Raw genomic sequence first — 56,036 nt, 5'->3', positions numbered from 1 at the left:
GCTATCTAAAAGTTGCTGATGCGTGCCCATATTCTCAACCTGTCCATTTTGCAGGACGATAATCTGATCAGCATTTTTGATGGTGGACAGACGATGGGCGATGACAAGCAAAGTTTTCCCTTTTGTCAAAGCAGCAATGGACTGCTGAATTTTTTCTTCGTTCTCCTGATCGGTGAACGCAGTTGCCTCGTCCAAAATCACGATAGGGGCATTTTTCAAAATCATGCGGGCAATGGAGATGCGCTGTTTCTCGCCACCTGAAAGCCGGTTTCCCGCATCTCCGGCCATCGTGTCATAGCCATTGTCCAATTTCTGTATAAATTCATCACAGCAGGCGGCTTTTGCTGCCGCATATACTTCTTCGTCCGTAGCATCAGGGTTTCCCAGCCGGATATTTTCCTTGATGGAGCAGTTAAACAGGAAGTTATCCTGTGTAACAAAACTGACAATATCGGCAAGTTGGGCCAGCGGCATACTGCGAATGTCCACACCGCCAATGGTGATTTTTCCATCGTTCACATCCCAAAAGCGGGCAATCAAGCGGGCAACGGTGGACTTGCCTCCACCGGACGGGCCGACAAGCGCCGTAAACTTTCCCTCCGGGATTTTCAGATTGATATGGGAAAGCACCTGTTTACCGCTCTCTTTATCATAAGAGAACGAAACATCCTGAAGTTGAATGTCTTTGGACGGCACCTCCACTGGTTTTCCAGTATCAGGCAGTTCCTCCGCATGGAGCAACTCGTCCACGTCGTGGACGGCGTATTCAATCGCCTTCGTCTCATTGATGTAAGTAGTAAAGTTCATCAGCGGGCCTACAATACCCAGCGAGAGGATCAGGCACATTGCAAGGTCCTGCGGCGTAAGGCTACCGTTCCAGTAGAGATACATACCAATCGGGAGCGTTCCCAAAAAGGTGGACGGTAGCACAGCAGCAACAAAGTTCATCACTTTCCAGGAATTTTGATACCATTTGAGGGTGTAGTCTTTGAAGGACTCTACCGCCTTGGTGAACTTTTCGTAAGAACTGGAGGACTGATTGAACGCCTTGATAACTTCGATACCCTCCACATACTCCACGATCACGCCGTTCACATAGTTGTTGGACTCCATGTAATCAGCATAGAGCTTGTTAAAATTCTTCATCATCATAGCAAAAGCAATCAGAACGAAAGGCAGTGTGACCAGCATCGCCAGCGCCATACGCCAGTCGATGCAAACCAGATAAACAAAGACTGCCACAGGGAGCAGCAGGTTGGAGATACACTCTGGAATCATGTGGGCCAGCGGCAGCTCAATCGTTTCCACCCGATCTACCAATACATTTTTCAGTTTACCCACAGACTCTCCGATGACTGTCCCCAGCGGCGCTTTCATCAGCCGCCGGGCAAGAGCCAAACGAATATTCTCCAAAATGGTATAGGCGGATATGTGGGACAGGCTCGTTGAAATACCATAGAGCAAGAAGCGTATCGCATAAGCGCCAAGTCCGATCCAGCACCATTTCCAAACCTCTGCCATCACAGGTGAACCGCCGATAAAGAGCGTGATAATTTGGTAAACACTCCAATAGGGTATCAGTCCGGCAACCACACTGATGATCGCACATAAGACGGACAGGACAATCTTGCCCCGGCACTGTGAAGCAAAGGAAAACACAATAGAAATCCAGCTTTTCTGCTTCATTTCCTTTCCTCCTTAAGCAAAATAATAGAGAGTATCAATCGACTTGATACTCTCTAAGTATTGCAGATATTCATGTTGCCCGCCACTCTGCCCAGCCGGATTTTACTCCGTTTAGATTTTTATTTTTCGATATTCCAGCGGCGTTTTTCCCTTTACCTTCTTGAACGCCTCAGAAAACTTGCTGGTGTTCGTATAACCAACTTTTCCGGCAATCACCGTAATCGGTTCATCCGTCTGTGTCAAAAGAGAAGCTGCCAGGTCCATACGATAATTCCGCATATAGGTATAAATGGCGGTGCCATACACGCCCTTAAAGCACTGCTTTAGGGCAGAAGTAGAAATATCAAACTTTTCAGAAAGTTCCTCCATCGTGAAATGGCGCTCCGGCTCATTTGTCATAAACGACATGATAGCCTTGACCTTCTCCACCTGAGTCTTATAAAAGTAGGGACGCTCCACACCTAAGACTATAGGGTCTACCGTCCTGAGCGTGACCAACAATTCCAGGATCTTTACCCTGAGATATTCCAGACGGATATTATCAGGCACTTGGTACAGTTCTGAGATTACATGGTCGGGGACAGAGTTTCCATGCATGATGAAAGGGCGTGTTTTCAAGGCAAATTGCTGTTCAATCTGCTCCAGGTCAATGGAAAACAGGGACAGAAGATCACCCAAACCCTCTACCGCTTCGGGGACAGAAATCGTAACTGTAATCCCGTGGTAATGGCTTACAGGAAAGCTGCAATGGTTGTTTTCCGTGGCAGAACTGTCCAACATAATATCGCCGGACGCAAGATAAAGATAAGCGCCATTGCTGACTTCCCACTCGACGCGGCCTTCTCTGCAATGGTGAATTGCAAAAGTGTGCGTATTTTGTTCAAACTTCCTTGACGGGCAGTGCTCCATGTGAAAATCATTATACATGACACCTATTCCGGGATATACTTCATAATAGGTTGCAGTTCCGTCTCCTGTTTCATTTTTCATTTGGTAGACTGAGCAGGATTCATCCCGGCAGAGCAACTTCATATTTTGCTGTGAGAAAAAAAGGTCGCTTCTGTTCAAACCGAAATCACCTCGAATCTATGAAAAATTTTTGGAGGCGCTGAAGCCCTGCGGCATCTAACGCATATTGTTCCTGTACCATACCATGCTCCAAATGCAGAATATGAGTACAGCAACTGACGATCAGCTCATAATCATGGGTGATGACAAGAGATGTCTTTCCCATTTTCTGTATCGTCACAAGTTCATCAGCCACTTCTTTCATGTGCTGTAAATCCAGACCGCTGGTAGGTTCATCCAGCACTAAAATCTTACGCTCGGAAACAAGAGCGGTGGCAATCGCCACCCGCTGCTTCTGACCGCCGGAGAGCGCCATCGGGTGTCGCTCCTTAAACTGCAACAAATCCAATCTGTCAAGAACCGCATCCGCCTTGTCGGGAGTTGGCTCCGCCATGCTAATGAGCATTTCTTCCTCTGTGCTTTCCGTAAACAACTGATGGTTGACATCCTGCATGACCATATAGCACAGGGACAGCCTTTGCTTTCTATTATACGGTTTTTCATCTATTTTCACAATGCCTTTGCAATGCTTCTCCAATCCGCAGAGGCAACGGGCCAAGGTGGATTTTCCAGCTCCGTTATGACCGATCACTGCGATAATGCCCGCCTGTGGCAGCGAAAGACTGTCAATATCCAGCGCATCCCTCTGCTTTGTATAAGCAAAATGAAAGTTCTCACATTTGATAGAATCACTGCTTGCAACAGGATATGCTGTCACAGGGAACGCGCCCAAGTCAAAAGGCCGCAGCCCCATTTCTGCCTGTTGCGTCACGGACAGTTTAAGTGCATCCAGAGCCGAGTAATCTTTTTCAATTTTCCCATCTTTTAGATACACAACACGGTCTATCAACTCTTTCAGATAATAGAGCCGATGTTCCGCAATAATAACTGTTTTCCCCTGCTGTTTCCAAATCTGGATCATCCGGCGTAGATCTTTTGTGGCTGACATATCCAGATTAGAAGATGGTTCGTCCAGCACGATGATGGGCGGATTACTGGCCGACACAGAGGCACAAGCAATTTTCTGCTTTTCTCCGCCGGAAAGAGAAAAAATATTTTTCCCCAGCAGATTGTCCATATCAAACTGCTCTGCAGTCGATTTCACCCGCTGAATGATTTCTTCTTCAGGCAAACCCTGATTTTCACATCCAAAGGCCAGTTCGCTGGTAGAGTCCACCGTAAAAAACTGCGTGCGGGGATTTTGAAAAACGCTCCCCACATATTTCGCTGTTTCATAAAGTGGAAGTCTGCTGATGTTCTTGCCATCCAGTAGGACTTCGCCGCTTAACTCGCCCTCATAATAATTCGGGATCAGCCCATTCACCAACCGGGTCAGGGTTGTTTTTCCGCAGCCAGATTGCCCACACAAAAGGATAACTTGCCCGTCCGGGATGATTAAGTCAATGTTTACAAGCCCACCGGCATCTGTTCCCCCGGCATATCGAAAATTGATATTGCGAAGTTCAATCATAGACTCCTTCCTCCTAACAAATAAAGAAACCGACCCAACACGGTATCGCCAGCAGGAAGAAGAAAATGTCCAAAGGCCCAAAGCCAATTTTGCAAATATTTGTCCGTTTCTGCGGCGCTCCAAGCCCTCGCGTGAGAGCCGCCGCAGACAGTTCTTCTCCGATTTTGGCAATCGACATCATCAGAGGAACCACCCGGTATTCCAGCATCTTCATGGGACTGCGGAGAGTAGTGATGCCGCGCATCTTCATGGCATCCCGTATAGCCGCATATTCCTCTTTTACCGTCGGGAAGAAACGAAACACCACGGACACGGGGATTACTATTTTCTCGGGAACATGCATCCGCTCCATAGCTGCGACAAATTCGCTAACGGTTGTAGTGCTTACCAGATAATATCCCATAATAAATCCCGGAAGCATGTGCGTATAAATCCCGACTGCGGCTCCCAGGATAAAATTCCATGTACCAGTGAGCAGCGGCAATACCGTTAATTCCAACGCAAACAAAATAGCGTATGTAACTGCAAATCTGGCTGCGGCCACCCATTTCCTTGAAAGAAGTAAAAAAATGATGGGGCAAGCCATTAGACACGGACGGACAAAATTCATAAACCCGCCAGTGCCGCCGGTAATCATAATGGTGCTGACTGTAACAGTCAAAAACAGTTTTGTCCTCGGATCGGTGGGAATAACAGCTTTGCTTTCAAATTTTAGCGTTGTAACCGCCGCATCCATCAGGCAATCCCCGCCTTTTCAAAATGCTTCTTCAATACAGCTTTACCAAGAAGCGCCCCCAAAATGCCACCGATAAAGGTGACTACAAACAGAACTGGATACATCCAGCCAGGAGTATAGGACATGAGTGTGTCTACATATTCCTGCCCATAGCTACTTACAAGTGAAGCGAAGAAGGTATCACGGGTCAAAAACATCCGGCTCACATAGCCCATGATCCAAAGGGAAAACACCCCGTTACCAAGGAGCGTACACTTCCAGCTTTGATATTTTCCGGCTCGCAAAATTACATCGCCCAGGACACCAAAGATGATGCCAAAAATCAGAACCAACACACCGCTGCCCATGATTAAATTCAGCAAGCCAAGGATAATGCCGGTCAGGGATACCATACCAAACTTCTTGACCTTTGTTAAGTACAGCATAAAGGGAATACCGCATAGGATGGGGCACACCAGCCCAAGAAGCGGGATAAAGATCGGGATATACCCCAGCATCATGCCTGCAAAGAAAATGACAAAATAGATCGCTGTAAAAACACCCACATTGATCAAATCTTTCGCCTGCAGTTTCTTACTTTCTACTTTCACGCTCTATATACCTCCACTTCAGTTAGATTACGCTAACCCCTTCCGTAAAAAAAATCGCGAAACGGGATTTCGCATGATTAAATCCTACCATAATACCAATAGTTCTCACCACTCTGAATAGTTTCAAAATGCTCCATTTGGTTTTTAAATACAAAATGGAGCTATTGCTACTCATGGCAAAATAGCTCCATTACTTACATGTATAAGCTGTATCAAAAAAGCACACATTACTTACAGATAGAAATCAGCTTCCAGGATTCTGGCAAGTGTAATCTCTTTCAGAGACCGTTCCAACATACGATCCACCTTCCTATACTCATTCTTTAACATGAGCATCTCCTGCGATATCTCATCGGATGGTATTCCACAAATATCCCCCGTCTGGGCAGCTCCTTCCATTCCTAAAATCACATCATATAGGCTGATTTCTTCCGGTGCTTTTTCCAATGCCAATCCTCCAGACGAACCATGGGCGGCCCGGATAAATCCGGCCGCCCTTAGCTTTGCGCTGATCTGAAGCAGATAGCGATGCGATACGCCGATAGCTGCTGCCAGCTTCGAGGAGGATACGGTCTTTCCCGCCTTGGCCAGATACAGCAGCATCTGTATGGCATAGTCTGTAGAACGGTTCAACTGCATTGACACTCTCCTCCTCTGCTTTTCTTATAGTCCATTGCTTTCACTTTCGCTTTGGTATTTTTCTTTCAGCCGGCGGAAGGTTTCATCGCTGATCACATGCTCGATACGGCAGGCATCTGCCTCTGCAGTTTTGGGATCAACGCCGGCCTCTATCAAACGATCTGTAAAAAAGCGGTGCCGCTCATAAATCTTTCCGGCAATCTCATTTCCTACCTCCGTCAGGTGCAGAAAATGATCTTCATCCATAATGAGAAAACCGCCTTCCTGCAGAACTGCCACTGCATGGCAGACACTGGGCTTTGATACACCCATGTGCCGGGCTACATCCACGGAGCGCACCATACCCATTTTCCTATGGAGAATAAGAATGGTTTCCAGATAATCTTCTCCGGACGCATAGAGTTTCATAGACCTCTTCCTTACTGTATCCGCCAGCCTTCGGCCTGTTCACGGATTTGAATAAACTTTTTATAAGTGCCTTCCTGTTTCAGCAGTTCCTTATGCGTACCTCTCTGAACCACGGTCCCGTCATCAATCACAACGATCTGGTCGGCGTTCTCAATCGTAGCCAGACGGTGGGCAATCGTGATAATGGTTTTTCCATGTGTCAGGGCAGAAATAGCTTCTTGGATCAAATGCTCATTCTCCGGGTCAATACTTGCTGTAGCCTCATCCAAGATAACAATAGGAGCATCTTTTAGCATTGCCCTGGCGATGGAAATTCTTTGCTTTTCACCGCCGGAAAGCGAAGAACCCCCTTCACCAATCACCGTGTCATATCCGTCCGGTAAAGCCATTATGAAGTCATGGCAGCGGGCGGCTTTTGCGGCGGCGATGATCTGCTCATCCGTGGCGTCCGGACTGCCGAATTTAATGTTATTCTTGATGGTATCCCGGAACAGATAGACATTCTGAAAAACCATACTGATATTTTTAAGCAAACTATCGCAGGTAAATTTGCGAATATCCGTTCCACCAATAGTAATCGTTCCACTGCCCACATCGTAAAAACGGGCAATCAGGTTACACAGCGTAGATTTTCCGCTGCCAGATGGTCCCACGATGGCTGTTGTGCTATTCTGCGGAATTTTGAAGTTCAGGTCATGCAGAACAATCCGGCTGTCATATCCAAAAGAAACATCCCTAAACTCAATATCGTAGTTTGCCGGTTTTATGTCGGTGCCATCCTGGTCGATATAGTTTACATTCTCCAATGCTTCCAGCTTATTCATGGCAGAGTCCACAACTCCAAGCGTATGGGCTGCGTCATTGATATTCTCCACACTGCCGAACATCACAAAAGAGAACAGGACAAACATCAGGAAGAACGCCATACTCATTTGTCCCTGCAATGCCTGCCATGCACAAATAAAGACTATTCCTATCGAAGCCAGTTTCAGGGCAAACAGATGCAGACAATTAAATGGAGTAAAGCCTTTTTCCACCTTGATATGAATATCTTTCAGATCTTTACTGGCACTGCGAAAGTTTTCAATGGATGCCCCTTCCTGTCCAAAGGACTTCACAATGGAAAGCCCCCGGATATATTCAATCACCGCGCCGGACATATCTTCCATTGCTTTATGGGTTGTTGCAGCGGTTTTTTCACTGTGTCTGCTGATCCCCTGCAAAGCCAGCGCCGAAAGAACAACACCGACAATGGAAATAACCGCAGCAACAGGACTGAAAAAGATCAGGCATAAAACGATGGCAATAAACTTTGCATATCCATTGATGATGACATCCACCATTTTCATGCCCTGTAATTCCAAAGTAGACAATTCTGTAGTAACGCCTGCCAGAATGTCACCGACACTGTTCTGCGAAAAGTACCCAAGGGGAACCCGCTTCAGTACATCGCCCAAATGAATACGCTGTCCGGCAGCCACTTCATATCCAATGCTCTCCTTCAATACTGCCCGGAGATAAGAAAGCAGGAAGTTCAGCATAATCGAGCCAATAATGATCCACAGCGTTTGCCAGATTAAAGCAGTATCCATCGCAGTATTCGTCCAGTACGCCTGAACCGCTTTATCCAGCGCATATGCGGCTGCCATCGTAGGAATTGCAGTAGACAAACTGCTGAAAAAGGAACACACAGAACCTAGATAGAGGCGGCCTTTATATTTGCCAGCCCATCGGATAATGCGTTTCATTGACTTAAACATTGACAGCCACCTCCTTTTTCTTGCCCACAGACCAGTTCTTTGCGCCAATATGCGCCTGCCACATATCCGCATAAAGCGAACAGCGTTCCAGGAGTTCCGCCTGCTTTCCGCAATCAACAATCTGCCCTTTCTTCAGAACGACAATCTGATCTGCGTTTTGAATGGTAGACAGACGATGGGCAATCACCAGCAGGGTCTTTCCTTTGGAAAGGGCCATGATGGATTTCTGGATTTTATCTTCATTCTGCGGGTCAGTGAAGGCAGTTGCCTCGTCCAAAATCACAATAGGCGCATTTTTCAGGATTGCTCTCGCAATAGCAATTCGTTGCTTTTCTCCGCCGGAGAGCCGCTTGCCAGCATCACCGGCCGGGGTATCATATCCTTTTTCCAGTCGAACAATGAAATCATCACAGCAGGCCGCTTTTGCGGCGGCATATACTTCCTCATCCGTAGCATTTGGATTACCCAGGCGGATGTTCTCTTTGAGAGAGCAGTTGAACAGGAAATTGTCCTGTGTCACGAAGCTGACCAATTCGGAAAGCTGCCGGATGGAAAGTTCCTTGATATTCGTACCGCCGATGGAGATACTGCCGCCGGTCACATCCCAAAATCGGGCAATCAGCCGGGCAACGGTGGACTTGCCCCCGCCGGATGGCCCAACCAGGGCTGTAAAACTTCCCTGCGGCATTTTCAAGCTGATGTCATGCAGCACTTCATTTTGCTCGGTGCCATCATAGGAGAAAGATACATCCTGTAAAACAATATCTGTGTGTCTGATCGGAACAATCCTGCCAGAGTCCGGCAATACAGGCAGGTTCAGAAGTTCATTTGCAGCTTCTACTGCATATTCCATTGACTTTGCCTCGTTGATAAAAGTAGTAGCCTTCATCAGCGGGCCGACAATACTCAGCGAAAGAATAATTCCCATCGCCAATTCAGCAGGCGTGATACTTCCACTCTGCGCCAGCAGCAAACCGATGGGAAGTACCCCCAACAGGGTGGTGGGCATAATCGCCATCATCAGGTTCATTGTTTTCCAGGTACTCTTGAACCATGCCAGGGTAAAATCCTTAAAGGACTTTACCGCTCCTACGAACTTTTCATAGGAACTGGTGCTTTGGTTGAACGCCTTAACAACCTCAATGCCTTCCACATACTCAATAATGACATTGTTTACATGATTGTTTGCCTCCATATAAGCTGCATACTGGCTGTTATAGTTCCGCATGAGAAAGAACATGGGGATCATAGCCAGAACCGGGGCAATCAGGACTGCAAGGCCCAAACGCCAGTCAATCGCCAGCAGCCAGATAAAAATAGCAACCGGAAGGAGCAGGTTTGATGTCAGCTCCGGGATCATGTGGGCCAGAGGCGGCTCCAAATCCTCCACCTTGTCCATGATAATATTCTTCAGATAACCGATCCTTCGTCCCATTACTTCGCCAAGGGGCGCCCTCATCAGGCGGTTTGCGATTTTCAGCCGTATACCTTCCAGTATCGTATAAGCGGAGATATGTGCCAAAATGGTGGAAATGCCAAAGCAGATGACGCGGATCAGGTATCCACCTGCTCCTACCAGACACCAGAGTAGAATGTTATTCAAAGTAGCGGTCCGGTTAATAAACAGGATCAGGATTTCATACACCGCCCAAAACGGAACAAAGCCTCCGGCAACACTCAAAATGGCACACAAAACCGAGAGGGTCATTTTCCCTTTGCAGGGACCTGCAAAAGAGAAAAGCGTTTTGACCCAATGCTCTTTTTGCTGCTTCATATCAATTCACCTCTCTCAATCAATTTAGCCAGCAAAGAAAAAAAGAATGGTTAATTTTCGCTAACCATCCTTAATGCTATCACAATTCAATTTTTCTTTCCGCTCCACACGGCCTTTTTTATTCCAATCAGATGATTGATTTTCGATATTCCAGCGGCGTTTTCCCCATTGTCTGATGAAATGCGGCCGCGAATTTGCTGGGGCTGTCATATCCCACAAGTCCTGCAATCTCCGCCACCTTCAACGACTTATCGGATTTCAGTAAAGAGGCAGCATAGTTCATGCGATAGTTTCTCATGTATGTAAAAATCGGGCTGCCATATACCGATTTGAAGCAGTTTTTCATAGGTGTCAGGGCAATATCAAACCGTGCGGAGAGTTCTTCCAGAGTATAGTTTTTGGTCAAATCCTGCGTCAGAAGCGCCTGGATCGCTTTGATTTTCTCAACCTGGCCTTTATAAAAATAGGGGCGTTCTTCTGTATGGCCTGAAAGTTCCAGCGCGTCCAGATACAGCAGCAGCTCCAACACTTTAATCTTGAAATAGTCCTTTTTAATTTTGACCGGCACATTGTAAAGTTCGGAAAAAATATGCTCAATGGCCGGTTCTCCTGGAATGACATAGGGTGTACGGTCGCTGCAATACTTTTTCTGCAGTTCATAAAGATCCACAGAAAAGCCTTTTATAGAGGCCGGGATTTCCTTTGCCGCAGTCTCCATCTGAAAGCCAATGGAAATACCGTGGTAGTGGCAAAGGGGAAATTCCACCTTGCCGGAATGATGGATGCGGCGATCCACCCGAAGATCGCCAGCCTCTAAATAGCTAAAGGCATTTGAGCCGACTTCCTGCTCAATGCGCCCTTCCCGGCAATGGTCGATGCAAAGCAGGTCCATATCTGTCTGGAAACCTGAAATGCACTCCTTCATGTGGAAATCATTATACATGAGAAATACACCGGGAAAGACATGATAGAGCGTCATCATGCCTTCGCCGGAGTTATCGCTTAAACGCATGACCTTGCAATCATCGGACTCGACCAGGTTTTGAACATTGGGACCGCAGTACATTTCCTGAAATAGTTCCGGCATAGACGCTACCTCCTTTCTTTGGAGCATCCCTCCATATCAAATATTTTATCACAAGTCCGGCCCAAAAACTCAAAATCATGGGAAACAATGATGATCACTTTATTCTCATCATTCAACTTGCGGATCATATTGCTCACTTCCAGCATACGGTGATAGTCCAAGCCACTGGTCGGCTCGTCAAAGACAAGTACATCCTTATCAGAGAGAATAGCGGTTGCCACCGCAAGGCGCTGCTTCTGGCCTCCTGATAAGGCCATCGGATGGCGGTCTTTGAAATCCAGCAAATCAAAAGACCTGAGAATTTCTTCAATCCGCTCCGGCGGACAATCCGGCTGCGCCAGTTCACATTCGTTCCATACGCTGTCTGAAAAAAGCTGATGGTTCACATCCTGCATCACGCAGAAGCTGGCCTTATTACGCTGTTTTGCCTTCAGTGCTTGGCCATCCAGCCGGACCGTTCCATTCTCTTCTTTCAAAAGCCCGCACAGGCAGCGCGTCATCGTCGTTTTTCCCGCACCGTTATGGCCGACAATACCCAACACTTCGCCCCGTTTTGCAGAAAAGCCAATGCCGCCAAATACCGGCTGCTTATCAAAGGCACAGGAAAGATTTTCTACGGATAAGCCTTCCTGCGCTCCTGATGGATCGGCGGGAGGCAGCTCCAGCACAGGATGGACAAGACTTCTAAGCCCCATCCGGATACGCTGCTCATCCGAAAGATTGCGAAACTCATCCCCGGAAAATATCTGAACGATTTTTCCCTTTTGAATGAAGATTGCCCGGTCAATCAGGTCCATCAGGAAATATAGGCGGTGTTCGGCAATAACAACCGTCCGTCCTTCTTTTTTGATCTGGATAATCTGCTGGCGTAAGGTGTCAATCGCGTCAGCATCCAGATTTGCCGTCGGCTCATCCAGCACAAAAATGGACGGGTTCATGGCATATACAGAGGCAAACGCAAGACTTTGTTTTTCTCCGCCGGACATGGAAAAAATGTTTCTTCCCAAAAGCGATTGAATTTTCAGAGCGGAAACAGTGGCCTCAAATCGCTCTTTAATTTTCTTTGGCTCAACCCCCGCATTTTCCAGGCCGAAAGTGATCTCGCTGTCCGAGTCGATATTGAAAAACTGAGATTTCGGATTTTGGAACACAGATCCAACCTGCTCCGGCAAACGGTACATTTCTGTTTTTGACACTTCCATACCGTTTACAACCGCCCGGCCGGATAAAGTGCCGCCCTCAACAAAATGAGGGATTAAGCCGTTAATCAGTTTTGTCACTGTCGTTTTGCCGCAGCCCGACTCCCCTGTAAGGACAACACATTCTCCCTGCTGGATATTCAGATCAATATGGGAAAGCGTTCCCTGTTCTTTCTCATATTCAAAAGATACATCCTGAATTTGGATCACATGGAACACCTCCTTATCCTACTGTCATTGAAATCACACAGAAAACCACACCCGCCGCCAGACATAAAAAGTCCTGTACGCCGAACTTCATTTCAATCATGCTGGTCTTTGGAGCAGGATTTTCAATGCCCCGCGTAACAGCGGCTGCGGACAATTCTTCCGCTGTCGTTGTTGCAGAAATCATGGTCGGCACCAACAAGCACTCAATTTTTTGTACTCCATGAATATTACGGAGCTTCATGGCATCCCGGATATAGCCGGTTTCTTCTTTCAAGGCCGGAAAATATCGGACGGTTACAGACAAAGGAATAATCAGTCCCTGCGGGATATGCCATTTCCGAAGTGCAACCATCAATTCCCGGACGGGCGTTTTCTGTAAAACCATCGTACCGACAATCAAGCAAGGGAAAATCTTTCTTGCATAAGATACTATGATCGTGAAGCTGCTGGCTAAAATTTGGGGCCCGTTTGGGAACACATAGTATTGCAGCGCCAGACAAATCCCAAATGCGATTGCCAGCTTGCCCGCGGATTTTTGGCACCCGCAGGCAACGATCAGCAGGAGCAGAAAAACAACCCATGTAATTTCAACCCATAGGTTGTGCTGGGTAAAGGCCACGATATTGGCCAGTACCAACAAAAGCAGCTCCGTCCGTGGATCGAACCTTAATGTATGTTTTTTCCCTGGCCCAGCCATCACACAATTCCTGCCTTTACAAAATGCTTTTTGAACAGACCTCTGGCAATAAATGCGCCGATGATACCACCGATGATTGGAGCAACGAACAGAACGATTAGCATTGCATTGGACGACAGGGCTTCAACTGCCGCAACATAATCAGCGGGCATTCCCTGTTCTGTAATCTGCGCCAGAAAATCGGCTTTAAACAGCCAGATTGGAAGGGGCGAGCCGACCATCCCCAGCGAAAAAATCACATAGGCTATGGAATTTCCCTTGAAGCTGTTATACTTGGTCACTACTCGGACAACTTCGGCCAAAATGCAAGTAGAAGCCATGGAAATCAGGATGACCATGGTAAATTGCCCGGTGACAAAATAGATAAGCGCAGTGATAAGCCCCATCAGGAAAACCGCACCCGGTTTTTGAACCTTTGCCGCCATCAGCATAAAGGGAATACCTGCAAACACTGCAATGAAACCCGGCATCAGCATCCAAAGAACAGGGTGGATGCCTCCCAGAAGCATGAAGGCAAAGTTGATGACAAAGTAGATTGCGGAAAAGATACCGATGGTAATGAGGTCCTTTCCTTTTAGTTTTCTGTCCGTACGCACTTCAGACATTGAAAATTCCTCCTTTTAGTTAGGTTGTGCTAACCCATAGGGTTTTTGAAAGCGCCCTCTGGCGCTTCCAGTCATTATCATAACAAACCTGAAAAATCTTTTCCGCTCCATTCGGCCTTTTTTATTCCAATCAGACCTTTTTTATTAAAAGGAGCTGCCGCCACTCAGGATAAAACACCGCCGCTTCTCTTCTATAAAAAATTATTGTGAAAAATTCCGATTCTTATCTACTTCCATGATTCTGGCAAGTGTAATCTTTTTCAGCGACCGTTCCAACATACGATCCATCTTCCTATACTCATTCTTTAACATAAGCATCTCCTTCGATACCTCATCGGATGGTATTCCACAAATATCTCCAGTCCGGATAATTCCTTCCATACCTATAATCACTTCATACAAGCAGATTTCCTCTGAAGGTTTAAGCAAAATCATACCACCAGCTGAACCATGGGCAACTCGGATAAACCCGGCCGCCCTTAACTTCGCGCTAATCTGGAGCAGATAACGATGGGATACCCCCATAGCTGCTGCCAGCTTCGAGGAGGATACTGTCTTTCTCGCCTTGGCCAGATACACCAGCATCTGTATGGCATAATCAGTAGATCTGTTCAGCTGCATTGACACTCTCCTCCTCTGCTTTTCTTATAGTCCATTGCTTTTATTTTCACTTTGGTATTTTTCTTTCAGCCGCCGGAAGGTTTCATCATTGATCACATGTTCAATACGGCCTATCCAATAATATGTTTGCGACTTTCACACAAGTGTATAAGATAATAGTCTAGTTCACCTAAAACAAACCTTCCCGCCTTGCTGTAAACGAAAACCTTTTGTAATTTTACTGTTTTATTCCCATTTAAAAAACTTCACTGCAATTCCACCGCAAATAATAATCAGGGCCACCATGACAATTAGAGGGAGACAGGCAACTTCTATCGGTAAACCCAGAGAAGCCGCTTTCAGCAATTTGATCCCCTGGGTCAGCGGTAGAATATCTGCAATCCTATGCAATGCTGTCGGCATCACCTCGTATGGGAGAGTGGCCCCGGAGAAGATCAACGTGGGGAAATACAAAACGCTGGCAACAATACTCGCGACTTTCATGTTCGGAGCGACTCCGCCCACCATCATTCCAATGCTGAATGTGGAAAGCATCACCAGAAAATAAGAGGCCAGAAAGATTCCCACGGAACCGGGCAACCGCACGCCGAAGAACAAACTTCCTACCAGATAGACCAATATCAAAGAAAGCAGCGAGTAAATGGCGTAAATAGAAACCTGTACTGTTAGCAGCAGGATGGGGCTGGTTGGCGTTACCTTATAGCGTTTCAGTATTTTCTTCTGCCGATAGTCGGAAATCACCAACGGGAGGCCCATAACGCCACCGGCGCAGATTGCAATCGTGGAAATTGCTCCAAAAGACTGCTCTAAAAAGGAATAACTTGCTCCCTCGAAAGCGGGCTGATTTCCATAAATGATACCGAGCAGTACCACCATCACGACCGGCAGGCAAAGTGCGAAGATCACCATGTCCATACCTCGAAAAGACAGCTTGATTTCTGTTTTCAGCATTGTAACATATTTATTCATCGTCCGTTTCCTCCTCTCCGGTAAACCACAAATAGGCTTCTTCCAAATTATCATATGGGCTTTGGTGAATTGCCTCCTGAACGGTTCCTGTGAAAATGAAATTTCCGTCCTTCAAAATCGCGATTGTATCGCACAGGACTTCAACCTCGTCCATAAAATGTGAGGAAAGAAAGATGGTCAGGCCCTTTTGTTTCAGTGCGTCCAGACTTTTCCAAACACTCCTGCGTGCTTTCGTATCAAGGCCCGTTGTAAGCTCGTCCAGAAAGACGACCCTCGGATCAGGCAGGAGTGCTAAAACGATGAATAGTCTCTGTTTTTGCCCACCGGACAATTCATTTACGAAAGCGTCTCGTTTTTCCCACAGACCAAATTGCCGCAAAAGCTCCTTGTAATTTGCAGCTTTCCGGTAAAGGCAGGCGGTTTCTTCGCACAGCTCCCAAACTTTAATTTTGTCCGAGTAGCTGGCTTCCTGAAATTGCACGCCAACCTGCTCAAAGAGCTGTTTTCGGTCTTTTCGAGGGTTTAATCCTAAAATAGAAACAGATCCCGCGTCTGCCTTCCGAGTGCCTAAGATACACTCTATCGTGGTAGTTTTGCCCGCGCCATTCGCTCCGAGCAAGCCGAACACCTGGCCGGTTCCAATCGAAAGCTCAATGTTACTGATTACTTTGTTTCCGGTGTAAGATTTACTTAAACCGGTTATTTTGATGGTTTCATCCATGCCCTTTATACCTCCTATTTTGATGTATAAAGGTTAGCATGGTTCGGTGGTATGGTGGGTTAATGTAGGCTTTTATTTTGTCATCTTCTGCATTTTTTCAATTTGTCCGACCACATAAACCGCATTTTTCCGGGCCTCGGCCAGAGAGGTAAGCAGCTTGTCGCACGCCTTAATAATATCGTCATCCTCATTCGGCGTATCAATGACTGTACGGATATTTGCGGCGGGATCGTCGTTGATTGCCCGCAGCATCCGTAAAATGGCTGCCAGCGAGTAATTCGCGCAGCGAAGGGAACGGATGATCTTCAAACGTTGTATATCCTTCTCAGAATAGACACGATAACCGTTCTCTCTGCGCTTGATTGTGAACAGGCCATTCAATTCCCAGTTTCGCAGCGTGTCTATGGTAACACCGAGAAAAACCGCAGCTTCTTTTCGCGTGAAGTAAATACCTGTATGTTCTTTTCCATCCAATCCGGCAAGTATTTTCCGGGTAATCTGAATTGCTTCCTCAGCATTTTTTCGTTCCTGATCCACTTGCTGGATATAGCGGCGGGTCAATGCGGCAGCTTCTTCATAATTTCCAGCAGCGGAAACCTTTATGATATTCACCGCTTGCTTTCTGAGTCCATTTTGAAGTACCTCCACCCGAAGTGCCGCACGCGCCAGCTTGAATTGCTCTATATGAAGGTCGGTAAACACTCTGTATCCATTTGGTAAGCGATCCGGCTTAGGGATAAGAGCGCATTTTTCATAGAGCCGGACGGTATTCACATGAATGCCAATCCGTCTGGCGATGTCAATGGTTTTATACTGCTTCATCCTATACACCTCCCATTCTGTTATACCACACTTTATAAGTCTGGTGTTTAAGTGTAGGGTTGACAGTGTAGCGGATTTTGAAGGAAAAGGCAAGCCTTTTGTAATAGGCCAATCCGCACAAGGCAGACTGGCCCATTTGGACAGGTAGCTGGCCCGCCTTGCCGTAAGTAAAAGTTCTTTTGTCGTTATTCCCACTTGAAGAATTTCACCACAATATCAAAAAAAGCAACAAGTAAATGGCGTGAATAGAATTCTGTACTGTTAACAACAGGAGAGGGCCTGTTGGAGTTATGTCTTGTCCTTTGCACAAAAGATGTTAATTGCTTCGCTAAAGAAAGATGCCAGATTTCCACTGCCGAATCCATTTATATAATTGGAAAAGCGATCATCACTGATATAGAGTTGCCCCAAGTAGAGCAAAATTTGATTATCACATTTATAAAAGGATTCAGAGATATACTGCTGCCACTCTTTTACGATTTGTTGTACTTCTTGACAGGCGGGAGATTGATTTTGAAATCGAGCTAATTTCTCAAAGGTATCCTTAGACACAGAAAGAAATCTTTCTAATTGATTTCGTTGACCTTCTTTTGGCTGCGACAAAAATGCTGCTTCATATTCTTTGAAACTATGGGTATCACCCCAACGTTCCAAAACTTCTGACCTATATTTCTCTTTCAGTTCAAGCACTTTTGTATCTGAAAAAGGGGCAAAAGACGAGACAGGATTTCCTTCTATTTCTGTTTTTATCAGGGAGATCAGAGCATCAATACGTTCCTTTTGCGCCTGTAAAATATCAAGGTGTCTTTTCAACGCTTTCGTTCGATCATAATTAGGAGAAGCGAGCAAGCTCTTGATTTCCTTCAATGCAAATCCCACTTCACGAAAAAATAGAATTTCCTGCAACCGGCTTAAATCATCATCAGTATACAAACGATATTTACTGTCTGTAACTATAGTAGGCTTCAAAAGTCCTATTTCATCGTAGTAATGCAATGTCCGTATTGTGATACCTGTTAGGTCAGCAACTTCATGTACTGTCATCCTCCTATCACTCATTCCAAAAATCCTCCACAGTTTCTAAAATTTCACTTGCAGGCAGCAGCGTAGCTTCAATAATGCTTTTTCCTGTCTTTTTTAAGTAGTGTTTAACCAAATGATACCCGCAAGCGTAGCCTGCACAGTAGGGCAACCCAACGCAAGGGTAATTTTGCATCGCGGCCATCTCGTCGCCATAGAGGTAGGCGTTTAGATTCTCAAGCCCTTGAACATTCAGTCCATCGTGAATAATAGGTTTGATGTACTCATTCAGGGTTTGCATCTCCGTTTTGGTCACCCACGGGCCTGCCTTGTCCTCGCCATACAAATGAGTTGCAAAGTTTTCAGCAAGCCCCTCGCTGACCATCATCTCCCCAAGGGTGATACTATTCCGCCACTTAATAAACTGAAAGCGCACATTATGGTTTACTTCGTGGGCCAGCGCAACAGGAAGGCGAGTCAGTGTAAATTCATTGGGGATCAGCCACGCCATGATATACCCCGGAATACCACCATCGCCGCAATACCCTTCATTCAAAGAGGTATAGGGGCTCTCGGCGTTTGCCAGTAAAATCGTAAATAGATACTCGCTGACGGGTAGCTCAATCCCATTGTTCAAAAAACATTCCAAGGATTTCCGGATGGACTGCTCACAAGATACCCAGAGCCGATCCGATGAAAGACTCTCAATGTTTGCTTTTTGTGACTGATCTACCTTTGTAGGAGAGATAAGACCCAGCATATCACTTGCCATAATAATGTCATAGCCATTAGGTGTAGCTGCCTTCATGGGGATTTGATAGCAGTCCCACTTGCCTTTAAATGGCATCATCAGCTCATACCGGTAAATGTCATTTTTCTTTTCGACGGGAGCCTCCATTATTTTTTTGTAGACGGCATCCGAACGTACATAGCTTAATTTCATATAGTCACATTCCTTTCTTGTTTTTTTCAGCATACACCATGACGTAACGTGAGAGTCAAGAGGAATGAACAAATATGAAATAGATGCTTACCTCCCTCGATGTTTGGCTTTCTTTTTTTCCTGCCGCAAAGCAAATAGGCGATCCTTTTCTGCTTCTCGTTGCTCTCGGCTCTTTGTTTTTCTTTCTAACTTACACTGTTCATGTTGGAGTTTAAGGGCTTGCTGTGCTTTAGTACCAATTCCCTTATCTTGCAGTTGACTGTTTATTTCACGCTGCATACGTTTAGGGTTGATTTTTCGTTCTGCAATAACTTCCGCTTGGATAGGTGGACTGAATTTCAGCTTGTGCCAATTCTTCAGCAGAAACTCATAAACCTCATAATCCTTTGGTTCTGCACCAAAAGTGATTTTGCACACCTCATACTTACCGTTGAACGATCTCTCATATATGCCAATCCAAAATGGAGCCTCAAATAGAATGGTTAGACTACTTTTAGAGTCGGTACTCATTCTTGTAAGAACTGTCCTTCAAAGTGATTCAGCCATTCCAGGAGAGCATTGTAAAGCAGTTGCTGCTGCTCAAAAATTGTTCTCCCAACCAGAGGAATGTCTGCAAATTCCTGAGCATAGCCCTCGTTTAATTCAGCCGAGGACTGTATGCTCTGGCGCAAAGCCGAAACCAGCTCCATTGCTTCAGCTTTGTCCATCTTGTTAAGATTGGAAATGACCACGTTGAAATCGAATAACAGCGGTACCGGGCCAGCGGCATAAAAGGCCATCAGTTCCTTAAAATACACTCTGCCCTTATCGGTAATGGAATAGATTGCTTTATCTGCAAACTTACCACCTTTTACAATGTCGCTTTGCAGATAGCCTTTCTCACTCATTTGGAGCACTTTCCGATAGATAGAAGGGACACTTATTTTCGTCCAGCGGGAAAAATGATGGTACTCCACATCTTTTTGAATATCATAAGCACTTTGGGGCTTCTCCAGTACAATACCCAGTATGACTAAATCTATTGATGACATAACTACACCTCCAGTTTTGCTATTAACAATAGTACTATTATTGATAGCAAAAGTCAAGAGGGTGTATTTTAGTGTCCTAATTTGGAGCCTTCCTGTTCCGAAAGTCATTGCTGATCTAAAATCCCGGAAAGTTGATTGAAAAACACCGGACGCATGGACAACACATAAATGCGTCCGGTGTATCTTTATATAATCTTATATGCTGTTTTGGATTGATTTCTTGCGGTTTCAAACAGGCTTATTCGTTTGAGTTAGTGGGAATAGTTTGCTTTTCGGTCATAGATAGTTCCTTATGAAGATGTACGGCCATAAAAACAGTTATTACTACGGAAATCACATCAGCGATGGGTTGAGCATACAAAATTCCATTCATTCCCCATATCATAGGCAGCAACAAAATAACAGGAACAAAGCAGATGCCTTGTCTGCACGCCCCCAAAAAGAAGCCTGCCGCACCTTTGCCCAGTGCAAGAAACAGAGAGGAATATACCGTGTAGAAGCCAAAAAGAATGAATGTGATCCCGTTTGCAAACAGCGATTTTTGACCAGCTAAAATCATTTGAGTATCTCCATCGGTAAATTGAGAGATAATCTGTGTGGAGAAAATGGCCATCGCCAAGCCTACGACTAAGCAGAAACTTGTAGACCAAATGATCGAGGTCTTGATTGCTTCGCGCAGGCGGTCAAACTTCTTTGCCCCATAGCTGAATCCAGCAATAGGCTGGAATCCTTTCAGAAAGCCAAAGACAACCAGCGTCCCCATAGAAGTAATTCGTGTAACTGCCCCCATGCCCGCAATGACCGAATCGCCATAATCGCTGGCTGCACGGTTAATCAGTGTAATGGAAAGACTTGTAAGCAACTGAAACACCAAAGTAGGTACACCGATTTTCAAGATTTCCGCCATCATTTGCCCAGATGGAGAAAAGGCTTTTACGCTGAAAGAAAATGCACTTTTTTTTCGCAGAATGTATGTAAGATAAACAAGTGTAGATACCATCTGCGAAATTGCGGTGGCGATTGCTGCACCGGCAACTCCCATGTTGAAAGTGTAAATAAAAAGAGGGTCTAATCCGATATTCAACACAGCTCCCAGCAGTAACGCACACATAGTTGTCTTTGCCGCACCCTCGCTGCTTACAATGTTGTTCATGGTCACGTTAAACACGTTGAAAACACAGGACAGTATATAAATTCTTGAGTACGTCAGGGCATACGGCATGATGGTTTCTGTCGCGCCTAACATGGTCAAAATTGGTTTAAGGAAGATTGTAGAGAAAAGGATGATAATAGCGCCGATCAGAAGGCTGCTATACAGGGCTGTACTTGCCACTTTATTGGCAGTATCCTTATCGCCACGTCCCAGAAGTCTTGACAGATAGGATGCTGCACCGTTGCCGAACATTAGTCCCAATCCAACTACGACTTGCCCCAACGGAAAAACGATGGAAATAGCTCCCATTTGACTTCTGCCCAGTCCGCCCACAAAATAGGCATCCACCAGATTATATAGGGCATTGATTAACATCCCAATCATAATCGGTACGCCAAGTGCCATCAGAGCTTTTGGGATGGGCGCACTTCCCAAAAGTTCAAGTTTTTTGTTACGTTCACTCATTGTAATACTCCTTTCGCTCTCGTGAGTGTAATTTACAGTAGTATAAATTATAGCATACTGCCGCATGAATCATACTACTATAATTTATAGTATATGTCAAGGGAAATGCGGGAATTTGCCTTGACAAGGAGTATAAAATCTAATACTATAATTTATAGTGAATTTGACAGTATTCTTTCATGCATAGAACAAGCGAAAGGTCGTGATCCACATGGCTACCATAGATTTGATCGTGTTGGGAATGTTAAAAAAGGAGCCAATGAGTGCCTACGATATTCAAAAGTTGGTAGAATATAGAAACATATCAAAATGGGTAAAAATCAGCACCCCATCCATTTATAAAAAGGCCATTCAGTTGGAAGAAAAAGGGCTAATCCGAAGTGAAATCGTAAAGGAAGGAAAGATGCCAGAAAAAGCGATTTACTCCTTGACAGAAGCTGGAGAAGCAGAATTTGAACGGCTCATGTTTGAGATTTCTGCAAAACCCATTAACATTTTTTTGGACTTCAATGCTGTTATTGTGAATTTAGATTCCTTACCGCCTGAAAAACAAAAATCGTGTATAGCAGAGATTGAGGAAAATGTTGGTATCCTGAAATCCTATCTGGAAGATAATATACGGGAAAAAGAAAACGAACCCAGCATTCCGGCAACAGGTATGGCTGTTTTGCGGCAGCAGTATGTATTGGCAGAAGCAATCCAAGAATGGGTTACTTCTTTGAAAAGTAATTAACCAAAAAGTAAAGAGGCGTATTCAAACACACTTCTTGTATGCAGATATGGACGTATGTACCCAGCCGGTTTCACGGCTGGGTCTTTTCTTTTCGATCAGTTAATATGCCGGGGTTCCATACCCATAAATTTCATAGTAACCGACCGGATAACTGTTTTGACGGCAACTATCACCAGAGTTGCCTTCGATGGTGTAGCCCCAGCTATGGGGATCACTGTATGAATACCCCAATAGGATGTGTGCCTTTGTTTCAGAAAATCAGCACGAACCAGAGCAATTATTCCCATTTACATCCCTTCTTTCTTTGAAAAATTGGCCGCATCCCAAAGAGTAAGCAGGACATACAGGATCACGGAAAATACCAGCGGCAGCAAAACGCTCCATGAAAAAAGAGCGACACCGGCAAAGGTTCCGTTGCTTTCAATTCCCATAAGCAACTCCGCCGTTTTCGCAGCCCAGCAATAGGGACATACCCATGCAAGAGCTGTATTTCCAAGCAGGATAGGCATGAGAATACCCAGCAGAGTGTTGGCTGCAATCGGGAGAAACAAGCCGGTTTTCCGGGCCAAAAGCAGGCAAAGAGGGATTTGCCAGATTGAGGCAATTATCAAGGCAATACTTCCGGCGAAGTTTCGTCCCGCAGAATACACAGCCAGAGCCGGGGAGATCAAATTGCTTACTGCGGCAAAAGCGGCCAAGAATACCGCAGCCACAAGTAGTTTCTCGATTATGAGCAATGCTTTTGCATATTCAAACCGTTTCAGATTGATAGGGGCAGATAATACAGAATAATACTTTCCGGCCCGTTCCTCTTTTTGATGGGCAAGTGAACACAGGATAGCAATAGTTCCGGGAAGAAGAAACGCATACCACCAGTAAAAGGTCATATACTGGAAGCCATAAAAACCGCCGATGATCCATGCAAAGAGGGCCGTCAAAAATGGCGCAATAAACAGTAGCTTATTTGAAATTGTCCGTTTGAATTTCAGGTGTTCCGCTTTCAAGTAATTCATTCCTTACACCTCCTTGTGGTGGCGTTTTACCACGTCCATAAATAGCTGTTCCAGATTTTCACCGTTGCGAAGCTCATTCTCATATCCCAACACACCACCGGCAATAATACCCACATGGTCGGCAATCTGCTGGACTTCCGATAAAATGTGGCTGGACAAAATCACTGTAATCCCTTTTGCCGGAAAAGAACGGATCAGTTCTCGTAGTTCTTCGATGCCTACCGGGTCAAGGCCATTGGTAGGCTCGTCAAGAATTAAAAGCTGCGGGTTATTCAGCAAGGCGATAGCAATGCCAAGCCGCTGCTTCATACCGAGGGAAAATTGTCCGGCCCGCTTCTTCCCTGTATCGGTTAGACGGACGATGTGCAGGACTTCATCAATCCGATTATCCGGCAGCCCCAGCATCGTTGTCCGCACTTTCAGATTTTCGTATGCGGTCAGGTTTTCATATAAGGGCGGCGTTTCAATCAATGCACCGATCTGTGTCAAATCGCCACGCTGCCACGGATGGCCGTCAAACTCGATACTGCCGGAAGTGGGCCTCAAAATACCTGTAATCATTTTTAGCGTGGTAGACTTGCCCGCCCCATTCGGCCCCAGCAGGCCATAGACAGAATTTCTCTGAATGTTCAGCGATACATTATTTACGGCCATCTGCCCTTTGAAGTTTTTGCAGAGGTCAGTTGTTTTCAAAATTGTCTTCATACCAATTTCCTCCTGTTCTCTTAGTGCATAATCAAAATAGCAGTCAATTTTGAAGAAACCATAAAGATGGAGGAAAAAGGTCGCTGAAATTCTTCCTAATCATATTCTTCAACTTGCGGCAAAAACCGGCGCATAAAAGCTGTCCTGATTATAAGAAAAAATGTATAGAAAGCAATCCTGTAATGAAAAAAAGCCTTGCTTTTCCACCCGTGGTGTGTAAGCTGTGACTCACACAAGGCACAAGCCCAAGCAAAAAAGAAAGGTGGAAATGATAATGAAAACAGGAAAAATCACAGCGAAACTGAGGGACGCGGTTCCGGTTTGCCTCATGGTAAACGGTAAGGAAGTCAAGCGGTACAAGAACATCGAGCTGCCGGACGAGCTGAAAAGGTGGAAATGACCGACTTCCATTTCAACGTACACATGGACGGGAAGATCACCTTTGAAATCCACTATGAGGAAGGCGTACTGCCGGAGGTATTCCCGGAGGCCCGCACCAGAGTAAGCCGGGCGACGAAAGCCGCCACCAAAGCCGCCGCACAGGAAATTACAGAGGTTATGGCTGTGGAGGCTACCAAGCCGGAAACAGAGGCCGCGCCGCAAGAAAGCCCACAAACCGACGAAATCCCGGCGGAAGATCCCGGTGAGCCTACCACGGTAGGAAATGAGCTGGAAGGCATCGAGGCCGCCTACAATGTGACCGGCGTACGTCGCAAGCAGCTTGTAGTAGCGGTAAGCAAATTTACAAACATCGAGCCGGAATACAAGGCGGCTCCCAGCTTCGCCTATGAAATCGGTGACTACATGGTAGATAAGGAAGGAACTCTGACCGGCCCGGAAAATCCGGCTCTGATAGAAAGCCTGAAAGAACAAGGCTTCATTGCCGCAGAGTAAAACGAGAAAGCCCCGCTTCGGCGGGGTCTTTCTTGGGTTATAACATGCTTCCCTTTTGTAGCTCGATATGCTATAATCAGAAAAACAAATTGGAAGTTGTAGAGCAGAAAATTGGAATTTAAGGTGAGCAGATGGAGTATGTAATACGAGAAATGAGAAATGAAGAATATTGTTTGTTAGACAATTTTTTATATGAAGCGATTTTTATTCCAGACGGTATTGAAGCTCCGCCTAAATCCATAATAGATTGTCCTGAATTACAAGAATATATCATTGACTTTGGAAAACGAAAACATGATAAAGCCTTAGTTGCAGAAATTCAAGAGAATGTGGTAGGAGCTATTTGGGTTAGAATAATGAATGACTATGGACATATTGATAATGATACTCCATCTCTTGCTATGTCTATCTATAAAGAATATAGAGGGTTAGGAATTGGAACCTCATTATTGAAACAACTATTGTCAGTAGAAAGATTAGCTGGTTATTCAAAAATTTCTTTATCTGTTCAGAAAAGTAATTACGCTGTAAAAATGTATAAGAAAGCTGGATTTACTGTTGTTGATGAAAATAGTAAAGAATATATTATGGCTATAAATTTGTAACATTAAATCATAAGTTGTAGAACAGAAACTTGGAAGTTGAGGAGATGAGATATAATGGCAAAAACGAATATCAAATCTATTATCCAGAGTGATATTGATAATGTATGGGAAACCGTTTTAGCTGTTAAGAACTATAACAAGTGGCGTAGTGATGTAAGTAAAACAGAAAGTATAAACGAAAAGAAGTTTATTGAATATACTAAAGATGGCTATTCTACTACATTTACTGTTACTTTTATTAAACCATTAAATCGTTGGGAATTTGATATGGAAAACAGCAATATGAAAGGACACTGGATTGGCATTTTTACTTCCAAAGACGATAAAACAGAGATTGATTTCACAGAACAGGTATCAGCAAAGAAATTCTTTATGAAGCCGTTTGTAAAATCATATTTAAAAAAACATCAAACGCAGTTCGTTATGGACTTAAAAAAAATATTGGAGAAATAAATCCTAATTTGCTGTTTTGATTAGCCCCGCTTCGGCGGGGCTTTTCCTGTCCTCAGTGAAAAAAGATATGTTTCAAGACCTTTAGAGCTTGCTTTTTGACCGGTGGTGTGTAAGCTGTCACTCACAGAAATAAAACATATCTTTAAGGAGGACGCAATCATGCTGCAAATATCTGAAATCGTAAAGAAAACTGAGGAAATGTTCGACCTGTTCAACGAGCATTTTTACGAGAGCGAGTTGAACCGCCCAGCCATCACTGTATCGCCGGACGGAGGGCGCGGGGCGTATGGCTGGTGCAGTATCAACGAGATATGGAACGCCAGCGGCTCTGCCCAAAATAACTAATGACATATCTTATATCAGTTTTTTGAATTTACACAAAACTTGAAACGGTCTCGCGGCGAGAAGTATCGGGAAATCAATCTCTGCGCCGAGTACCTTGACCGGCCTATCTTCGAGCTGGCAGCCACGCTCCTGCATGAGCTGGCGATTCACTACAATCAGATGTATGGCATTCAAAATATAACTACCAAATTAAATATTTCCGTAATAAGCCTTCTTGACCATCATCTTTTATCTTCTTTACCACATAGTTCAGCCATTCATCTGGTGTTGGCACCTCTCCAGCACAGGGAATTTTTCTCCATTGCTCCCGTTTGACCGGATCTTTATCATTCCACCCCTTTTCAATTCTATCGGAAATTATTGCCCGCATTTCCTCAACTGAAATGTTTCTCTCTCTTGCCATTCTTTCAAAAATATGCTCCTGCATTATTCTACCTCCAGTCTTTTGTGAATAGCATTTCCATCATCTACAATACTATAACTGCATAAGTCCCTTTTAGGAAATATGATAGCTACCGATTGTGACTATTATACCACCATTCTGGGACTTAGAATAGATACAGATAGGTAGGTGATGATATGGATACGCAGAAACGAATCAGAGAACTGATGGAAGAACGCAGATGGACTGACTATCGACTGGCAAAAGAAGCAAACCTCTCCCATTCTACTGTCACAAATATGTTCAATAGAAATAACGCACCAACGCTGCCAACTCTGGAGGCAGTTTGCAGGGCATTTGGTATCACGCTGGCTCAATTCTTTGCCGAGGGTGAAGAAGCGCAATTGACCGAAGATCAACAGAAACTCTTTTCAAAATGGAGTACCCTGACAGATAGGCAAAAGCAAATCCTTCTTGAACTAATGGATGCTATTTGAAGCGCATCGCTCCCACACCGGGAAAGATGTGCTTTTTCTTTTGTAATTTTGCAATAAAAAAAGCCCCTGCTAATTGCAGGAGCGAAAACAAAAACTTTATATGTAAATTTGAAATGCACCCATTCACGCAAGTTGGGTGCATTGTATCAATTTATGGTACGCAAGCCAGATCGGAGTATAAAACCGGTCGATTTATAAGAAATGCCTATTTTTAGCATTTTAACACAATACACACTTTTTCAGCATTCTCATGCTTTCTAATAATCTGATCTCCTATTTCATTGTCAGCCTTTCCAGTTTTCTTGTCAGCATTATATTCTCTTTTTTCAATCGTTCATTTTCTTCTAACAACTTTTTTATCTCATTCTGATAGATTTCCACCTGTTTCTCCATACTTTTCTCCCGGACTTCCCGCTTAATCTGCGCCAATTTACCCTGATCTATCTTTTCCCGCTCTTCCTCCAACACAGACTTTACTTCTTCATTTTTGTAAAAGAAGCCTCTAGACAGTCCTGTATTTTGTGAAAGTTCAGACACCGATAGATCTTTCCCCGCTGAAGCAGCTCTGCGTATTTCTTCTACAGCAAGTTCAATTTTTCTTCTGCTTTCCTGCCGATTAGCCTCGTTCATCTTATCGTAATTTGCCATCAGTAAATTTCCTCCCAGGCTGCTTTCCATTTTTGCATAAAACTCCATCGACTTTTTCACCAGTTCTTCATCCAGCAATCCGATATTTTTCTTTACAATTTCATCTGTTTGATAACCCATATAATCACGAATTACCTGAATCGAGGTACCGCTTCTATAAAATGCTTTACACACTTCTTTTTGGTAGCCATTGCCTTTAAACACATACACATTCGTCAAGATACCAGACTTTCTGCATTGTTTCATAATCGCATTTTGAAATCCTTCAGCAGTAAACCTTTTGCCGTTATTCAAGAAAAGCAGATTTTCCACAGGTATATGGTTTCTATCCGAATATCTTAGAACAAGCCAATGCAAAATATCCGGAATTGGTATACTTCCGGTGGTATCCGGTACCTTCATCCAACTGTTCTCATCTTTATAGTAAAAATCTGCATTTCTCAAAAGAAATAGTTGGCCCTTTTTTATACCTGTAGTAAGCAGGATGAGGCTCATAATCCGCAGATTCTCTGGAAATTCTCCAAGATGTGCTATCAGCAGATTCAGTTTTTGATCCAGGTTATCGATTTCATTTACACCCGGATAACTCTTCTTATAATACAGTGGAATCGGATTTGAAAACTCTCCAATATAATCTGTCACTTGCAGATACTGCAAAAATGTTGAAATGACCTGCAGCTTATTATTATAACTTTGCGCAGTAATGCGCCTCATGGACAGGCTTTTTAAATATTTTCCATGGAATTACGATCAATATCTGTTATGACCTTTCCACAGTCTTCCAGAAAACTTAAAAATTCTTTGATAAATGAATGTCTAAAAATGAAAAACTCTCAACAGCATCACTACGGCTATATCTCTCTGCTGAAATATTCAGCCTTTCCGTAAACCATGCATTAGCTTCCCAGTTTATATTCTTAGATTCCAGAAACAACAACTTGCGGCAAAAAAGAATGAATTTTTTCGGACTCGAACAAGGATTACCATATTCCCGCTTAAGCATGAGAGAGTATTCCTGTTCCTGAGCTTTCTCCATCTTCATAATATCTTTCAATCCACTTTTTTCAGCATAGCAAAACAGGCACTTGAGTGGAAGCAAGTACCTGTTTCGTCTCTCTTCTCGATTTTTTATTGATTTTACAATCTCGTTCAGAAGTAATTCTATCTGCATCTTAATCTTTTCATCAAGAGCTTTGCTGAAATCCCAGTACAATATTCTCTGGTCCACTTCTTTTTAAAAAGATCTGGCAACAGTACCGCTGAGATATTCCGGCAGATAGATTTCCTGTTCAAGCGGAAGTTTTTTCTTCATATCTTTTCTTTTAGTAAAATCCTATTTTACAATCCATTGTCCTGATTTGCGGCTGCCGATACGATCGATAATCCCTTTTTCTCTCAGTTCTTTTAAAACTCTTCTTATTTGTCTGTCAGAGCGATTCAGTTTTGTGGAAAGCTGTGCCTGTGTTATATGAGAGTTTTCTTCTATTGCTGATAATACTTCTTTCTCTAATGGATCATTTATTAGGACATTTAATGGGACATTTATTAGGACATTTTGATCTTTTAAAATGCCCTGATGTCCTAAAGGCGTAAATTTCACCATAATGTCCTCTAAATGAAGCGTATATTCCGGCATTGGAACACCATGTTTTTTACAGGCCTCACATATTTTTTCTATTCCACGCCCCCATGTTTCCACATATCCTGCCCGGAAAAATCCATTAGCAATATTTGGATTATAGGGCTGTGACCGATGACGCTCCATCAATGTTTCCACAGTCCAGCCGACCGGGAAAACGCAGTCATTACTGATATATACCGCATCCTCATGTATCCGGATCTGTATTGGAACTAGTGCTGCATAATTGGAATGGATAATCGCATTATATACCGCCTCTCTGACAGCTGCTTTAGGAAGAGGATAAGTCTCAATTCTGGTAACATTATCGTAAGATATCATTGCTTTCATATATTTCAGATATATCAGTTCTATAACTCTATCCGCCTGAATAAACAGAGAGCCATGAATCTCATCCTGATAACGTAGATCAGATCCCTCGCCAAAATATCCGATTTTGATATATGCACCCGTAACCCACTTTTCCGGATTTCGATGGAATAAGAGAATTGCCGCTCGTTTCAACTTACCATGTTCAAGAAGGCCGAGGTTATCCAAAAGCTGCTCGTTACTCATATTCAGGTCTTCTTCTGTCATACGACCGCTTCGCAGAGCCTCTCGCCGAAAAATGTCGAAACTCTCTTTGTCCAGATCGTCAACTGTAACGCCATCCACCGGAACTGCATCCCATTTATATCCGGTTTTAGACAATAAGAACTCTGTCAAAGCAGCTCCTCTGAGAAGCTGCTTTGTACTGCCACTGCGATAATGGTACTCACCCTTATAATTCACAGGATAACTGCTCGGATTCACACATATCTCAATGTAATCTTTATCTTCTTGAGACAGCAGATTGACATCCACGATAATGCCAAGAATATCCCGCACTTTATTGGGGATATCTTCCAACAGCTTTTTACTATCCTGCACACCGATAACATTGCCTTTGTCATCAGTTCCAATATATATCTTGCCTCCTTGAGCATTTGCAAAACCACAGATCCATTTCAAATACTCATCACGCCAGGATTCTTTCCATTCTGTGTTTTGGTTTTCTGTCATGCATCTTCTCCCCCGCTTTTAAGAACTCTTATTATACTCTCATTACTGTTTTCATATAGATTATTGCATATTGTCTGAGTCAATGATTGCTATACCCAAATCTTGTCTTAAAGTATAGCAAACGGACTTTTTAATTTCAATCAGATATTCATCAACGTATATATCAAACAATTTAAAAGACATGATTCACTGATGAACCATGTCTCCTTTTTCATATTCATGCTCCTTCAAAACGTACTCATAAACGAGGGACTGATTGCCGGAGCCATCCTGAAAGGGCTTCTCTGCCACTTTCTTAAATCCACGTTTTTCATAAAACTCCCACGATGCAAGAGTGTTCGTAAAAAGCCGCACACGATCTGCTCCATCAGCTTTTGCCCGATTCAAAAATTGTGTGACCAATGCGGTTCCCAACCCCTTTCTGTAATTCCTTCTGGACGAAAGGGCAACGAGTTCCAGATCGCATTTCCCAACGGTTTCCTTATCCCTTTCCTGTAGCTGACGGAAAAAGGCATCAAACTGCTTCTGGAATGGTGCTGACATTTTATATCTTTTCAGATAGAACTTGAGGAACATTTTACACCAACGGCCATAGTGCTTTTTTGTCTCATACTGAGCTGCCAGAGCCTTGCTGAAACGCTTATCATATTTTCCACAGATGAATCCTACGACCTGATGATCCTCCGTTTCCGCAACATAGGTGAAATTGCATTTTTCAATCAGGATCTGTGCGTAGTCACGCAAAAGTATTTTATCGTTCTGATCCACAGAGCATGAAAAGAATCCTTCGTAGAAGCAATCCCCGCAGGCCGCAGCATCTTCTTCCTTATATGGACGAACAGTAAACATGGATGTACCCTCCTATGCGCAAATAGGTTAGTGATAACTAACTAATATTATATCAGGAGACATGCAGGATTGCAATTCATTTAGTTCCCTTTCTTTCCAGACACGCAGAACATAAACTTATTTTTTGTAACCTTAACATCCATGAAACCAACGGCCTCCATGATCTGTTTTATTTCATCCGGTGTATATGATTTCATCCCCGGTATCATCTTTTCCCAGTGTTTTTCAGGATCTCCAGGATCATTGACGACTACGAATTTCCCGCCCGGCCTGATCGTTCTTTTCACTTCTGCAAAGCATTTCTCCAGATCTTTCCAGAAATACACAGTTTCAAAGGCGGTGGCAAGTTTTATGGAATTATCCTTTAACGGAAGGTTCTCTGCGCTCCCAAGAAGCACTTCACATCTTTTGCCAATATTCTTTTTATTCGTCTTTTTTGACTTCTCAACGCTGGTGCTGGAAATATCTATCCCATAAACGAAACCGTCTTTGGAGCGGTCTAATAATCTTCGGATATTAAATCCACCGCCACAGCCAATATCAACCAGCATTCCGTCATCAGGGACATCAAATTGTGTAAATGCCCATTTAGCCATCGGACTATGCCCCATATTCATACCAGAAAGCATCAGCCTTCCTATAAATCCCTGCGGGTTGCCGAAATTGTTTCTGAATGCCATTTTATGTCTCCTTTTTCATCAGATTTGTAATACCGGTTTATTCATCCGGAATTGGGTGAGTGTTTCCGTATATTTCTTATTGATAACCTTTCCCCTGTGTAAATACCGGCGGCCAGTATGGTAATGGCTGCACACCCGATTTTAGGCTGAAGTCACAGTAGTCGCCGTTGGCAAAGCAGGTATGCCTTCGGTACAGCGGTACGCCCAACACGCCGAACATCACATAGTCCAAATTGCAGAGATAGGGCATATATTCTTCGTAGCCGTATTTTTTTGCGAAATCGGACAGTGGGCAAACGAGAGTATGATAAGTAAAGACGCAGCCCTCTGCAGGCGGCTGCATGGTTTTTGTTTCAAAGCTGCCGGGATATTTTGCAGCGTTCTCCGTATTCTCCCGGTCTTTCTTTCGATACATCTTCGTGACAAGCCTGGGCGAGGAAAATATCTTCCTCATAACTGCCCGGACGGGGCGTGGGATAGCCTGATACTTTCACTCATAAGCCAGCACCATCAGACGTGCCGAACCCTCCACAGAAACACCGTAGCGTTTAAGTACCTCGCCCATCGCCACAAAAATGTAAGCGCCAGTGAGGTTCTTTGTCCCGCTGACTTTGTCACCGCCGATGTAAGGGAAATGCTCCAGCAGATTCTTTTCATAGAAGCCCCAGATTTCCTCCCATACCTCGCTGTAAGGTTTGCCGGCGTTCTGTTCCAGTTCCACTTTCACAAAGCGAAGATAACCCTCGTTTTCCTTTTTTAATTTCAGGATATTGTTCCGATAATATTCATGCATGATCCGTTTCCTCCTCCATTAAACTGAGCATTCCGTTGCGGTATACCAGTGCGACGTCACGCATCCGCCGGATGATTGTTTCCTTATCCTCGGTTTCCAGAATGATGTGGGCGAGCATATCAAAATAGCCCCGCATCATCAGGTCAAGGGAACCGGGGTCGATGCCTAGCAGAGCCTTTGGCGTATGCTCAGCAGTTTCCACCCCCTGCGTAATCCGTTCGATGTTCATTATGCGGAAACTGTCAAAGAAGTTTTCATACTTCGTTCCCTCAGCACAGCGAAGTAGTAACACCATTTCTTCCCGGTGAGCGCAAAGATAATCTGCCAACTCCGGAAGGCGACGCAGATAGCAGTCCAGCATGGAATAGAGCATCTGTTCTGGTGGGAGTTTCTGCATATCCTCCCCGATGGAGCGTACAATGGTGGCAAGGCCCTGCGCCGTCTCGTCCGTTAAGGCGTAGAACAGTTCCTCTTTATTTTTGTAGTAGCCATAGAATGCACCAAGAGTAAAGCCCACATCATTCACAATCTTGCGCAGTGGAGCCGATTTGAAACCTTTTTCCAAAAACCAGCGTTTGGCACTGTTCAGGATCTTCTGCTGCGTTTCAGGTATTTCCATGCCGAATCCCCTCCTTCATATATCTTAGCTATGTATCTTAGATATATTATGCGTAAAAAACTGATTCTTGTCAAGCTCCTTCTTGCCTGTTAATCATTTTCTTCCCATCCATTCTGCCAACTCACCGCATCATCGAAAGAGAACGCACCATTCAGCCTTTTGACTTCTTTGACACATTCTCCACGCAAGCGTTCCAGTGACACTGGATCGATGTTGTTATTCGCTGCAACCACGTTCATCATCACCGCCAGCTCCACAGCCATCTTGAAGATCATCCGGTTCTGCCGGTGATCACTCTCCGCTACAATGCTTTTCAACGTGGAGGTGACGATATTAGGGAGATAGGTTTTGTTGTCCTCTGGAAGAACTGGTGGCAAATTCTGCCTTTCCCTCCTTCACCACGGACTATATCAGGAAAAGGAATGAAGATACTACTGGCCGGATCGCTGTTCCTATCCTGGATGACGAAGCCAACGTCACCTATTACTGCTGCTGTCTGAAATCCGAAAAAGCCCGGTTTAAGACGTTGTTACAGCATTGGCTTTCACCAGATCCTGCACACTGACATGTTCATTCAAAAAATGCTTTAAACTTTACATGTTCTTTCGTTGTAATTCTGTTTTTCCCATAGTATAATATCCTGCGGTATCACACGACTGGAGGAATGAACATGCCATATGTATTATTAGGTGCCGCAATCATCCTTGAGATCATTGCGACCACACTTCTGAAAGCATCGGAAGGCTTTACAAAGCTTATACCGACACTGTTTTGTATTGTTTTTTACGTTCTGTGCTTTTATTCGTTTTCCAAAGCACTGCTGAACATCAACCTGGGCGTTGCATATGCTACCTGGTGTGCAGGCGGCATCGTGGCAACCACCATTATCTCGGCACTCATCTTCGGTCAGAAGATCAACGGCATCGGTGTCATTGCCACCATTTTAATAGTAGCCGGATGTGTGCTCCTGAATCTCTTCGGGACATCCGGCCACTAAACTTTTATTTCCCGGCGGTTCTGCTATTTCAGAGCCGCTCCGTCTTTAAATGCATTACCCACCTTTTCGCCCAGGCGGTAATATCCGAAATGTACCGTATCATAGGTGATCGGGCTGAATTTCTCCAGACTCAGCTCTCCATCTTCACCAAGGACACTCTCATCGATACTTACATTTACAATCTTTCCGAGAAACTTACTGCCGTCCGTGACATTCACAAGCTCACATTCCAGTGTCAGCGGGAGCTCATTGATGATAGGCGCATGGACAAATGTACTCTCTGTGGTGGTAAATCCTGCCTTTTCCATCTTATTCTCTTCTTTGTTTCCAGAAACCAGTCCCACATAGTCACAGGCAGTCATATGCTCTACATCGCCTACACTGACGGTAAATGCCTTATGAAGAAGAATATTGTCTGTCGTCTTATGGCTTCCTAAATCAACCATGATCTCATCCGATCCCACAATGCCACCCCAGGCTGCGTTCATGGCATTGGCCTTCCCGTTCTCATCATAGGTTCCGATAATCATCACCGGCTGTGGAAACAAATACGGTTTTGCTCCGAAATTTTTTCTCATCGCTGTTGTCCTCCTTATTTCCCTTCTTAATCGTGAATCTTCATCGTATGCAGCATCTTGATAAATCCAGGGTCATCATGGTTGACGATCTCGCTGTGTCCAAGATCCAGCTTCGCAATCTCTGCCATATCTTCATCGGTGAGGTTGAAATCCCAGATATTCATATTCTGTTCCATACGGTCTTTGTGTACGGATTTTGGGATCACGACCACGCCTCTTTGTACGTTCCAGCGAAGAGCCACCTGTGCCGCACTCTTTCCATATTTATCGCCGATCTTTGTCAGCACCGGATGGGTGAAGATTCCATGGTTTCCTTCCGCGAACGGTCCCCATGCTTCCGGAACAACTCCGTATTCCTTCATAACGGCCAGGGCGTTCTCCTGCTGGAAGAATGGATGCAGCTCTACCTGATTAACAGCTGGAATAACCTCTACTGTCTCACAAAGGTCTGCAAGACGCGCCGGATAGAAATTGCATACACCGATTGCTTTCAGATTTCCTTCTTTGTAAGCCTCTTCCATGGCACGGTATGCGCCAACGTAATCCTTCAGCGGCTGGTGGATCAGATACAGATCCAAATAATCCAGTCCCAGATTGTCAAGAGAAGTCTGGATCGCCTTCTTTGCTCCTTCATATGTGGCATCCTGTACCCACAGCTTGGTGGTGATGAACAGCTCTTCTCTTGGCACTCCACATTTCTTAATGGCTTCTCCCACCGCTTTTTCATTCATATAAGCAGCTGCTGTGTCGATCAGACGATATCCGCTCTCGATCGCGTCCAGCACTGCCTGCTCGCACTGTGCCGGATCCGGCACCTGAAATACTCCAAATCCTTCCAGCGGCATTTTAACACCATTATTCAATGTTACATATTCCATCATAAAAACCTCCTACTTTTTTGACTTGTATTCGTTCTCTTTACAAGTCATATTGTAGGAGGTTTTTCTTAAAATGTAAAATGCCGATTCGTCAGAGAAGTATAACCCAAACGCATACTTTCTATCTATCCATTAGCGGCAAAGTTTCCGGTATACAGCTGATAATACTTGCCTTTCTCCGCAATCAGCTCATCATGGGTTCCCCGCTCGATGATGCGTCCCTGTTCCATAACCATGATACAGTCAGAGTTTTTGACAGTACTTAACCGGTGGGCGATCACAAAAGTGGTCCGTCCTTTCATCAAGGCGTCCATTCCGGCCTGCACCAGCTTCTCCGTACGGGTATCAATGGAAGAGGTAGCCTCGTCCAGAATCAGTGCCGGCGGATCTGCCACAGCCGCCCGGGCAATGGCAAGAAGCTGTCTCTGTCCCTGGCTTAGGTTTGCGCCGTCTCCGGTCAGCATTGTGTCATAGCCGTCCGGCAGACGACGGATGAATCCATCCGCATTGGCAAGCCTTGCTGCATTGATACACTCTTCGTCCGTTGCATCCAGCTTGCCGTACCGGATATTTTCCATAACTGTACCAGTGAACAGGTGCGTATCCTGAAGTACAATTCCAAGAGAGCGCCTGAGATCCGGCTTCTTGATCTTATTGATATTGATGCCGTCGTAGCGGATCTTTCCATCCGCAATATCGTAAAACCGGTTGATCAGGTTGGTGATCGTCGTCTTTCCTGCCCCGGTAGCTCCGACAAAGGCAATCTTCTGCCCCGGTTTTGCCCAGAGGCTGATATGGAAGCTTTTGATTTTAAGAAATCTGTTTATGCGCCCCTGGCGGTTTAACGAGCTTAGAAAAGATCTGGAAGGCATCAGCCAGAAAGTACTGACAGACAGTCTCCGGGCTATGGAAGAGGACGGGATCATCACCCGCACCGTCTATGCGGAAGTCCCGCCCCGGGTAGAATATGCCCTGTCCCCCTTAGGAGAATCCATGAAGCCCATTCTGGACGCCATGGAACAGTGGGGAACCGAATACAAAAAAATGATGCTGTGATCCAGATTTTTCAAACCGTTATTTCCGGAAAATATCAAGTTCATTTAATCCCTTCCGGAACCGCATGATATCCCAGGGGATAAATTCTGTGATTCCAAGAGCTACAACATCAAATTCCTTTGACACATCCTGGATGATCCGCAAGATCTGGTCCAGAGTCATCTCTCCTACCGCATACTCCACAGGCGGAATATGCGGCTCTGCACAGAGAAGGCAGCGGAAATCCTCCGGAGAGAGCACGTCCAGATCCCAGTGGATCATCACATGCCGGTAGCCGCCTTCCCTGAGCCAGGCAAGCAACGCTTCGCTGTCATCCAAAAGCTGATCAGGTGTAAGAAACTTCATCTGATATTCCTTCTGATACTCTTCCTCCCAGCTTTCCAGATGATCCGCAATGATTCCGGCATAAATGATATCCTCTTTCCGAAACGGATGCTTTACCATGGCCGCAAAATCCGGTGCGCCGTCACCGATCAGATTCCCCAGCACCATAGAGTGTTCATTGGGAGCATCTTTCGGCCTGGTAAAATCCGGATGGGCATCCATCCAGATCACGGCCGTATCTTCCGGATATTTCCCATGCAGGTAGTCAAAAGGAGCCTGCTCCACCGAACAGTCGCCACCCAGCACGATGATCCGGTCCGGATCTTTCTCCTCGCAGATAGCATAGGCGGCTTTCTGCTGCTCAAGAAGCTCTTCCTTCCAGGCAATGCCGTCCGTCACCGGTACCTCGTCGTCAAAATTTGTCTTGACCGGGACTTTAGCACACTCCATAGAATCACTTTTGGGAGCAAGCCAGTCCAGGATATGGCTACCTTCGTAGTAGGGCGGATTGATTCCTCCCTGCCACTGCGGGAATGTCAGTCGTAATGTCTTTTTCGTCATAAACGATTCTCCTTTTTTATAGATATTTTTCCAGATCCCCCATCACATCTTCCAGTGTGATAGAGGCAAGTTCCCTCTCCATGGCCTGCTGCACTCTAAGAAGCTTATCATCCAGGATGTTGTGGATATTTTTTCCCACCGGACAGGACGGATTCGGATTTTCATGAAAATGAAAGAGGGTGTTTTCCTCGATACATTCCACCGCCTGATATACATCTAGGAAGGTGATCTCAGAAAGCGGCTTTACGACTGATGCTCCGCCGGTTCCCCGCTTTACCTCGATCATACCGGCGTCTCTTAACTGGGAAAGGATCCGGCGAATGATCACTGGATTCACGTTGATACTGGACGCCAGAAAATCACTGGTAATTTTATAATCCTCTTTAAATGTCTCCATACAGGTCAGCATATGGATGGCTATGGTAAATCTGCTCGAAATCTGCATTAATTTTCAACTCCTTTCCGCTTCACCTTTTCCAAGGCCCTTTGCTGCTCGTAATCTCTCAGAGCCTTCATCGCCTGGGGCGCCAGTGGGAAGAGTGCGATCATATTAAAAATGGTCATCAGTCCGACTCCAAAATCTCCCAGATCCCAGACGAAAGAATACGCCGCCAGCCCGCCGATAAAGAGCATAATGAGAGCCAGTATCTTATACAATGTCTGGGAAATCCAATTGTCCCCGAAAAGATATGCAATATTCGACCTTGCATAAAACAGGATCCCTATAAATGTAGAGAAACTGAACAGCCAGATAATCAAAGCAATAAAGATTCCTCCCGCATTTCCCATATGGTACTGCATTGCTGTCTGCAAGAGAGCCATCCCCTCCAGTCCAGACGTCATGGCCTCCGGAGTCAGGAGCATGATCATAGCCGTGCAGCTGCAGATCACCAGCGTATCAATAAACACGCCTAAAGCCTGAAGCAATCCTACCTTAGCCGGGTGGCTGCTGTCTGCTGCCGCCGCTGCACAGGGCGCCGAACCGGAACCTGCCTCATTCGAAAACAGACCTCGTTTCGCTCCGTTCATAATAACAGCTCCAAGTCCTCCTGACACCACCTGACGTATCCCGAAGGCTTCTTCAAAAATTCTCTGAAAAACTCCCGGCAATGTCGTAATGTTTGTAAGAATAATATAAAAGGTAATCAGAAGATAAAAAACAGCCATAACCGGAACCATAATGTCCAGTACCCGAACCGTAGCATTTTTCCTCAAAACGATCACCGCTGCCAGCGCCACCAGCAAAACCGTCGTTACAAGAGGCGGGATCTGGAAGGCATTTTCAAATGCCGAGGAAACCGAATTTCCGATCACCTGACTGATCCCGCACCAGCAGACCAGTCCGGAAACCGCAAACAGACAAGCAAGGATTGATTTCTTTCCGCCCCGTTTTTTCTTGAAAAGACAGTGAATATAGTAAGCTGGTCCACCCCGGTATCCTCCGTAAAGCGGATCTTTTTCTTTATATAGCTGAGCCAGGGTTGCTTCCACAAACGCTGTAGAGGAGCCCAGAAGAGCGATCAGCCACATCCAGAACACAGCCCCTGCTCCTCCTGCAGAAATCGCTGCCACCACGCCCACCAGGTTTCCCATTCCTACCCTTGTGGCCGTGGATACGATCAATGCCTGCACGCCGGAAATAGTACCATACTTTCCGCTCGTTTTCTTTTCTGTAACCACCCGTATCATTTCTGGAAAAAGCCGGAATGGCATGAATCTGCTCCGGATCGTAAAATAAATCCCGGACGGGATCAGAATCATCACCAGCAGTGAGATTCCAAGCTGACCGCCGCCCGGAAGGGGTATTGTAATAAAATCTCCCCATAATACATTGAATACCGCATAAAAAGCTTCTCTAAAACCACTTCCTGCACTCTGAAAAAAATCCACCATATCTTGTTCTTTACCTCTATCCTAAATCTTTCGTGTCTTTATAGTATAGAGGATCTATTCAGTTCTGTAAAGCTCTAAAGCGCCCAAGAGTTCCTGGTAAATATCATAATCTTCTTGTTTGAAGACATTGAACACAACCTTTTCGATGGAGGTGTCTCTATCCAGCTCCTCCAGGACTGTCTGAACTGCAATTTCTGCCGCCTTCTTCTGCGGGAAATGAAATTCTCCTGTAGAAATACAGCAGAATGCAATGCTCTTCAGTCCGTGATCTTTTGCAATCTCCAGACAGGACCTGTAACAATCCGCAAGCTGCCTGCAGTGCTCCTTTGTCAGGCTCCCTGATACGATCGGTCCGACAGTATGGATCACATATTGGGAAGGCAGATTATACGCAGGGGTAATCTTCGCTTTTCCCGTCGGCTCATCATATCCTTGCCTGTTCATAATTTCGTCACAGGCCAAACGAAGCTGTATACCGCTTACGCTGTGAATGATATTGTCCACACAGGAATGACAGGGAACAAAACATCCCCTAAGGGCGCTGTTTGCCGCATTTACGATGGCATCAATCTTTAATGTTGTAATATCCCCTCGCCAAAGTACCAGGTGGCTGTCAAGAGAAGAAGCCGGAAGCAGGGCACTGTCTGTCACTCCTTTTCTCTCAACCTCTTCACCTAAATACTCATCCTGAATTCTAAGAAACTCCTCACTGATCGGGCGGGGAGGCCGGATATTCATAAGACTCCGAAGAAGCTTTTTTTGCCCGTCCTCCTGGTCTGGTATCTTCATATCACTGTATTGCGGAACTTCTGACAGCAATACTCTGATCAGATACTCTCGTCTTTCATTCTGCGTCATTTTTTGTCCACCTCATTTCCAGGGGCTGTCACGCCATCTTCTATTTCCTTCACACATCCTGACAGGTCCCGGACGGCATCTGCCAGATCAGCATTGATGCCTACCGCCCGCTCTCCAAAGCTTGCCGGTACGACCGCCTCATCAAGGTTCATACGGATCATAGACCAGTTTTCATGCTCTCGTATCATCTTCTCAAAAGGAAGGCGTATGATTACCGGAGTATTAAATCCCACGCCCAGCTCCAGCAAGACGACTCTCTCCGCCTGATGCGCTTCCAGAAATTCTTCATACCGCCCGGCAGCTTCATTCCAATGCGCATCCTCTACAAAATACTGGTCGCACCGCAGATGCATGGCCATGTTCCCGCCACAGACCGGACATTTGGGAACCAGTTCTGACGGGATTTTACAGTCTTTTCTTGCTTCTCCCATTTTTCCAAACAGCTCTTTTGCATCATACACTTTGTCGTGGCATCCCCGCGCGCACTGAATCTCTCCATAGTCTCCCTGGGTGGCAAAGATCCTTTCATCCGAGAATCCGGCTTTCCAGAACTGATAATCCACATTGGTGGTCAGGACAAAATGCGGTTTTTCCTTTACCAGTTCAAAAATCTGCTGATAAAGCGGAAGCGCCTCTGGCTCAATTCGGTTCAGATATGCATGTTTGGACCAGTATCCCCATTTTTCCTCCTCTGTAGGAAAGGGATAAAAACCCGCACTATACATATCTGTCATATAGGAAGCGCCATATTTTTCGATGAACTCGCCGAAATTTTCCTGAAACCGCTGCCCGCCATAGCTTAAACCAGCCGCTGTAGAAAGCCCGGCCCCTCCGCCGATGAGTACTGCATCTGCCCTGGAAAGAAGCTCTGCTGCCTCCCGGATCTGGTTCTCATAGGGCGTATCCTGAAATATATAATCTCTTGCAGGCGTACTGCACAGGAAACGTGAGAAATCAATCTTTTTTGTATTGGTCTGTTTGCTCCATCCATGAATTGCCATTGTTCTTCTCCTCTCTCCTTTTACCGTCTTTCTATCGCTCCAAAGGGACAGGCCTCCATGCAGCTGCCGCAGTGAAGGCAGTGTTCCTGCCGGATCACCAGAGGCTTTACCGACAGATCGATACATTTCTGTGGGCATTTGCTGTAACAGATGCGGCATCCCCGGCACCGGTCTGTGATAAAGAATCCTCCTTGTCTGTGCGATGAGCTATCTTCAGCCTCTGCCGCCCGATCTCCCAGGACAAACATGTCCCGGAAGATCGGTTTGACTGACAGATCGAAAAATTCCCCGGTCCCTTCCGCCACACGGAATACCTCTAAAGCCTTCCGGCTCTCCTCCTGGGGATATATCTCAGCCATATAAGGATTTTCCTCAAAGACTTCCTTTAATTTTCCGGATCCGATATTCACCGCTTTCCCCCGTATGGAGACCGCCTTTTTATTCATGGTACCTTCTCCTCCGCACATGCCGCTAATGGCAACATAAGGATGTTTCTTAAGCTGTTCATAAAAGGACTTTCCTTTTGCCGTGATAAAATACAGGCTGTTCTCGTCCGTCAGCATGATATCAATGACCCTGGCAACCGGTCTCCCTTCTTCATCCACAGTGGCAATGACAGTGGAATGAATGTCTTCTTTTAATAACTTCAGATATTCTCTTGTATTCATAAACACACACCTCGTTTCAGGGAAAGCGCAATACCGTTATATGCTAAAATTCATAGGGCGGATTTCCGGAGAAATCTGCAATGATGCCATGTGCATCCTGAATGTAGAACACTTCGAAGATCGGGTTGTCTGCCGTCTCATACTGCCCTTTTACGATGGGGTTATTCATAGCGCCTTCCTTGACTTCCATATTGTTCTCAAACACAGCTGTTCCGTGAAGACGAAGCCATGCATAGGTCGGGTCAGATACAGATACCTCGATCTCAGGATTGGCCTGCATATCTTTGTATACATCCTTCGTATTATTGGTACAGAACCAGAGTTTTCCCTCCTGTTCGAAGAGGAACATAAAAGGACGTACCTTTGCCTTGTTATCCCTCCCTACTGTTGCCAGATACTGTACTGGGTTTGCCTGTAAAAATTCTACTACTTTTTCCATGTTCAAGTCCTCCTTGGTTTCATTGTAATATTTATTGTTACATCTTTCAGCATTAAAATAGCACGTACATGTTGTAATGTCAATAGTTACATTTATTTTTTTGACAAATACCTTTCTTTTTGGTAAGCTTATCGCAAAACCTAGACTTCACTTCAGGTTAAGATTTTTTGCAAATTGTTATCGAAGGAGGAATCATTATGATGTATACCATAGGACAGGTATCCCAAATGTTTGACATTCCCATATCCACTCTTCGCTATTACGATAAAGAAGGCTTGTTTCCTGATATACAGCGCACCTCCGGCATCCGAAGATTTGGCGAAAAAGAGCTGGAAGCCATACGTGTCATTGAATGTCTGAAGAAATCCGGCATGGAAATCAAGGATATTAAACAGTTTATGGAATGGTGTACGGAAGGCAGCAAAACCTATCCTAAACGGCTGGATCTGTTTGTTCGCCAGAAGGCAGCTGTAGAAATGGAAATTGAACGGTTGAACCGTGTACTGGATATGTTGAAATTCAAATGCTGGTATTATGAAGAGGCCATAAAGGATGGCACCGAGGACCGCATCACCGCCATGTCCCCGGAGGAGATGCCAGAAGAAATCCGTCAGGCTTTTCTGAACGCCCACCGGTAACTTCATGGTTCCATAATTAAGTTAAAAGTTTACTTCCCTTTTCACAGATTTCGTAGATCTCGTCATATTTTTCTTCGATCAGGGGAGTCAGCTTTTCTGTTTCCTTCCTCACAGCTCTTTTATACAAAAAATATGGAAGGATCCATCCTATAAATCCCGGAACTGCCAGCACAGTGCAAAGTATGATATGCGGAGTCTGCGCCGTTACCGCAAACGTGGAGCCGGCCATAAATGCCGTCCCCAGGATCCCTACCGTGATCGCCAGGATAGAGGGCGCAGAAGTTTTCTTATTCTCCAGATACTGGATTTCGGCAATGCACGCCTCATAATGTCTCTGAAGCCTTGTAAGTTCCGTCTTATTGATGATCTTACGATCTCGCTTCAACCGAAGCACTGCCTTTTTGTGCTGCATGGCCCCTGCCCTTTTTGGGAAGGTTTCCAAAGCTGGCTGGGCTACATTTTCATCCACCTCCCAGCCAAAATTTACATAACCGTCGATCAGGAAGGAAATCTGTCCCATATCCGCCGTGATTTCTTTATATTCATATCCGAAATCCATGCAAAGACAAGAACCACTACCGTACGGACTGCCGTGGCTACAGTAGAATCTGTTTTTCTGATCCCACATTTTGCCAGGATCGACGTCACCCCGGCAAAAAAAGCGGAACCTGCGGCATATAGAAGCCACATCTTACATTCCTTCTTTCCAAAATGTATTCTGCTGCTTCTTATCATACCGCAGATTCCACCTGTTTTCCATCTGCAATATTTATTGATGACCATTCCCGGTCATCAGTCTCATTTCGTCTCGATTTTCTTTCCCAATGTAGCATTTTAAATATCCTATGCTATAATGTTTATTGGTTTAATCAAATAAACCAAACGGAAGGAATATCACAATGGATTTAATGGAAGCAATGAAAGAACGACACAGTGTGCGCCAATATACTGATCAGACGCTGGATGAAGAGGTGATCCGTCTTCTGACGGAGGAAATTGATGCCTGCAACCAGGAAAGCGGTCTCCACATCCAGCTGGTTAAAAATGAACCCAAAGCTTTTGACGGCTTTATGGCCCACTATGGGAAATTCAGCGGAGTGACAAACTATATCGCAATGGTCGGGAAAAAGGGTCCTGCCTTAGAAGAGACCTGCGGCTACTATGGTGAACGCCTGGTATTAAAAGCTCAGCAGCTGGGCCTTAACACCTGCTGGGTTGCCATGACCTACAGCAAGGTCAAATCTGCTTATTCTGTAGATGCCGGGGAAAAACTGTGTATTGTCATCTCTCTTGGCTACGGCAAAAATCAGGGCGTTCCGCACAAGTCTAAGTCTGTCGATCAGGTCGCAAAGGCTGACGGTCCAATGCCTAATTGGTTCAGATCCGGCGTGGAAGCTTCCCTTCTTGCCCCAACAGCCATGAACCAGCAGAAATATCAGTTCACACTGAATGGAAAGATCGTATCTGCCCGGGCCGGAATGGGATTCTATTCCAAAATCGACCTGGGTATCGTCAAATATCACTTTGAACTGGGAGCCGGACGCGAAAACTTCAGCTGGATCTGATATCTCATGACTTTGAAAAGCCCCTGCGGCCGATTGTCGCAGGGGCTTTTGTTCTTTCGATTTTATTGGCTTCCTTTCTTATTTCCTCCCTTCTTAGTCTGGTTTCCAGACTTTTTGGTATTGTTTGATTTCTGCTTCTTATTAGATTTCTTACTGCCGGACTTTTTGCTGTCCGGTTTCTTTTTTCCTGTACTTTTCTCCTTACTGTCTGAGTCTTTTTTATCTGTATCCTTTTTCTTGCTTCCCGCATCTTTCTGGGAGCTTGAACTTGATGAACTGTTCGTACTCTCCTTCGATGTCTTCCCTTCAATTCCTCCGCAGGCAGTAACGGAAAGGGCCAGTGCGCATGCCGCTGCCAGGATGAGCCCTCTTTTTAATATCCCTTTCTTCCGTTTTGCTGTGTTCTGTGTCTGCATATTGTCTACCTCTCTTTCGGTGTATTTTCAAAAGGCGTTCTGCCCTTCTGACATATCCCAGCATACTGGCCATGTCTTAACATATTCCAAAAGAGGGCTTAACATTTCTTAACAGTTCTTACTTATGCTGAACCGTGAAAGCACTTTTTTCATCTTTTTCGAACAGCCTTGCCACTGCCGGCACCAGCTCTTTGATGACTGTCCGTGAGGTGTTAATGCACAGGTCAGAATTCAACTTATCTCCCCATTTGTGGCCGGTATAGAACTCATAATACTTTGCCCGCTTTAGTCTCCGCAGCGCCCCACAATAATACAGTCCGATTTCTGCGCCATCTCTTCGATGATACGGGCCTGCTCCTGGTAAACAGACATACTTTGGTCAAAGAATGGCAGAACCAATAGCCGTGGCCAGTCCTGCTCCGTACGCTCCCATATCGCATACAAATACAAAAAAGTAATCGCCAAAAATATTAAAGATACCGCCTGCCAGCACTGCCCCCGTAGCCAATGCAGGATTTTTGTCATTTCTTAAGTATGCAGCCATCATCTGGTTAAAAAGGAAGAATGGAATAGCCAGCTTTATCGGCCGCACATACTCCCTCGCCAGAGTCAGGGTATTGTCCTATGCCCCAATCATCCTCCTGCTAAAACAAAAATGTACATTTCCTCTGCAAGAAAAAAACCGGATAAGGAACAAGCTTTCTGCTCGTCTCTTATCCGGTCCGTCATTTCTTCTGAATGATTTTCCCTCCGAGGAACAGGCATCTTAAGCCTGCCTCTTATCCGGCTGCCTGCATCATCTGTCCTTTTACAGTCAGCCCTCCGAGAACTTTTAGTAGTCCAGCACACCTTTCCGCCATTGTCAAACGTTGTCAGATGTCGATTTCTCACCCAGGCGCGCTTTTAATTCAGCGATCTCCTTTTCCTTATCCGCAAGTGCAGATTCCTTCTCGCCAAGCAGTCTTTTCTGCTCATCGATCATGTCCTGCATTTCTCCCAGATTCTCTTTCTGCTCATCGATCACATCCTGCATTTCATCAATCATATATTGCACTGTATTTTTATCAAGTTCCTGCAATTCTTTGGAAAACATGTTCATCACCTTCTCCGTATTTCGGCACAGCTGATAGATTTCCTCATAGTATTTCCGGAATTGAGGATATTTTCTGATCAGCTCCACGATCATCTCCGGATCGTCTACACTGAGGAATGTCAGCCACGCATCCAGTTTGTTTCTGATACCTTTATTGTGAAGAATCCTGCGGAAATTGTCAAGCGGGATGAACACAAATCTGGGAAAAGCCTCTGATCGTCTCATATCAGATCTACGACAGCAGCGTGCTTTCTTCCTGGTTTCAAAGAGACATCCGGAAATTTTATATATATATATATCGCGCCTATAAATTGGTCTACAACATCACACATTTTGTAGAAGTGGATGCGGTTATGCCCTGGCCTTAGATAAACTGATCAATACCACCAGCGAAAGTGATCTCACCTTCCACTCTTTGTACCCGGCCCCGGACGTCGGACTGTGTTTTGAATTCAACTCCCTGATTTATCAAATTGTTACATTTTCTTCCAGCCATCTGATATTTGAGATCAAAGCCTCCAACTGAACCCGGGAAGAATATCCCTCTGTCAGTTCATCTACTTTCTGATTAAATGATGGATGAAAAAGCAGCTCTCTTTTTTCTGCTTCTTTGGCATACCGAAGAGCCTGCTCAAATATACTGTCATCCTGAATCCTCTTTTTCTTAGGAATTTTCCGTAAAAGCAGACGGTTTTTATCCTGCATAATTTTCAAATCAGATGGTATTTCCACCGGATTCTGCAAAAACAAATATCCATTGCATACATTGTCTCCACATCCGGACACATAAATCCCTTCTTTTTGCGCTTCTTTCAATGTATGCTCCAAATCAAACATATCTTTCGGCGAAGCAGCAATCAAAGATACCCTGCTTTCCTTTAATGCCAGAAGGTCATGGCAGGACTCTATAGTCTGTTGCGTTTTCAGTCCTCCGATTCCACAACTCACTGCAAATGGTACCTGCAGCTTTTCACATGCTTTCATTGTTCCCGACGCAGTCAAAAATCCAGTTCTTTTTTGTTCTGCCGCTGTTTCAAAATTCTGATAACAAATCCTTGCACAGTTTTCAGTCTCTTTCCGGAACCTTACAAATTTTGAAATCCCGCCGGTAATCAGTGTCCCTGCTTTCATCCAGGCAATTTCTCCGTCCGGATTTTCAGGCCACAGACTTTCCAGCTCTTCTTCTGTGATGCCTGGTAGTCCCTGTCCTAATAATGCCGATTCTATGAGATATTTCCCCACAATTTTTCAATCCTTTCTGCCTGAGAACATAGATCCATCTTATTTTCTTTTTCGATGATTTCCAGATACCCTTCCGTAATGGAATCAGCTCCTCGGAATGCTCCTGCAACTGCCCCTACGATACATCCGATTGCACTGGTCTCATCTCCGATATTTACAGCATCATAGATACTTTCCATTGTTCTTCCCTGGTTGGAAATCAGAATTCCTAATGCAGTCGGTACCGTCTCAGCAATCGCCGGTCCGCTTCCGATGCGTTCTGACAGTTCTTGTACCACATTTTGCTGACTGCCGCTGTGCATGGCAATTTTTACGGCCATATCGATACGTTTTGTGACAGAAGGCCCTGGATATGTCCAGATATCGTCCCTTTTTCTTGCAAATTTCTCCCCTTCTACACTTCCATATTTTGCAGCCTGTACGATTTTATAAAGATCGGTGTCACTCTTAAGGGCTTCGCTTACAGCCGCTGTGATTGCACATGCTCCTGAAATACTGTATGGATCGTCATGAGATGACATGGTAATTTCCACAGTATCCTCGATTGCTTTCTGAATGTCCCCTGCGCTCAACAGTCCTTCCGGATATGCCTTACTGGCCGCTCCGTTAGAAGAAAGCGCATAATAGTGGCTTTTGTACAACTTCGTTCCTAGCCGTCCGGCAAATGCCCAGGTTCCCATTTTGTCATCTTCTCTTAAACGATTTACGACACTTCTGGTTGTCATTCCTGCAAATGGTTCAAAGTATTCTGTTTTTCCCCATTCCAGCAGCGCCTTCTGTCCCAGTTCCTTTGACGCTTTTCCGTCCGCGTTCAGCAGATGTTCCGTCAGAATATATGGTATACTGAATGCATCTGTCACCTGTCCTGCCCGTCTTCCCCGGGCCATCGTATCCATTGGAGGTTCCTTAAATTCCTCTACCCGTCCGCCAAATGTCTTCTCAATCTGCCTGGTTGATTTTGTCTCTGTCGCCGAGCCCATGGCATCCCCGACAGCAGCTCCCAACAAACATCCTAATATTTTTTGATTCATCGTACTCCCTCCTGTCTGTCCACCTTCTGAGCAATTCTAGTCAGATCTTCGGCAAGTTTTCTTATCTCCAGATGATTTGCCTCCTCAAGCGTCGGCAGAAAATGTGCCGGGAAAGCTTCTGCACCTCGCAAAGCTCCGGACAATGCGCCGGACATGGTTGCAATCGTATCTGTATCATACCCCACATTAACTGCTCCCACGATAGATCCCAACGCATCTCCATCATACGCTGCAAACAGACCAAACGCAGACGGGATTGCCTCTGCCACATGAAGCCCCGTTCCTATCTGATGCCCGATCTCTGTCATTTTTTCTTTTGGGGTTCCGCTTCCCAGGCCGATATCAATTGCCATTTCCATACGTTTGACCACAGACGGTCCTGCCACATCGCGGGCAATCTTCCTGCCGATTTTTTCTCCCTCTTTTGCCCCATACAGCCCTGCCTGCAGTACACTGTAGACTGTTGCTTCCGGCATCACCGCATGACTGACCGCAGCCGCAACTGCACAGGCACCTGAAAGTGCGAGATAATTATCATGCGTTACCATAGTAACCGTTACCGCGTCCTTAATCGCTTTCTCTATGTTTCCAGCATTCATAAGGCCGATCGGCGAAATCTTCATGGCCGCACCGTTTGTTGCCTGACGAGTCACCAGTTCCACGCCTCCTGATTTTTCTATCTTTTCTCCTTTATATCTTCGAATTGCCAGACGCGTCGTCGGTCCTGCAAACCGGTCAAAGAACACATGATGCTCCGACCAGTCGATCAATGCCTCCTGTACCACTTTTTCAGTCACTTCACCGTCATGGTCTGCAATATGCCTTGCCACAAAATATGCAGAACTGAAGTCGTCCGTAAGCTGCCCGGGTTCATTTCCAGCTCCGAAAGTATCCATGGGCGGCTTTTCAAAATCTGTTACTTCATGGCCGAAATATTCTATGATCTGTTCTGTTGTTCTGGCTTCTGTAGCCGCTCCCATTGCATCTCCTGCTCCGGCACCGATCAATCCGCCCAGTATTCTGTCAAACATATTGAATCCTCCTTTGTCTCAAGACATAGAAAGGAAATGCATAAACCGCATTTCCTTTCTATATATTCTATCATCCGTTTTGCTCTTAATGCCAGTCGGACATCTGATCTACGTTATCTGCATCTACAACTGCCATCGGAGTGCTGTCTCCAATGCTGGATACATCTTCTCCCTGCAGTGCTTTAAGCATAATGATTACAGCCTCTTTTCCCATAAGATATGGAGACATTGCTACGGAGGCATCATAACTTCCGTCTTCAATTGCCGCTTTGGCTTCTTCTGTAAAATCAACACCGACTACTGTCACCTGATCATTCAGCCCTTTTTCTTCCAGTGCCTGAACAACGCCTAAAGCCATATCATCATTTCCGCAGGCAATTCCCACCAGATCTGGATTGGCTTCAATGATTGCTGTCGCTGCATCGTAAGCCTTCTGTGCATCGAAATCACACTGTTCTACAGCTACCACGTCCATTCCGGCCTTTTCAAAGGTTTCTTTTGCTCCGTCTCTTCTGGCATCAGACTGTGTTGCTCCTTCATTTCCGGCAATGATCGCAACCTGTCCTTCACCATTGTTCTGATCAACGATGTACTGTGCTCCCAGCACTCCCTGATTGTGAAAATCTACAGTGATCTTTGCATCCAGAGATCCTCCTGCCTCTTCCAGTGCCTCTTCGTTCACTTCATTTCCAGTCGTGATCACGGTAACACCCTGCTGATTTGCGGAGACGATTCCGGAGATCAGGCAGTCTTCCGTCAGCGGAGATACTGCGATTGCATCATAATCCTGAACCAGCATATTATTTAAAATATCCAGCTGTCCTGCAGTATCTGTATCTGAATCTGTTGCCTGAATATCGATGGACACTCCATACTCTTCCGCCGCATCCTCATATCCCTCCTGCATAGTTACCCAGAAGGAATTGGAAAGAGTACTTTCAATCGCAGCCAGTTTCTTCCCAGAATCTTTATCTGGCAGCGGCGCAAGGTCTTCGTCTACCTGGGCTTCCGCCTGCTGGAATAAAGTCTGTTCCCCGGTCTCTTCCGCATCTCCACCTTCTGCCTCTGTGCTTTCTTTTTTGCTGCTGTCTGTACTTTCTGATGAATCAGATGATGATCCGCAGCCTACAGCCATAGTCGTAACCATTGCCATACATAAAAGCACACTTACCACTTTTGCCTTCATAATTACAATTCCTCCTCTGTAATTTTATATTATTCAGGATCTCCCTTTGCAGAGTTCCTAAATTGCTGAACCTGATCTGCACTGGCCCGGCTGCGCGGTCCTGCCTGCGTGCATTTGATCGCCGCCGTTGCATTCGCAAATTCCAGCGCCTCCTCTTTCCCGGCTTCTTCGCAGAAATAAGCATAGATAAATCCTCCCAGAAAGCAGTCTCCTGCTCCTGTCGTATCTACTGCCTCCACCTGATATGCAGGTACTTCTATCTCCTGACCACACAGCCATATCGCTCCCTCACTTCCTGCGGTACAGATCACTCCTTCTTGGATATGATATCTATCCTGGATGATCCTCATGGCCTTTCGGTAATCATCTTCTCCTGTCATCTCCCTGAACCCATCGCGTCCACTGATGAAAACTGTACACAGTTTCATCATTTCTTCAATATCTTTCATGGATGTTCCACACTGGTCCATAAAAGACGGTACACACTGCATATTATAAATGACAGGTTTTCCCTGACTCACCGCCTTTTGTGCCAGCCAGAGAGCTGCCTTCGGTGAAAACATATCATTATAGAAAATATCCATGGAATCCATCAGATCTTCCGGAAGTTCTTCGGGTTCCAATGTACATACAGTATCTCCTGTGTTTGCAAAAATACAATGTTTTCCACCCGGAGCAGTAATAATATATGTATGTAAGGAAGTACCTCCTTTTTTTACCGCCACATGCGTTCCGTCTACCCCATCTTCTTTCAGCGTTCTCAAAAACTCTCTGCCAGTCTCATCGTCTCCCACTTTTCCCGTCTGGTATACGTCCATTCCAAGGTGGGATGCACAGACAGAAACATTGGATGCACTGCCTCCCGGCAGCATCACTTCATTTTTGATCAGTGCAAAACCGTCATCTTTTGGCAATTCATGGCTGTCTAGTACAATATCCATTGCGATAGCACCAAGGGATAATAATTTTTTCTGCATCTTTACACCTCTCTCTTTTCTCTTTCATGATACTCTGATATCAAAACTGAAATGATCAAAATAAATCCCGTTAATATCTCCTGATAATGTGAAGAGATAGAAAGTATTGTCAAACCATTTTTTAATACATTCAAGATAAAACATGCGATAATCGTTCCTATGATGCTTCCTTTTCCGCCCTTCATACTGGTGCCGCCTAAGATCGCAGCGGCAATCGCATCCATCTCATAACCTTGTCCTGCCAGAGGCTCTGCAGAATTCAGCCTTGCTGTCACGATCATTCCTGCAATTCCTGCACACAATCCACAGATGCCGAAAACAATCATCTTATATCGTCTGACATTTACGCCAGAACGATTCAAGGCCACCTCATTTGAGCCAATAAAGAGACAATAGTTTCCAAATGTAGTCTTATGGAGTATAACTGCACCAATTAACGCGACTATCAACGAGATTACGATCGGCATATTTACCGGCCCGACCGCTCCGCTTCCGATAAAAGTAAAGGCTGTTCCAAAGCCAAATACAGATTGGGAATTTGTCAATATCAAAATGACTCCCCTGGCAATCGTCATCGTACTTAATGTCACGATAAAGGAATTCATTTTTCCATATGCAACCAATGCCCCATTCAAAATTCCGATCAAAAAGGAAGAAAGAAGCCCCGCAAAAATAGCCACTCCAGGCGCTGCTCCATTCAGGCTCATCATCCCCATTACCATTCCGGAAAAACCAATTACAGATCCAACCGAAAGGTCAATCTGCCCTGCACTGATCACCAGCGTCATCCCAACAGATATTACCAGATAAATTGCCGACTGATTCAATATGTTTCTACAGTTTTTCCAGGAAAAAAAATAGGGAGAAGCCATAGAAATGATCAGGATCATCGCGATCAATATGCCCAGCAAAATCAGAACATACGAATATTCCTTTACTTTTCTGTTTATCATACTTTTTCTGTCACTCACTTAAAACACTTCCTGTTATAAAGGAGACCACCTCATCCATGGATGTCTCTTTTGATTTCAACTCTTTGACGACTTTTCCCTGACGCATGATACATATACGGTCAGAAATATGAAACACATGCTGCATATTATGACTGATTAAGATCACTGCATATCCTTTTGATGCCAATCTCCTGATCAGTCTGAGAACAGCCTCTGACTCATTCAGCCCCATAGCTGCCGTCGGCTCGTCGAAAATCAATATTTTCCCTCCACGGTGCACAAGTCTCGCCACAGCGACTCCCTGCCTCTGGCCGCCGCTTAAGTCTCCTACCGGAACAGAAACATTCGGAATCTTGATATCCAGATCTTTCAATAGTTTTTCTGCTTCTTCTTTCATCTGTTTTTTCTTTAGAAATCCGGCCGTTGATAACTCACTTCCCAGGAACAGATTCGATGCTACATCCATCGTATTCCCGAGAGCAAGATCCTGATATACCGTAGAAATTCCTTCTTCTGCAGCTTTTTTGGGAGTCAGCTTATGATATTCTTTTCCGTTGATCTTGATCTGACCGCTGTCGGGAGTTAACACCCCGGACAGGATTTTGATAAGTGTAGACTTGCCGGCTCCATTATCGCCGACAATCGCAAGCACTTCTCCGCCATAAGCACGGATAGACACCCCTCGAAGGGCTTCAACATGTCGAAAGCTTTTATATAACTCTCGTGTTTCCAGAAATGGTTTTTCGTTTCTTTCTTCTGTATTCATGTCAGCATCTCCATTTTGTCTGTACAGTAGAAACAATACTTTTTAAATAAACTAACATTATTCTAGCATCCAGATTTTTATAAGTAAAATTCATAATATCTATATATGTTTTTCGTTTATTTTATTTTTCTATAAATGAAAGTAATGATTAATACTCGCGGGAGTATAGTTGACTTTTCCTTGATTCCCTCTATACTGTTACTTGAAAAACATCGACTTATTTATAGAAAGGAACTTTTATGTCAACCAATCCAATCACCCCCAACCATATGAGCATCTACTGGCATGACTATACAGCCCATGCTAAAAATATACCGGCCATCCAGTCTGGTCTTTCCGAAAAATCTTCTCTGATCGGGAGAGTCGGACTGATCCTTCTGTCCTGCGGAACCGGAGCCTGGCGGGTCAGAAGTTCCATGAACACACTGGCAGAGGAGCTTGGCATCACATGCAATGCCAATATCGGTCTTCTTTCCATCGATTACAGCTGTTTTGATGGAAAGAATTCTGTTTCTCATTCTCTGAGTCTTTCCAGCACCGGGGTTAACACCTCCAAGCTGGACCGCATGGAACGTTTTGTAAATAATTTTGCAAGATTCGGCAAGGAAATGACAGTCGGGCAGCTTCATTCCCAGTTAGATGAAATTGATAAGATCCACGGGCATTATTCACCGGCTATGCTGGGCCTTGCCTCTGCCCTTGCCTGCTGTGCGTTCTGCTTTCTGCTTGGCGGAGGAGTAATTGAAATGCTCTGTACCTTTTTAGGGGCAGGAGCAGGAAATTATCTCCGGGCCAGACTGACCAGACGGCACTATACTTTATTTTTATGTATCATGTCTTCCGTCGCACTGGCCTGTCTGGTATATGCAGGATCAATACAGCTGATCGAGGAGATTTTTTCGGTTTCTTCCAGCCACGAGGCCGGCTATATCTGTTCCATGCTGTTTATCATCCCGGGATTCCCTTTTATCACAAGCGGCATCGACTTTGCAAAACAGGATATGCGTTCTGGTTTGGAACGGCTGATTTATGCAGTTATGATCATAGTAGTTGCTACCGTCACCGCCTGGGCCATGGCTCTTCTTTTAAACCTGCAGCCTGAAGAATTTCCTTCACTGGCGCTTTCACCGGTTCTGCTGTTTTTCCTGAGGCTCGCAGCCAGCTTCTGCGGAGTTTTTGGATTTTCCATTATGTTTAACAGCCCGATACCTCTGGCGGCCTCCGCTGCCTGGATCGGAATGATTGCCAATACGCTCCGGCTGGAGCTTGTGGATCTTCTGTCCTGCCCTCCTGCCGTAGCTGCTTTTCTGGGCGCTCTGACGGCCGGGCTTCTGTCCTCGCTGATCCAGAAACCGCTTGGATATCCCAGGATCTCCATTACCGTACCTTCTATCGTGATCATGGTGCCGGGGCTGTATCTCTACCGTGCCGTATATAATCTGGGAGAAATGTCTTTGGGTGATTCCGCCTCCTGGCTGGCTTCCGCGCTGCTGATCGTTCTGGCGCTGCCCCTGGGGCTGGTATTTGCCCGGATCTTTACTGACCGTTCTTTCCGCCACTGTACTTAAAGCCCATCCGCAGCGGCGGCCCGGGAGAGAAATTCTCTGATTTTCACATAGAATCTGCATGGTATATGTGCTATAGTAGATATGTTGTAATAAAATATAGAAAAAAAGAGGTATGTTATGACTAAGAAACAGAATAAGAATACTCCAATGCTATTCCTGTTCCGGGTAGTACAAGGCGCTTTTATCGGACTTGGCGCTGTCCTTCCCGGAATTTCCGGCGGAGTCTTAAGCGTCATCTTCGGCATCTATAAACCGATCATGGAGCTTTTATCGAACCCTTTCAAAAATTTTAAAACTCACGTGCCGCCGCTGATCCCGGTGTTTATCGGAGGGGCCGTCGGTTTCCTTGGCATCGCCAATCTGCTGGCCTTTTTCCTGAATAAATATCCGGATCCTTCTGTCTGCCTGTTTATCGGACTGATCAGCGGGATGCTCCCCTCTCTGTTCCGGGAAGCCCGGGAGGAAGGCGTGGCAAAAGGCTCCTACGTTTCCCTGGTGGTCTGTATGATCGTAATATTTGCTCTGCTTGGCGGGTTGAACATGGCTTCTGTAGAGATCGAGGCAAACTTTATCTCCTACCTGTTCTGCGGATTCTGCCTGGCTCTGAGCGTGATCGCACCTGGCATGAGCTTTTCCACCCTTTTGATGCCGCTGGGGCTTTATACGCCTTTCGTGGACGGTATCGGCCATCTGGATTTTCAGGTACTGATTCCCGGGGGGATCGGAGCTCTGGTTACTGTCATCTG

Annotated in this window: 67 protein-coding genes and 2 pseudogenes (2 of these 69 running past the window's edge); 13 read left to right on the top strand and 56 right to left on the bottom strand. The window is 45.2% G+C overall.

All coding sequences use genetic code 11. The annotated features are described in order from the left end of the window. The 22 genes from BKD12_RS14450 to BKD12_RS14345 form a co-directional block, all read right to left on the bottom strand. Positions 1-1,686 carry the 5' portion of an ABC transporter ATP-binding protein gene (locus tag BKD12_RS14450; protein WP_070090046.1) on the bottom strand. The gene continues 81 nt to the left of window position 1, outside the view, so 1,686 of the gene's 1,767 nt are visible here — the first part of the coding sequence; it begins with the start codon at positions 1,684-1,686; its stop codon lies off the left edge, out of view. A gap of 111 nt (positions 1,687-1,797) precedes the next feature. After that, complete coding sequence (locus tag BKD12_RS14445; protein WP_207645179.1) at positions 1,798-2,676, bottom strand: AraC family transcriptional regulator; 879 nt, start codon at positions 2,674-2,676, stop codon at positions 1,798-1,800. A gap of 85 nt (positions 2,677-2,761) precedes the next feature. Continuing rightward, positions 2,762-4,225 (bottom strand): ABC transporter ATP-binding protein, encoded by a 1,464-nt coding sequence (locus BKD12_RS14440; RefSeq protein ID WP_070090045.1) that lies wholly within the window; start codon positions 4,223-4,225, stop codon positions 2,762-2,764. Between the two features lie 13 nt (positions 4,226-4,238). After that, positions 4,239-4,961 carry an energy-coupling factor transporter transmembrane component T gene (locus tag BKD12_RS14435; RefSeq protein ID WP_070090044.1) on the bottom strand — a complete coding sequence of 241 codons (723 nt, stop codon included), beginning with the start codon at positions 4,959-4,961 and terminating at the stop codon, positions 4,239-4,241. Continuing rightward, positions 4,961-5,551, bottom strand: coding sequence for an MptD family putative ECF transporter S component (locus BKD12_RS14430; protein ID WP_070090043.1), 591 nt, complete (start codon positions 5,549-5,551; stop codon positions 4,961-4,963). The genes BKD12_RS14435 and BKD12_RS14430 overlap by 1 nt, the downstream gene beginning before the upstream one ends. Positions 5,552-5,782: 231 nt before the next feature. Continuing rightward, a complete protein-coding gene (locus BKD12_RS14425) occupies positions 5,783-6,190 on the bottom strand; it encodes an RrF2 family transcriptional regulator (protein ID WP_070090042.1) in 408 nt (135 codons plus the stop codon). A gap of 24 nt (positions 6,191-6,214) precedes the next feature. Further along, entirely contained in the window at positions 6,215-6,598 is a 384-nt protein-coding gene (locus BKD12_RS14420) for a metal-dependent transcriptional regulator (protein WP_070090041.1), read from the bottom strand. 11 nt (positions 6,599-6,609) lie between these two features. Beyond that, positions 6,610-8,358 (bottom strand): ABC transporter ATP-binding protein, encoded by a 1,749-nt coding sequence (locus BKD12_RS14415; RefSeq protein WP_070090040.1) that lies wholly within the window; start codon positions 8,356-8,358, stop codon positions 6,610-6,612. After that, complete coding sequence (locus BKD12_RS14410) at positions 8,351-10,132, bottom strand: ABC transporter ATP-binding protein (RefSeq protein WP_070090039.1); 1,782 nt, start codon at positions 10,130-10,132, stop codon at positions 8,351-8,353. Before BKD12_RS14410 ends, BKD12_RS14415 begins: the two co-directional genes overlap by 8 nt. A 127-nt stretch (positions 10,133-10,259) precedes the next feature. After that, positions 10,260-11,219 (bottom strand): helix-turn-helix domain-containing protein, encoded by a 960-nt coding sequence (locus BKD12_RS14405; protein WP_070090038.1) that lies wholly within the window; start codon positions 11,217-11,219, stop codon positions 10,260-10,262. 5 nt (positions 11,220-11,224) lie between these two features. Beyond that, positions 11,225-12,628, bottom strand: a complete 1,404-nt coding sequence (locus BKD12_RS14400; RefSeq protein WP_070090037.1) for an ABC transporter ATP-binding protein — start codon at positions 12,626-12,628, stop codon at positions 11,225-11,227. Positions 12,629-12,641: 13 nt separating this feature from the next. Then, positions 12,642-13,325: an energy-coupling factor transporter transmembrane component T gene (locus tag BKD12_RS14395; protein WP_070090036.1), complete on the bottom strand. Its 684-nt coding sequence runs from the start codon at positions 13,323-13,325 to the stop codon at positions 12,642-12,644. Beyond that, positions 13,325-13,930 (bottom strand): MptD family putative ECF transporter S component, encoded by a 606-nt coding sequence (locus BKD12_RS14390; protein ID WP_070090035.1) that lies wholly within the window; start codon positions 13,928-13,930, stop codon positions 13,325-13,327. The genes BKD12_RS14395 and BKD12_RS14390 overlap by 1 nt, the downstream gene beginning before the upstream one ends. Positions 13,931-14,131: 201 nt before the next feature. Next, complete coding sequence (locus tag BKD12_RS14385) at positions 14,132-14,551, bottom strand: RrF2 family transcriptional regulator (RefSeq protein WP_070090034.1); 420 nt, start codon at positions 14,549-14,551, stop codon at positions 14,132-14,134. Between the two features lie 225 nt (positions 14,552-14,776). Then, a complete protein-coding gene (locus BKD12_RS14380) occupies positions 14,777-15,520 on the bottom strand; it encodes an ABC transporter permease (protein WP_070090033.1) in 744 nt (247 codons plus the stop codon). Further along, on the bottom strand, positions 15,513-16,241 hold the full coding sequence (locus tag BKD12_RS14375; RefSeq protein ID WP_070090032.1) for an ABC transporter ATP-binding protein: 729 nt from the start codon (positions 16,239-16,241) through the stop codon (positions 15,513-15,515). Before BKD12_RS14375 ends, BKD12_RS14380 begins: the two co-directional genes overlap by 8 nt. 72 nt (positions 16,242-16,313) lie before the next feature. Continuing rightward, positions 16,314-17,063, bottom strand: coding sequence for a MerR family transcriptional regulator (locus tag BKD12_RS14370; RefSeq protein ID WP_070090031.1), 750 nt, complete (start codon positions 17,061-17,063; stop codon positions 16,314-16,316). 288 nt (positions 17,064-17,351) lie between these two features. Continuing rightward, on the bottom strand, positions 17,352-18,122 hold the full coding sequence (locus BKD12_RS14365; protein WP_083262976.1) for a MerR family transcriptional regulator: 771 nt from the start codon (positions 18,120-18,122) through the stop codon (positions 17,352-17,354). Then, positions 18,115-19,026: a DUF2268 domain-containing putative Zn-dependent protease gene (locus tag BKD12_RS14360; protein ID WP_070090030.1), complete on the bottom strand. Its 912-nt coding sequence runs from the start codon at positions 19,024-19,026 to the stop codon at positions 18,115-18,117. Before BKD12_RS14360 ends, BKD12_RS14365 begins: the two co-directional genes overlap by 8 nt. Before the next feature lie 87 nt (positions 19,027-19,113). Beyond that, on the bottom strand, positions 19,114-19,536 hold the full coding sequence (locus BKD12_RS14355; RefSeq protein WP_070090029.1) for a YjdF family protein: 423 nt from the start codon (positions 19,534-19,536) through the stop codon (positions 19,114-19,116). Further along, positions 19,533-20,057 carry a PadR family transcriptional regulator gene (locus BKD12_RS14350; RefSeq protein WP_070090028.1) on the bottom strand — a complete coding sequence of 175 codons (525 nt, stop codon included), beginning with the start codon at positions 20,055-20,057 and terminating at the stop codon, positions 19,533-19,535. The genes BKD12_RS14355 and BKD12_RS14350 overlap by 4 nt, the downstream gene beginning before the upstream one ends. A 238-nt stretch (positions 20,058-20,295) precedes the next feature. After that, a complete protein-coding gene (locus BKD12_RS14345; RefSeq protein WP_070090027.1) occupies positions 20,296-21,675 on the bottom strand; it encodes an MATE family efflux transporter in 1,380 nt (459 codons plus the stop codon). Positions 21,676-21,886: 211 nt separating this feature from the next. Here BKD12_RS14345 and BKD12_RS14340 point away from each other — a divergent pair, with 211 nt between their 5' ends. After that, on the top strand, positions 21,887-22,408 hold the full coding sequence (locus BKD12_RS14340) for a PadR family transcriptional regulator (protein ID WP_070090080.1): 522 nt from the start codon (positions 21,887-21,889) through the stop codon (positions 22,406-22,408). 287 nt (positions 22,409-22,695) lie between these two features. Here the strand turns inward: BKD12_RS14340 and BKD12_RS14330 are convergent, their stop codons facing one another. After that, entirely contained in the window at positions 22,696-23,421 is a 726-nt protein-coding gene (locus BKD12_RS14330) for a lantibiotic immunity ABC transporter MutE/EpiE family permease subunit (RefSeq protein ID WP_070090025.1), read from the bottom strand. Positions 23,422-23,424: 3 nt separating this feature from the next. Beyond that, complete coding sequence (locus BKD12_RS14325) at positions 23,425-24,126, bottom strand: lantibiotic protection ABC transporter ATP-binding protein (RefSeq protein ID WP_070090024.1); 702 nt, start codon at positions 24,124-24,126, stop codon at positions 23,425-23,427. A gap of 274 nt (positions 24,127-24,400) precedes the next feature. On the opposite strand from BKD12_RS14325, the gene BKD12_RS17420 reads away from it, so the two are divergent. The 5 genes from BKD12_RS17420 to BKD12_RS14305 all read left to right on the top strand — a co-directional run bounded on the left by BKD12_RS17420 (position 24,401) and on the right by BKD12_RS14305 (position 26,423). After that, positions 24,401-24,526, top strand: a complete 126-nt coding sequence (locus BKD12_RS17420; protein ID WP_278308605.1) for a hypothetical protein — start codon at positions 24,401-24,403, stop codon at positions 24,524-24,526. A gap of 23 nt (positions 24,527-24,549) precedes the next feature. After that, entirely contained in the window at positions 24,550-25,020 is a 471-nt protein-coding gene (locus BKD12_RS14320) for a hypothetical protein (protein ID WP_176730979.1), read from the top strand. A 131-nt stretch (positions 25,021-25,151) separates the two neighbouring features. After that, positions 25,152-25,625, top strand: coding sequence for a GNAT family N-acetyltransferase (locus BKD12_RS14315; protein WP_070090022.1), 474 nt, complete (start codon positions 25,152-25,154; stop codon positions 25,623-25,625). A gap of 54 nt (positions 25,626-25,679) precedes the next feature. Beyond that, positions 25,680-26,078, top strand: coding sequence for an SRPBCC family protein (locus tag BKD12_RS14310; RefSeq protein WP_070090021.1), 399 nt, complete (start codon positions 25,680-25,682; stop codon positions 26,076-26,078). A gap of 159 nt (positions 26,079-26,237) precedes the next feature. Next, positions 26,238-26,423: a hypothetical protein gene (locus BKD12_RS14305; RefSeq protein ID WP_070090020.1), complete on the top strand. Its 186-nt coding sequence runs from the start codon at positions 26,238-26,240 to the stop codon at positions 26,421-26,423. Positions 26,424-26,604: 181 nt separating this feature from the next. Here the strand turns inward: BKD12_RS14305 and BKD12_RS14300 are convergent, their stop codons facing one another. Further along, on the bottom strand, positions 26,605-26,850 hold the full coding sequence (locus tag BKD12_RS14300; protein WP_070090019.1) for a hypothetical protein: 246 nt from the start codon (positions 26,848-26,850) through the stop codon (positions 26,605-26,607). 152 nt (positions 26,851-27,002) lie between these two features. Between BKD12_RS14300 and BKD12_RS14295 the strand changes: the two genes are divergently transcribed. After that, positions 27,003-27,302: a helix-turn-helix domain-containing protein gene (locus tag BKD12_RS14295; RefSeq protein ID WP_176730978.1), complete on the top strand. Its 300-nt coding sequence runs from the start codon at positions 27,003-27,005 to the stop codon at positions 27,300-27,302. Between the two features lie 273 nt (positions 27,303-27,575). Here the strand turns inward: BKD12_RS14295 and BKD12_RS14290 are convergent, their stop codons facing one another. From BKD12_RS14290 to BKD12_RS14255, 9 genes are all read right to left on the bottom strand, one after another. After that, the gene (locus BKD12_RS14290) at positions 27,576-28,664 is read right to left on the bottom strand and encodes a DUF6262 family protein (protein WP_070090018.1); all 1,089 of its coding nucleotides are present in this window, start codon (positions 28,662-28,664) and stop codon (positions 27,576-27,578) included. A gap of 76 nt (positions 28,665-28,740) precedes the next feature. After that, positions 28,741-28,992, bottom strand: coding sequence for a hypothetical protein (locus tag BKD12_RS17340; RefSeq protein ID WP_242872780.1), 252 nt, complete (start codon positions 28,990-28,992; stop codon positions 28,741-28,743). 291 nt (positions 28,993-29,283) lie between these two features. Then, positions 29,284-30,630, bottom strand: a complete 1,347-nt coding sequence (locus tag BKD12_RS14280; protein ID WP_070090016.1) for an RNA-binding domain-containing protein — start codon at positions 30,628-30,630, stop codon at positions 29,284-29,286. A 186-nt stretch (positions 30,631-30,816) separates the two neighbouring features. Next, positions 30,817-31,479, bottom strand: a complete 663-nt coding sequence (locus BKD12_RS14275) for a GNAT family N-acetyltransferase (RefSeq protein ID WP_070090015.1) — start codon at positions 31,477-31,479, stop codon at positions 30,817-30,819. An 80-nt stretch (positions 31,480-31,559) separates the two neighbouring features. Continuing rightward, positions 31,560-32,159: a class I SAM-dependent methyltransferase gene (locus BKD12_RS14270; RefSeq protein WP_070090014.1), complete on the bottom strand. Its 600-nt coding sequence runs from the start codon at positions 32,157-32,159 to the stop codon at positions 31,560-31,562. A gap of 76 nt (positions 32,160-32,235) precedes the next feature. Further along, positions 32,236-32,613, bottom strand: a complete 378-nt coding sequence (locus BKD12_RS17335; RefSeq protein WP_242872779.1) for an L-2-amino-thiazoline-4-carboxylic acid hydrolase — start codon at positions 32,611-32,613, stop codon at positions 32,236-32,238. 36 nt (positions 32,614-32,649) lie between these two features. Continuing rightward, positions 32,650-32,952, bottom strand: a complete 303-nt coding sequence (locus BKD12_RS17330) for a hypothetical protein (protein ID WP_242872778.1) — start codon at positions 32,950-32,952, stop codon at positions 32,650-32,652. After that, on the bottom strand, positions 32,945-33,571 hold the full coding sequence (locus BKD12_RS14260; RefSeq protein WP_070090013.1) for a TetR/AcrR family transcriptional regulator: 627 nt from the start codon (positions 33,569-33,571) through the stop codon (positions 32,945-32,947). The genes BKD12_RS17330 and BKD12_RS14260 overlap by 8 nt, the downstream gene beginning before the upstream one ends. Before the next feature lie 89 nt (positions 33,572-33,660). Continuing rightward, positions 33,661-33,948 (bottom strand): hypothetical protein, encoded by a 288-nt coding sequence (locus tag BKD12_RS14255; RefSeq protein WP_070090012.1) that lies wholly within the window; start codon positions 33,946-33,948, stop codon positions 33,661-33,663. A gap of 293 nt (positions 33,949-34,241) precedes the next feature. Between BKD12_RS14255 and BKD12_RS14245 the strand changes: the two genes are divergently transcribed. After that, positions 34,242-34,568 (top strand): DMT family transporter, encoded by a 327-nt coding sequence (locus tag BKD12_RS14245; RefSeq protein ID WP_070090010.1) that lies wholly within the window; start codon positions 34,242-34,244, stop codon positions 34,566-34,568. 23 nt (positions 34,569-34,591) lie between these two features. Here the strand turns inward: BKD12_RS14245 and BKD12_RS14240 are convergent, their stop codons facing one another. From BKD12_RS14240 to BKD12_RS14230, 3 genes and pseudogenes are all read right to left on the bottom strand, one after another. Further along, a complete protein-coding gene (locus BKD12_RS14240; protein ID WP_070090009.1) occupies positions 34,592-35,146 on the bottom strand; it encodes a flavin reductase family protein in 555 nt (184 codons plus the stop codon). A gap of 26 nt (positions 35,147-35,172) precedes the next feature. Then, positions 35,173-36,024, bottom strand: a complete 852-nt coding sequence (locus BKD12_RS14235; RefSeq protein ID WP_070090008.1) for an aldo/keto reductase — start codon at positions 36,022-36,024, stop codon at positions 35,173-35,175. 125 nt (positions 36,025-36,149) lie between these two features. Further along, positions 36,150-36,818 (bottom strand): annotated as a pseudogene (locus tag BKD12_RS14230) (ABC transporter ATP-binding protein); the annotation flags it as partial. On the opposite strand from BKD12_RS14230, the gene BKD12_RS14225 reads away from it, so the two are divergent. Further along, positions 36,787-37,080: a winged helix-turn-helix transcriptional regulator gene (locus BKD12_RS14225; RefSeq protein WP_070090078.1), complete on the top strand. Its 294-nt coding sequence runs from the start codon at positions 36,787-36,789 to the stop codon at positions 37,078-37,080. The pseudogene BKD12_RS14230 and the gene BKD12_RS14225 overlap by 32 nt on opposite strands. 18 nt (positions 37,081-37,098) lie before the next feature. On the opposite strand, the gene BKD12_RS14220 is transcribed toward BKD12_RS14225, so the two are convergent. The 7 genes from BKD12_RS14220 to BKD12_RS14190 are packed head-to-tail and all read right to left on the bottom strand — an operon-like array spanning position 37,099 to position 42,824. Further along, positions 37,099-37,965 (bottom strand): arginase family protein, encoded by an 867-nt coding sequence (locus tag BKD12_RS14220; protein ID WP_070090007.1) that lies wholly within the window; start codon positions 37,963-37,965, stop codon positions 37,099-37,101. Between the two features lie 16 nt (positions 37,966-37,981). Then, the gene (locus BKD12_RS14215; RefSeq protein WP_070090006.1) at positions 37,982-38,410 is read right to left on the bottom strand and encodes an Rrf2 family transcriptional regulator; all 429 of its coding nucleotides are present in this window, start codon (positions 38,408-38,410) and stop codon (positions 37,982-37,984) included. Next, entirely contained in the window at positions 38,410-39,858 is a 1,449-nt protein-coding gene (locus BKD12_RS14210) for an alanine/glycine:cation symporter family protein (protein ID WP_070090005.1), read from the bottom strand. Before BKD12_RS14210 ends, BKD12_RS14215 begins: the two co-directional genes overlap by 1 nt. Before the next feature lie 54 nt (positions 39,859-39,912). Continuing rightward, positions 39,913-40,716, bottom strand: coding sequence for a protein-ADP-ribose hydrolase (locus BKD12_RS14205; protein WP_070090004.1), 804 nt, complete (start codon positions 40,714-40,716; stop codon positions 39,913-39,915). After that, entirely contained in the window at positions 40,713-41,717 is a 1,005-nt protein-coding gene (locus BKD12_RS14200) for an SIR2 family NAD-dependent protein deacylase (protein WP_070090003.1), read from the bottom strand. The genes BKD12_RS14205 and BKD12_RS14200 overlap by 4 nt, the downstream gene beginning before the upstream one ends. Before the next feature lie 20 nt (positions 41,718-41,737). Continuing rightward, positions 41,738-42,385 (bottom strand): pyridoxamine 5'-phosphate oxidase family protein, encoded by a 648-nt coding sequence (locus tag BKD12_RS14195; RefSeq protein ID WP_070090002.1) that lies wholly within the window; start codon positions 42,383-42,385, stop codon positions 41,738-41,740. 43 nt (positions 42,386-42,428) lie between these two features. Further along, positions 42,429-42,824 (bottom strand): pyridoxamine 5'-phosphate oxidase family protein, encoded by a 396-nt coding sequence (locus tag BKD12_RS14190; RefSeq protein WP_070090001.1) that lies wholly within the window; start codon positions 42,822-42,824, stop codon positions 42,429-42,431. Positions 42,825-43,024: 200 nt separating this feature from the next. Here BKD12_RS14190 and BKD12_RS14185 point away from each other — a divergent pair, with 200 nt between their 5' ends. Continuing rightward, positions 43,025-43,462, top strand: a complete 438-nt coding sequence (locus BKD12_RS14185; protein ID WP_070090077.1) for a MerR family transcriptional regulator — start codon at positions 43,025-43,027, stop codon at positions 43,460-43,462. 16 nt (positions 43,463-43,478) lie between these two features. Here the strand turns inward: BKD12_RS14185 and BKD12_RS14180 are convergent, their stop codons facing one another. Then, on the bottom strand, positions 43,479-44,021 hold the full coding sequence (locus tag BKD12_RS14180; RefSeq protein ID WP_070090000.1) for a hypothetical protein: 543 nt from the start codon (positions 44,019-44,021) through the stop codon (positions 43,479-43,481). After that, positions 44,015-44,152, bottom strand: a pseudogene (locus BKD12_RS17585) (EamA family transporter); the annotation flags it as partial. The gene BKD12_RS14180 and the pseudogene BKD12_RS17585, both read right to left, overlap by 7 nt. A 209-nt stretch (positions 44,153-44,361) precedes the next feature. Between BKD12_RS17585 and BKD12_RS14175 the strand changes: the two are divergent. Further along, on the top strand, positions 44,362-45,027 hold the full coding sequence (locus BKD12_RS14175) for a nitroreductase family protein (RefSeq protein ID WP_070089999.1): 666 nt from the start codon (positions 44,362-44,364) through the stop codon (positions 45,025-45,027). Between the two features lie 62 nt (positions 45,028-45,089). Here BKD12_RS14175 and BKD12_RS14170 read toward each other — a convergent pair whose 3' ends face one another. The 10 genes from BKD12_RS14170 to BKD12_RS14125 form a co-directional block, all read right to left on the bottom strand. Further along, a complete protein-coding gene (locus BKD12_RS14170) occupies positions 45,090-45,443 on the bottom strand; it encodes a hypothetical protein (protein WP_070089998.1) in 354 nt (117 codons plus the stop codon). Between the two features lie 379 nt (positions 45,444-45,822). Continuing rightward, positions 45,823-46,035 (bottom strand): hypothetical protein, encoded by a 213-nt coding sequence (locus BKD12_RS14165; protein ID WP_070089997.1) that lies wholly within the window; start codon positions 46,033-46,035, stop codon positions 45,823-45,825. A gap of 270 nt (positions 46,036-46,305) precedes the next feature. Next, the gene (locus BKD12_RS14160) at positions 46,306-46,761 is read right to left on the bottom strand and encodes a hypothetical protein (RefSeq protein ID WP_070089996.1); all 456 of its coding nucleotides are present in this window, start codon (positions 46,759-46,761) and stop codon (positions 46,306-46,308) included. Positions 46,762-47,004: 243 nt separating this feature from the next. Beyond that, positions 47,005-47,778 (bottom strand): pseudouridine-5'-phosphate glycosidase, encoded by a 774-nt coding sequence (locus BKD12_RS14155; RefSeq protein WP_242872777.1) that lies wholly within the window; start codon positions 47,776-47,778, stop codon positions 47,005-47,007. Next, positions 47,760-48,809: an ADP-ribosylglycohydrolase family protein gene (locus tag BKD12_RS14150; RefSeq protein WP_070089994.1), complete on the bottom strand. Its 1,050-nt coding sequence runs from the start codon at positions 48,807-48,809 to the stop codon at positions 47,760-47,762. Before BKD12_RS14150 ends, BKD12_RS14155 begins: the two co-directional genes overlap by 19 nt. Beyond that, positions 48,806-49,840 (bottom strand): ADP-ribosylglycohydrolase family protein, encoded by a 1,035-nt coding sequence (locus tag BKD12_RS14145; protein WP_070089993.1) that lies wholly within the window; start codon positions 49,838-49,840, stop codon positions 48,806-48,808. Before BKD12_RS14145 ends, BKD12_RS14150 begins: the two co-directional genes overlap by 4 nt. Positions 49,841-49,925: 85 nt before the next feature. Further along, entirely contained in the window at positions 49,926-51,026 is a 1,101-nt protein-coding gene (locus BKD12_RS14140; protein ID WP_070089992.1) for a sugar ABC transporter substrate-binding protein, read from the bottom strand. A gap of 29 nt (positions 51,027-51,055) precedes the next feature. After that, positions 51,056-52,003, bottom strand: a complete 948-nt coding sequence (locus BKD12_RS14135) for a carbohydrate kinase family protein (RefSeq protein ID WP_070089991.1) — start codon at positions 52,001-52,003, stop codon at positions 51,056-51,058. Between the two features lie 2 nt (positions 52,004-52,005). Next, on the bottom strand, positions 52,006-52,974 hold the full coding sequence (locus BKD12_RS14130; protein ID WP_242872776.1) for an ABC transporter permease: 969 nt from the start codon (positions 52,972-52,974) through the stop codon (positions 52,006-52,008). Beyond that, positions 52,967-53,722: an ATP-binding cassette domain-containing protein gene (locus BKD12_RS14125; protein ID WP_070089990.1), complete on the bottom strand. Its 756-nt coding sequence runs from the start codon at positions 53,720-53,722 to the stop codon at positions 52,967-52,969. The genes BKD12_RS14130 and BKD12_RS14125 overlap by 8 nt, the downstream gene beginning before the upstream one ends. A gap of 239 nt (positions 53,723-53,961) precedes the next feature. Between BKD12_RS14125 and BKD12_RS14120 the strand changes: the two genes are divergently transcribed. Then, positions 53,962-55,290, top strand: coding sequence for a threonine/serine exporter family protein (locus BKD12_RS14120; protein WP_070089989.1), 1,329 nt, complete (start codon positions 53,962-53,964; stop codon positions 55,288-55,290). A gap of 117 nt (positions 55,291-55,407) precedes the next feature. Continuing rightward, positions 55,408-56,036: the 5' portion of a DUF368 domain-containing protein gene (locus tag BKD12_RS14115; RefSeq protein ID WP_070089988.1), read on the top strand. It continues 217 nt past the right edge of the window; only the first 629 of its 846 coding nucleotides appear in the window; its start codon is at positions 55,408-55,410; the stop codon falls past the right edge of the window.

This window comes from Merdimonas faecis, from assembly GCF_001754075.1.
Taxonomy (GTDB): domain Bacteria; phylum Bacillota; class Clostridia; order Lachnospirales; family Lachnospiraceae; genus Merdimonas; species Merdimonas faecis.
This window is presented reverse-complemented; position numbering and strand designations above follow the sequence as displayed.

Coding starts and splice junctions, on each gene's coding strand:
- BKD12_RS14315 (WP_070090022.1), top strand. CDS start 25,152: ATGGAGTATGTAATACGAGAAATGAGAAATGAAGAATATTGTTTGTTA.
- BKD12_RS14240 (WP_070090009.1), bottom strand. CDS start 35,146: ATGAGAAAAAATTTCGGAGCAAAACCGTATTTGTTTCCACAGCCGGTG.
- BKD12_RS14195 (WP_070090002.1), bottom strand. CDS start 42,385: ATGAATACAAGAGAATATCTGAAGTTATTAAAAGAAGACATTCATTCC.
- BKD12_RS14420 (WP_070090041.1), bottom strand. CDS start 6,598: ATGAAACTCTATGCGTCCGGAGAAGATTATCTGGAAACCATTCTTATT.
- BKD12_RS14210 (WP_070090005.1), bottom strand. CDS start 39,858: ATGGTGGATTTTTTTCAGAGTGCAGGAAGTGGTTTTAGAGAAGCTTTT.
- BKD12_RS14425 (WP_070090042.1), bottom strand. CDS start 6,190: ATGCAGTTGAACCGTTCTACAGACTATGCCATACAGATGCTGCTGTAT.
- BKD12_RS14290 (WP_070090018.1), bottom strand. CDS start 28,664: ATGAGGCGCATTACTGCGCAAAGTTATAATAATAAGCTGCAGGTCATT.
- BKD12_RS17335 (WP_242872779.1), bottom strand. CDS start 32,613: ATGAGGAAGATATTTTCCTCGCCCAGGCTTGTCACGAAGATGTATCGA.
- BKD12_RS14135 (WP_070089991.1), bottom strand. CDS start 52,003: ATGCAGAAAAAATTATTATCCCTTGGTGCTATCGCAATGGATATTGTA.
- BKD12_RS14260 (WP_070090013.1), bottom strand. CDS start 33,571: ATGGAAATACCTGAAACGCAGCAGAAGATCCTGAACAGTGCCAAACGC.
- BKD12_RS14345 (WP_070090027.1), bottom strand. CDS start 21,675: ATGAGTGAACGTAACAAAAAACTTGAACTTTTGGGAAGTGCGCCCATC.
- BKD12_RS14185 (WP_070090077.1), top strand. CDS start 43,025: ATGTATACCATAGGACAGGTATCCCAAATGTTTGACATTCCCATATCC.
- BKD12_RS14385 (WP_070090034.1), bottom strand. CDS start 14,551: ATGCAGCTGAACAGATCTACTGATTATGCCATACAGATGCTGGTGTAT.
- BKD12_RS14445 (WP_207645179.1), bottom strand. CDS start 2,676: ATGAAAAATGAAACAGGAGACGGAACTGCAACCTATTATGAAGTATAT.
- BKD12_RS14245 (WP_070090010.1), top strand. CDS start 34,242: ATGCCATATGTATTATTAGGTGCCGCAATCATCCTTGAGATCATTGCG.
- BKD12_RS17340 (WP_242872780.1), bottom strand. CDS start 28,992: ATGAAGATGGAGAAAGCTCAGGAACAGGAATACTCTCTCATGCTTAAG.
- BKD12_RS14370 (WP_070090031.1), bottom strand. CDS start 17,063: ATGAAGCAGTATAAAACCATTGACATCGCCAGACGGATTGGCATTCAT.
- BKD12_RS14190 (WP_070090001.1), bottom strand. CDS start 42,824: ATGGAAAAAGTAGTAGAATTTTTACAGGCAAACCCAGTACAGTATCTG.
- BKD12_RS17420 (WP_278308605.1), top strand. CDS start 24,401: ATGAAAACAGGAAAAATCACAGCGAAACTGAGGGACGCGGTTCCGGTT.
- BKD12_RS14355 (WP_070090029.1), bottom strand. CDS start 19,536: ATGAGTACCGACTCTAAAAGTAGTCTAACCATTCTATTTGAGGCTCCA.
- BKD12_RS14305 (WP_070090020.1), top strand. CDS start 26,238: ATGCTGCAAATATCTGAAATCGTAAAGAAAACTGAGGAAATGTTCGAC.
- BKD12_RS14440 (WP_070090045.1), bottom strand. CDS start 4,225: ATGATTGAACTTCGCAATATCAATTTTCGATATGCCGGGGGAACAGAT.
- BKD12_RS14435 (WP_070090044.1), bottom strand. CDS start 4,961: ATGGATGCGGCGGTTACAACGCTAAAATTTGAAAGCAAAGCTGTTATT.
- BKD12_RS14275 (WP_070090015.1), bottom strand. CDS start 31,479: ATGTTTACTGTTCGTCCATATAAGGAAGAAGATGCTGCGGCCTGCGGG.
- BKD12_RS14150 (WP_070089994.1), bottom strand. CDS start 48,809: ATGAATCAAAAAATATTAGGATGTTTGTTGGGAGCTGCTGTCGGGGAT.
- BKD12_RS14140 (WP_070089992.1), bottom strand. CDS start 51,026: ATGAAGGCAAAAGTGGTAAGTGTGCTTTTATGTATGGCAATGGTTACG.
- BKD12_RS14120 (WP_070089989.1), top strand. CDS start 53,962: ATGTCAACCAATCCAATCACCCCCAACCATATGAGCATCTACTGGCAT.
- BKD12_RS14325 (WP_070090024.1), bottom strand. CDS start 24,126: ATGAAGACAATTTTGAAAACAACTGACCTCTGCAAAAACTTCAAAGGG.
- BKD12_RS14320 (WP_176730979.1), top strand. CDS start 24,550: ATGGACGGGAAGATCACCTTTGAAATCCACTATGAGGAAGGCGTACTG.
- BKD12_RS14295 (WP_176730978.1), top strand. CDS start 27,003: ATGGATACGCAGAAACGAATCAGAGAACTGATGGAAGAACGCAGATGG.
- BKD12_RS14220 (WP_070090007.1), bottom strand. CDS start 37,965: ATGACGAAAAAGACATTACGACTGACATTCCCGCAGTGGCAGGGAGGA.
- BKD12_RS14270 (WP_070090014.1), bottom strand. CDS start 32,159: ATGGCATTCAGAAACAATTTCGGCAACCCGCAGGGATTTATAGGAAGG.
- BKD12_RS14350 (WP_070090028.1), bottom strand. CDS start 20,057: ATGTCATCAATAGATTTAGTCATACTGGGTATTGTACTGGAGAAGCCC.
- BKD12_RS14330 (WP_070090025.1), bottom strand. CDS start 23,421: ATGAATTACTTGAAAGCGGAACACCTGAAATTCAAACGGACAATTTCA.
- BKD12_RS14170 (WP_070089998.1), bottom strand. CDS start 45,443: ATGCAGACACAGAACACAGCAAAACGGAAGAAAGGGATATTAAAAAGA.
- BKD12_RS14300 (WP_070090019.1), bottom strand. CDS start 26,850: ATGCAGGAGCATATTTTTGAAAGAATGGCAAGAGAGAGAAACATTTCA.
- BKD12_RS14365 (WP_083262976.1), bottom strand. CDS start 18,122: ATGAGTGATAGGAGGATGACAGTACATGAAGTTGCTGACCTAACAGGT.
- BKD12_RS14390 (WP_070090035.1), bottom strand. CDS start 13,930: ATGTCTGAAGTGCGTACGGACAGAAAACTAAAAGGAAAGGACCTCATT.
- BKD12_RS14200 (WP_070090003.1), bottom strand. CDS start 41,717: ATGGCAATTCATGGATGGAGCAAACAGACCAATACAAAAAAGATTGAT.
- BKD12_RS14360 (WP_070090030.1), bottom strand. CDS start 19,026: ATGAAATTAAGCTATGTACGTTCGGATGCCGTCTACAAAAAAATAATG.
- BKD12_RS14310 (WP_070090021.1), top strand. CDS start 25,680: ATGGCAAAAACGAATATCAAATCTATTATCCAGAGTGATATTGATAAT.
- BKD12_RS14380 (WP_070090033.1), bottom strand. CDS start 15,520: ATGAATAAATATGTTACAATGCTGAAAACAGAAATCAAGCTGTCTTTT.
- BKD12_RS14280 (WP_070090016.1), bottom strand. CDS start 30,630: ATGACAGAAAACCAAAACACAGAATGGAAAGAATCCTGGCGTGATGAG.
- BKD12_RS14405 (WP_070090038.1), bottom strand. CDS start 11,219: ATGCCGGAACTATTTCAGGAAATGTACTGCGGTCCCAATGTTCAAAAC.
- BKD12_RS14340 (WP_070090080.1), top strand. CDS start 21,887: ATGGCTACCATAGATTTGATCGTGTTGGGAATGTTAAAAAAGGAGCCA.
- BKD12_RS14215 (WP_070090006.1), bottom strand. CDS start 38,410: ATGCAGATTTCGAGCAGATTTACCATAGCCATCCATATGCTGACCTGT.
- BKD12_RS17330 (WP_242872778.1), bottom strand. CDS start 32,952: ATGCATGAATATTATCGGAACAATATCCTGAAATTAAAAAAGGAAAAC.
- BKD12_RS14145 (WP_070089993.1), bottom strand. CDS start 49,840: ATGTTTGACAGAATACTGGGCGGATTGATCGGTGCCGGAGCAGGAGAT.
- BKD12_RS14235 (WP_070090008.1), bottom strand. CDS start 36,024: ATGGAATATGTAACATTGAATAATGGTGTTAAAATGCCGCTGGAAGGA.
- BKD12_RS14415 (WP_070090040.1), bottom strand. CDS start 8,358: ATGTTTAAGTCAATGAAACGCATTATCCGATGGGCTGGCAAATATAAA.
- BKD12_RS14375 (WP_070090032.1), bottom strand. CDS start 16,241: ATGGATGAAACCATCAAAATAACCGGTTTAAGTAAATCTTACACCGGA.
- BKD12_RS14410 (WP_070090039.1), bottom strand. CDS start 10,132: ATGAAGCAGCAAAAAGAGCATTGGGTCAAAACGCTTTTCTCTTTTGCA.
- BKD12_RS14180 (WP_070090000.1), bottom strand. CDS start 44,021: ATGGATTTCGGATATGAATATAAAGAAATCACGGCGGATATGGGACAG.
- BKD12_RS14125 (WP_070089990.1), bottom strand. CDS start 53,722: ATGAATACAGAAGAAAGAAACGAAAAACCATTTCTGGAAACACGAGAG.
- BKD12_RS14395 (WP_070090036.1), bottom strand. CDS start 13,325: ATGGCTGGGCCAGGGAAAAAACATACATTAAGGTTCGATCCACGGACG.
- BKD12_RS14160 (WP_070089996.1), bottom strand. CDS start 46,761: ATGAGACGATCAGAGGCTTTTCCCAGATTTGTGTTCATCCCGCTTGAC.
- BKD12_RS14175 (WP_070089999.1), top strand. CDS start 44,362: ATGGATTTAATGGAAGCAATGAAAGAACGACACAGTGTGCGCCAATAT.
- BKD12_RS14205 (WP_070090004.1), bottom strand. CDS start 40,716: ATGACGCAGAATGAAAGACGAGAGTATCTGATCAGAGTATTGCTGTCA.